The organism is Lysinibacillus sp. NPDC056220 (assembly GCF_049315265.1).
Classification (GTDB): domain Bacteria; phylum Bacillota; class Bacilli; order Bacillales_A; family Planococcaceae; genus Lysinibacillus; species Lysinibacillus pinottii.
In genome coordinates, this window is record NZ_JBMOXD010000007.1 from 1 (window position 1) to 57,671 (window position 57,671).

The following is a 57,671-nucleotide window of genomic DNA, read 5'->3' on the forward strand; positions in this document are numbered from 1 at the left end:
AAGAGAGCCTCTATGCTCGAAGAGTATGTTGGATACAGCAATGATTTACCAGATATTGAAAATGAAAGAGAAAGAAACATGACAAAAGCCATCGAGAATAAACTTCTCGATGACTTTTGTCTACAGTCTAACTTGATGTATGATCACATCAAGTTTCTTCTTTTTATTCTGCTAATGGTTCTTGGTCGGTTGGCTGTGCAGTTACTTCATTCACATCCAGCACCTCTGGCTGTTTCATAACTTTCCCTGTTTTACGTAAGACAAAATAAGCGCAGCCAAAATTACAATATTCATATAAATAATCTTGAAGCGTGCTTATTTTCGTATCAAAAGTTGACTTTTGATTTTTATCATCAAAAAAGCCCTTTAATCGTAATTGATTATAGCCCCAATCACCTACTATATAGTCGTATCTAGCTAATATATCGGAATACCTTTCCTGAAAAACTTCCTCCTGAAAGGCTTCGCGAAAATCTTCTAATAGTTCATATTCTAATCCTTCAACTATGATCAAAGTGACACCACCCTCTTGTTCATCCTTGACGTTTAGAGCTCTGCTTGTAACTGACGTTCTTTTGTTGCAGCATTTACTTGTTCGTCAGCATGATAACTACTACGTACAAGTGGGCCAGCTTCGCAATGTTTAAAGCCTTTTTCCATAGCAATTTTTCGCAGTTTCCCAAACTCTATCGGTGAATAATATTTTTTAACTGGTAAATGCTTTTTCGTAGGCTGTAAATATTGACCAATCGTCATGATATCCACATTATTTGCTCGTAAATCATCCATTACTTCTAAAATTTCTTCATGCGTTTCTCCTAAACCAATCATTAACGATGATTTCGTCGGAATTTCTGGTTGCATTTCTTTAGCTAGACGTAGGAACTCCAAAGAACGCTCGTATTTTGCACGAGCACGGACTCTTGGTGTTAAACGACGTACGGTTTCAATGTTATGGTTTAAAATGTCTGGCTTCGCATCCATTAGCATTTGAAGATTCTCCTTCATACCACCTAAATCAGATGGTAATACTTCAACAGATGTGAAAGGACTTTTGCGACGAATAGCACGTACTGTTTCTGCTAAAACTTCCGCTCCACCATCTTTTAAATCGTCACGCGCTACCATAGTAATGACAACGTGTTTTAGGTTCATAATAGCTACTGAATCTGCAACGCGTTCTGGCTCTGCCAAGTCTAACTCATTTGGTAAACCTGTTTTTACTGCACAGAATCGACAAGCACGTGTACAAACCGAACCAAGAATCATCATTGTAGCCGTACGTCTTTCTCCCCAGCATTCATGAATATTTGGACAGCGAGCCTCTTCACAAACAGTATGAAGATTTTTCTCACGCATAAGCTTTTTAAGACCTTTATATTCATCATTAGTGTTTAGTTTTATTTTTAGCCAGTCTGGTTTTCTTAAATGTTCTTCTTTACTTGTAGGTTTACAAGATGTCATACGGATATCGCCCCTATCAAAAATATGCATTTTTTATATTAACTATCTTCACTGTTGTCAATGTAACATATTAAATGAACTCCAACAACTATCACAGTAAACATTTCTATTTAAAAGGCACAGGTATTTCAATGGAAGGTTGAGGCGCATCACTGCTATTGGTATAGATGTTCGGTACTGGACCTCTAGTTAACCCCATAGCAACAGGAATATCCTGTGCAACGGTTGAAGATTTACTTGCAAAAGGAACAATAATTTGGACATTTACCTCTAAATGAATGCCCACCTCAACATACGCACTATTAATCCCAAATTCCTGAATAGATGAGGTCACGTTACTGTGGACATTTCCTATCACATGGAATCGTATAGGGATTTTTGGTCCTAAATTTCCGAGCAAAGGAATATTCGCTGCTTGCCCGAGTGGTACAAAAAAGACAATACCATCCCCTTCCTGAATTCTGTTAATATCATATTCAACATTATCTAATTCAGGTAAATGTGATAGTTCTCCTTGTTCTGCCTGCTCTAAATACATTTTTACAAGCTCTAATGTCTCCGCTCGAACGCGATTAATAATTTCCGTATTAAACTTGGTTGTCATCATATCAGAACTACCTGGAGGAATATCTTCAATAATATCATTTACATCTAATACATTGGAGGTACGTGAATTAATGGCTTTACTTACTACATATGATGCAATTTTTGTAGTTTGTACTTCTGCATATTGCAAATAGGTGGGCATGAGCCGTTCATTTAAATAATAAATAAATAATATAAGACAAACAACCATACTAACAATTAAAATGGTTAAACGATTAAGACGTATTCCCCTTTTATGATAAGAGCGCAATTTCATCCTTTTTCGAGGGAAAAACAAAAAAATCTCCTCCTGTTCCATAACGTATGAACAGGAGGAGTATTTTATTCTACCTTTGCAGGAACCATGTAATCCGTCTCAACATTTTCAATTAGAATGCTAGGAAAGTCCACTAAATTGATTTCATATGTAGCTGCGAGCAATTGATTTTGCTCCTCAAAAATACGAATCCATGGTAATGCGGCATCCAACGGGTTTTGTCTAGATACTATGCCACGTCGACCATCTGATAATTTTAAGATAACTCCATTTGGATAATGAACGACTGCTCTTTTTAGGGCATTTACAATGCGAGCATCATATAGCGTACCAGAGCCTGCCTCTACAATAGCTAGTCCCTGTGAAGGAAGCATTTTTTCACGATATACTCGATTAGTCGTAACCGCGTCAAAAACATCAGCCACGCCAATAATCTTGGCAAATGGGTGAATTTCAAAATCAACTAGTCCTCGTGGATAGCCACTACCGTCAATACGCTCATGATGTTGAAACGCACAATGGGCCACAAGCAATGAAATAGAATGTAAATTGCGTAATAAATCAAAGCCATAGCGGGCATGCATTTTCATGGCTTCAAATTCTTCATTGGTTAAGCGACCTGGTTTCGTTAGGATATCTTTTGGTACCATTAGTTTACCTACATCATGTAGTAATGCACCTATCCCTACTAACCGTAAATCCTCAGCAGAGTAGCCGAGCTCTTTGGCGATGGCTATCGAGTAAAGTGTCACTTGAAAGGAGTGTTGATATAAATACTCATCAAATAAATAAGCATCTGTTAATATCGTTAAAATTTCATCATTTCCAGTAACAGCAGAAAGTAATTCATCTACAATCGAGACAATTGTCTTTGATTGTTGATCTAATATATAAGAGGCATTTACTGAATTTAAACCATCGATTGATTGAAATGAATCTTTAATTGTTGTAATGACTTTATTTCGCATTGCAGGTGGCACAGTTTCTTCTACTTCAATGCCCTCCGAAATATCATCGTCAATGTATAGGTAATGTGTATTTAACTGTTGAAGTCGCTGAATAATACGGTCATTAATGATAACATCCTTCTTTAAAAGCGGATGCCCCGCCTCATTCCAAATGGTTCTGCCTAATACCATTCCTTCTTTTAATACATCGATTGAAATTAATCGCATGATTTCTTCCCCAATCTATTCTTTAAGCTCACTCTATTACTTAAAGAAACTTTGACCATAATCTATCATAATGTTTCGTAAAAATTCTGGTAAAATATATTGCTTCTTTGCATATTTGAAACTTGGATAAAAATATCCAAAAGTAAACAAATCTAATGTAACAAGTTTATAGATGTGATTGTCATCTGCCAGATTACCATTAATTAACAACTGACGATTGTCGTTCATGGAAAAACCATATGTCAACATTTTTCCAAAGATCACACCTCTAAAGCCTAATCCTTTTAATTCAATATAAGGCCATTCCTCATTTTTGGATTGCATATAGATTTCCTTCATTTCCATAACAGATAATTCAATTGTACATAAATTAATAGGATGTGGAAAAATTCGATGCAAATCTAATGCTGTCACAGTTCCCTTTGGGAGACCGTCTAAAAAAATACCAGCATTAAACAAGGCACAATCAGCACCACTTTTTTCTAAAATAGCATGTGCAAATAAATCAGATAGCTGTGAGTAGTGGAACCATTCCTTATTATAAGATTTCTTTGTCGTAAATACTGGTGTATCCAATATTCTAATTCCTTCATCCTCTAGGGATTGTACAATTTGCTGTTCGTTTTGGATATTTGGCAAGTCCTTATTATGAATTAAAGCATCCTTTTTTTCAACAATTTTCCTCATTTTTTTATCATATTCGATAACAAGATGTCCTGTGTATTGACCAAATTTTCCTCCACCTGTCAATAAAACACCATTGACGAGTTTCCCTTCTGGCAAGACATGATGTGTATGTGATCCAAATATGACATCAATTTCTGGACATTCCTCTGCTAATAGCTCGTCTTCAGTAATCCCTAAATGGGATAGGCATAAAACAATATCAACCTCTTTACGTAGTTGATGAGCTAAACGAAGAAGTGTGCTTCGTGCTTCAACCATTTGCCAATTTAACGCCTGATAATACACTTCAAACATAGCCGTTGCTGCAATTATTCCTAGCTTCGTACCCTTTTCCGTTGTAAGCACAACATAGGGCTTCAGCCAGGCTGGATTTCTCCCCTGATACGCATCAATATTACCTACGACAACATCAAAATTCGCATCATCATATAAATGAAAAAGCTCATCATGGGACAATGTAATGCCCTCGTTATTCCCAATTGTCACTACATCGTATGCTGCCTCATTAAGTAATTGTACGTTCCCCTTACCAATCGTCGCTTCAGTATAAATATTAGAGCGATCTAAATGATCCCCCACATCAAACAAATAACTTGTTTCCCCTATTTTCGCTAGACTGCTGCGCTTCTCTTTCACATAGCTTTGCATTCGTGGCCAATACTTAAAATGACTATGCAAATCATTTGTGTGAAAAATATGGATTTTTTCAAGCATTAAAGCCACCTCATTTCATTCGCTAGTATAGCCGATTAAGCCAATATCCCTTCAACGATGGAACGAATTCCTAATAATAATAAAATAATCCGAAGAACCAGTACAAGCGTATCTGATTTAATTTTTTTATTTAAGGCTGCACCTAGCTTCGCTCCAATATATGCTCCTGGTATTACGGGAATTGTATAAAGCCATGGAACATGCCCTAAATATATATGGCTAGCCGTATTTACAACAGACGTTAAAAAAACTAAAAACATCGAAGTTGCTATTGCTACATGTGGTGGAAATAAGAACAAAATAATCATAGCCGGCACAATCATTGAGCCCCCACCTATACCAAACAGACCTGAGGCAAACCCTACCCCAAATGTAAATAAAATGGCAAACCAAATCGGATAGCCATAGACAAAGGTTTTCCCTTGTGCATCAGTAAACTCCTGTTGCAGGCCATTTTTCACAAACCATTCTACCGGCTTCAATTTGTCGCGGACAAGTAAAATAATGGATAAAATAATAAGCAAAATACCAAAGTATAAATTGAAGGATGGTAAATCTAATCCTTTATTAACCCATGCACCCAAAATGGAGCCTGGAATACTGCCGATAAAAAATATATAGCCAGTTTTATAATCCACCGTTTTCGATTTCATATAGCTTAATGTCGAGGCAAGTCCTGTAAAAATCATCATGACAACAGATAAACCAACAACTTTTTGTGGTGTTATATCTGGGATCATACCAAGGTTTAAACCGATATATAAAGTTGCTGGCACTAATACCACGCCACCACCAAGCCCAACTAATGAGCCAAGGAGACCTGAAAATAATGCAATAATTACTAATAAAATAAACGCCATTATAATTCCCCTTCAAACATGTTTAATTGTTTAGGCGCTAACCCAACATCTTTAATATTCAAAACACCCTGTAATTCCTTTGCGTTCTTCGCTGCATGATTACCTGAATTGTTATTAAATAATATAAAAAGTTCCTGCACCTCTGGCTCAAGCTTGAGAATTTGCTGCCCAAGCTGTTGCAATTCTTCTTTATTGTAGTCATATAAAAAGCGCACTTTGCGCCAGTTTTCTGCATTCCCTGTATTACGCCAGCCATGTATATTTCGCCCATGAATACGCACCAGCGCCTTATCGGCAGTTACTACAGGATAGAAGGGTACCGATCCTACGCCAGCCTGCGGCTCATCACAAATCGTATGAATAAATTGATGCTCTCTTAAAAAGTCCATTGTTTGTTGTACTACATTATCTGCATACCATGTTTGATTGCGAAATTCGATAGCCACTTGGAAATCCTTTAATTGTTGACGAATATACAATAAGTATTGAACATTTTTTGACTGACAATCAAACCATGGTGGAAACTGAGCTAAAATCATTCCTAATTTTCCAAAACGTTTAAATTCTTGGGCACATTCAATAAAAGCGTTAAACATATCATTCTTTGATTCAAAGGGAATATCTCCCCGTAAATGTCCAGTCATGCCTTGATAGGCCTTCACTACAAAACGAAAATTCTCCGGTGTATTCTCACACCATTTACGAACATTATCTTTGGATGGTATGGCATAAAAAGAAGTATCTACTTCCACCGCTAAAAAATGACCTGTATAGTCAAATAATTTATCCTTTGAAGAAGTCACTCCACTATAAAGTGAAGGGTGATCGCCCCATCCAGTTAATCCAACTACAATCATGTGACATCCTCCTTTATCTACAACATAATCATAGCATACAGTCTTCTCCTACAATTAAACATCATGTAAAAAAAATATAGCTTTTCACAAGAAAAAGCATGAGTCCTTATAGGATTGAACTCATGCCAAACAAGCTATTTATCAAGATTTTGTTGGATTGCCTCTAAAAAAGTAATACGACTAAACGCTGGGCCACCTTCCATTAGTGGGTCCACAACATTAACAAACACTTGCTCATTTTTAAAGGCATTTATATTTTGGATAATGGGATTCTGTTTAAAATCTTCTAACGCATTTGGAGCATCCGCATTTTCATCCGTTGAAAACTGGACAAATAAAAAATCTGGATTCATATCCGCTAGTTGCTCAACAGAAATCGCTTCTTGAGATGTTGCCTTAGCAATTTCAGCAGGAACTTCTAAACCAAGCTCACCATATAGAACAGGGTTTAAAAATACTTCTTTTGGATAGACATAAGCTTGTCCCCCACGAATTCGAATGGCTGCTACTTTTTTGTCTTCTAGTTTTTTTGTTAAGCTAGACTTTGCCGTTTCAATATCTGCCTTATATGTAGATAATATTTTTTCTGCCTCTGCTTGCTTGCCTGTTAATTCAGCTAATAAGTTTAAATTAGATTCCCAATTCGTAGAGATATGCGAAACTAAAATGGTTGGAGCAATTTTTTCTAATTTACTTTGTACTTCCTCTGGAAATTTCGTTGAGCCTAAAATCACATCTGGATCTAATTCTAATATTTTTTCAAAGTTTGGCTTAATCTTCTCCCCAATCGACTCTGCCTTATCTGTAACAGCAGCGTATAACTCAGGGAATTTACCACCAACCGCAATCGCTCCTACTGGATGGACATCAAGTACCACCATATCTTCCATGGCTTCCATCGCACCCGTCACAACAATTCTTTCGACCTTTTCTGGCACTTCATAGCTTTCTCCTAGATAATCTATTGTTCTTGTCAAATTTTCATTGGTAGTACTATCTTGTGTTTGTGCCACTTCCTCTTTCATCGACTCTGTGGACCTATCTTCCTCTGTTGTTTTCTTCTCTCCGCATGCAGCGAGGCTCAGCATAAATACCGCTATCATACTAATAAATAGAAACTTGTTTCTCACGTATTCATTCTCCCTTCTTTAATTGATATTGATTCTCATTATCATTTTAGTATGTCTCCTTATAAAAATCCACTATTATTTCAATATATTAAGGAAGTTGTTTTCTTTACAAAACAAAAACCCTTGCCACACACATCGTTGTGACAAGGGTTAATTGATAAATTACCCAATAGAACCTTCCATCTCGAATTTGATAAGACGGTTCATTTCTACTGCGTATTCCATTGGTAATTCTTTTGTAAATGGCTCAATGAAGCCCATTACAATCATTTCTGTCGCTTCTTCTTCAGAGATTCCGCGAGACATTAAATAGAATAATTGTTCTTCAGACACTTTTGAAACTTTAGCTTCATGCTCTAAAGAAACATTATCATTAAGGATTTCGTTGTATGGAATTGTATCAGATGTTGATTGGTTATCCATAATCAGCGTATCACATTCAATATTGGCACGAGCACCACTAGCTTTAGGACCGAAACGAACTTGTCCCATATATGTTACCTTACCACCTTGTTTAGCAATCGATTTAGAAACGATTGTAGAAGATGTGTTTGGTGCCATATGAATCATTTTCGCTCCAGCATGTTGATGTTGACCTTTACCTGCTAATGCGATAGATAGCGTCATACCACGAGCGCCTTCACCTTTTAGGATACATGCTGGGTATTTCATTGTTAATTTAGAACCGATGTTACCATCAATCCATTCCATTGTACCGTTTTCTTCAACAACTGTACGTTTCGTTACAAGATTGTATACGTTGTTTGCCCAGTTTTGAATCGTTGTATAACGGCAGTAGGCATCTTTACGAACAACAATTTCTACAACAGCTGAGTGTAAAGAGTTTGTTGTGTAAACAGGGGCTGTACAACCTTCAACATAGTGTACATGTGCGCCTTCATCCACAATAATTAGCGTACGTTCGAATTGACCCATGTTCTCAGAGTTAATGCGGAAGTAAGCTTGTAGAGGTGTTTCAACTTTAACGCCTGGTGGTACATAGATAAATGATCCACCTGACCATACAGCTGAGTTCAATGCCGCAAATTTATTATCTGTGTATGGGATTACTTTACCCCAATATTGTTTGAAAATATCTTCGTTTTCACGTAATGCTGAGTCTGTATCTTTAAACACAATACCAAGATCTTCAAGGTCTTGCTTCATGTTGTGATAAACTACCTCTGACTCATACTGCGCAGATACACCCGCAAGATATTTTTGTTCTGCTTCTGGAATACCTAATTTATCAAAAGTAGCTTTGATTTCATCAGGAACTTCATCCCATGATTTTTGTGTCGCTTCTGATGGTTTCACATAGTACGTAATTTCATCAAAATCTAAATCGCCAAGATCGCCACCCCATTGCGGCATTGGTTTTGTATAAAATGTTTCAAGTGCCTTTAAGCGGTACTCTAGCATCCACTCTGGCTCTTGTTTCATATTTGAAATTTCACGGACGATTTCTTCAGTCAAACCACGTTTTGAACGGAAAATTGATACGTCCTTGTCATGGAAACCGTATTTGTAATCGCCGATATCAGGCATTTTTTTAGCCATCGTTTCTCCTCCGTTCATTGAGCTATATTTTCGAGGTATTCAACCTTTGCCATGAGTGAAAGTATGTCACTTTCACCCAGCTGACAAGGCAGTATGCTTTATTTCACACCTTTTTCCATTGCTTTCCAAGCTAATGTTGCACATTTAATACGTGCAGGGAATTGAGAGACACCTTGCAGTGCTTCAACATCCTCAAGGTCATATTTATCGCTATACTCTTCACCCATCATCATTTTAGAAAAAATATCAGCAAGCTCTAAAGCTTCATCTACCTTTTTCCCTTTGATAAGTTGAGTCATCATGGATGCAGAGGACATAGAAATTGAACAGCCTTCACCTTCAAATTTGGCATCCTCTACAACACCGTCAGTCACTTTTAATGTTAAGTGTATACGGTCTCCACATGTCGGATTGTTCATATCAATCGTTACAGCTTCACCTTCTAAAGAACCCTTATTACGAGGATTTTTATAGTGATCCATAATGACTGAACGATATAGTTGATCTAAATTATTAAAAGACATCGCCAAAATACTCCTTCGCAGAACGTAACCCTGCAACAAGACGGTCAATATCCTCCTCTGTATTGTACAGATAGAAGCTTGCACGCGCTGTCGCTACTTGCTGAAGACATTTCATTAGTGGTTGCGCACAATGATGACCCGCACGAACAGCAATACCATTCATATCAAGCACCGTTGCCACATCATGTGGATGGACATCATCCAAATTAAATGTCACAAGTCCACAACGTTTCATTGGGTCACGTGGGCCGAAAATTTTCAAACCGTCAATTGTTTCAAGCTGATCCATTGCATAGCCAACAAGCTTATGTTCATGTTCTGCAATATTATCTAGCCCAATCTCAGTTAAGAAATCAATAGCAGCTCCTAATCCTATTGCACCTGCAATAATAGGCGTTCCACCTTCAAATTTCCACGGTAATTCCTTCCACGTTGAATCATATAACCCAACAAAATCGATCATTTCGCCACCAAATTCAATTGGCTCCATCTTTTCAAGGTGTTCCTTTTTACCATATAGTACACCTATTCCAGTAGGTCCGCACATTTTATGCCCAGAGAACCCTAAGAAATCTACATCCAATTCTTGCACATCAATTTTCATATGCGGAGCCGCTTGAGCTCCATCAACTACCATAACAGCACCATTAGCATGTGCAATTTGCGCAATTTCTTTAATTGGATTTATAGTTCCAAGCACGTTTGACGCCATTGACACCGAAACGATTTTCGTTTGAGGTGTAATCGTTGCACGTACTTTTTCTAGACTAATCGTTCCATCAGCTTCTAGCTCAATGTACTTCAATGTCGCCTTTTTTTCTTTGGCTAACTGTTGCCAAGGAATAATATTGGAATGATGCTCCATTTGAGTAATGACAATTTCATCACCCTCAGCAACATTTGCACGTCCATAACTGGCTGCTACTGTATTTAAAGAGGTCGTTGTTCCACGAGTAAAAATAATTTCTTGTGTTGATTGAGCATTAATAAACTTACGAACCTTTTCACGTGCACCTTCATATTTATCTGTAGCACGGTTCCCTAGAGTATGCACTCCACGGTGAACATTGGAATTATCAAATTCATAATAGGCTTTAATTGCCTCAATCACTTGAACAGGTTTTTGAGACGTTGCCGCACTATCAAGATAAACAAGTCTATGACCATTTACATCCTGATTTAAAATTGGGAAATAGCTTTTAATGTCTTTATTCATCATTAGCGAACTTTCCTTTCGATAACCTCCGTCAGTTGCTTTTGAACGCCCTCAATTGGTAATTGCGTAACAACTGGCGCAAGGAATCCATGGATAACAAGGCGCTCTGCTTCTGCTTTCGAGATACCACGGCTCATTAAATAGTAAAGCTGTAATGGATCTACTCGACCAACAGATGCTGCGTGTCCTGCTGTTACATCATCTTCATCAATTAATAAAATTGGATTTGCATCCCCACGAGCTTTTTCTGAAAGCATTAATACACGTGATTCTTGCTGTGCATCTGCTTTCGTCGCACCATGTTCGATATAGCCAATACCATTAAAGATAGATTGAGCTGCATCTTTCATAACACCATGCTTTAAGATATGCCCGTTTGAGTTTTTACCCCAGTGACGAACCTCCGTAGTGAAGTTAAGTTTTTGTTCTCCACGACCAACAACTACTGTTTTTGTATCTGCATGTGAACCGTCACCAATTAGATGAGTAATATTTTCTGAGATTGTATCTGAGTCATTCATTAAACCAAGAGCCCAATCTACTTTTGCGTCACGTGCTAAGCGTGCACGACGGTTTACATAAGTCGTAAAGCCTTTTGCAAGTACATCTACTGCTCCATATGTTACTTGCGCATTATCTTGGACAACTACTTCCGCAATAATATTTGCTTGGCCTTTTGCTTGTTCCACCGTTGAAACATATGTTTCCACGTATGTTACAGCAGAATTTGCTTCTGCCACTACTAATACATGGTTGTATAATGATGCTTCAGCATTATCGTTTAAGAAAACAACTTGAAGTGGTTGTTCAATGACTACATTTTTTGGTACGTAAACAAATACGCCACCATTAACTAGTGCTGTATGAAGCGCTGTTAACTTATGTTCATCCACTTTAACAGCTTCAGTCATAAAGTATTTTTGAACAAGCTCACCATGTTCACGAACTGCAGTAAAAATATCCGTAAAAACAACGCCTTTATCAACAAGCTCTTGTGATATTTTAATGTAAGCTGGTGTATTATTGCGCTGAATATAAAGATTCTCTTGCGCTTCAAGGTCAATTAACCCTTTTGCTTCTTCAGGTAAAGCATCCAACGATGGAAATGCCTCACTATGAACTGTAAATGCTGGGAAGTTCATGAAATCCCATTTTGTAATATTAGTTCTATCTGGTTTTGGCAAATCTAAACCAGTTACTTTGTCTAGTGCTGCCGCGCGAAGCTCTGTAAACCAAGTTGGTTCACCATTTGCTTCTGAGAACGAGCGCACGTCCTGTACTGTTACAGGCAAGTTAAGTTCCACTGTCATGCTAGTTCGTCCTCCCTCTTATGCTTCTTGTTCTTCTGTTTCTTCTTCAATACCTAATTCTTTTTTAATCCAGTCATAGCCTTCTGCTTCTAAACGTTGTGCCAGCTCTGCACCACCTGATTTCACAACACGTCCCTGCATCATTACGTGTACATGGTCTGGTGTAATATAGTTAAGTAGACGTTGATAGTGCGTGATCATTAAGCAGCCAAAGCCTTCACCGCGCATTGCGTTAATTCCTTTAGATACTACTTTAAGTGCATCAATATCAAGTCCAGAGTCAATTTCGTCTAAAATTGCGAACGTCGGTTTAATCATCATTAATTGAAGAATCTCATTACGTTTTTTCTCACCGCCAGAGAAACCTTCATTTAAATAACGCTGAGCCATATCTTCGTTCATTTCTAGGAATTCCATGTTTTTATCTAATTCACGGATAAATTTCATTAATGAAATTTCATCGCCCTCTTCACGGCGAGCATTGATAGCTGAGCGTAAGAAATCAGCATTTGTAACACCCGCAATTTCAGATGGGTATTGCATAGCTAGGAATAAACCAGCTTGAGCACGCTCGTCTACTTCCATCTCAAGTACATCTTCGCCATCTAGCTCAACAGTACCCGAAGTAACCTCATATTTAGGATGACCCATAATAGCAGAAGCTAGTGTTGATTTACCAGTTCCGTTTGGTCCCATGATTGCGTGAATTTCGTTTGTATTAATTGTAAGATTTACGCCTTTTAAAATCTCTTTTCCGTCGATAGCAACGTGAAGATCTTTAATAACTAAAGTTGACATGAAAATACCTCCATAGTGTTCAGTGAATGGGTCAACCATTCCTTAATTATCATCATTCTAATCTTAACTGAAAATCGTTCTCTATGCAAACCATTTCAATTACTTTCCTTCTCCTCAAATAAAATCTTGAAAAATAAAGGCTTTGTAAGCATTTTCAGATTATTACTATCTGGAATAGATATTGAGAATAGACTTTCTTCATTTTCAATGAAATATCTCTAATTGAGAATTGATTTCATCTAGCTACATAGTGTAAACCTCGTGAAAAGGGCTAATTGTAGAGGTTTTGTGACAAATTTGCAGTAACAACCATAACTATACTATAACCTATTTCATTAAAATGGAATCAATTAAAAATAAGATATTTTCATGGCAGTCTCTTTTACACACTAAAAAATTCTATTGTGCAAGATTACTGAATACTTAAACTTTTTTTGTATTTACAGTCACTTTTTATCTTCAATATTATATAATTGAGCTATAATCAATCTTATTTTTAGATTAATAGAGGTGAAATGTTAGTGGAGTTACGTCAATTACGCTATTTTGTGGAGGTTGCTGAACGCGAGCATATTTCAGAAGCTGCTGAGCATCTTCACGTCGCTCAATCAGCCATTAGTCGGCAAATCGCAAATCTTGAAGATGAGTTAGGCACTCCGTTATTTGAACGAGTGGGACGCAATGTGAAATTAACGCCGATTGGAAAGACCTTTCTTGAACATACCATTACGGCATTGAAGGCCATTGATTTTGCTGCCAAACAAGTAGAAGAGTATCTTGATCCTGCTAAGGGCTCTATTAAGATTGGCTTTCCAACAAGTTTAGCAAGCTATGTACTGCCAACCGTTATCTCAGCCTTTAAACGAGAGTATCCCAATTTGCAATTTCAGCTACGACAAGGATCTTATCGATTTTTAATTGATGCTGTCAAAAATCGAGAGTTAAACCTTGCCTTTTTAGGTCCGCTTCCTCCAAAAGATGAATCCATTGAGTCGACTATATTGTTTACGGAAAATATTGCCGCTCTTCTACCAGCTAATCATCCGTTAGCAAAAAGAGAGAGTATTCAGCTTGCTGAATTGAGAAATGATTTATTTGTGTTATTTCCAAATGGTTATATATTACATAAAGTGGCAATGGATGCTTGTCGTGCTGCAGGCTTTATGCCTAATATTATTTCAGAGGGTGAAGATTTGGATGCACTTAAAGGCTTAGTAGCAGCTGGAATAGGCGTTAGTCTGTTACCAGAAAGTTCACTTTACGATTCTGCTGCTCGCTTTACTGTAAAGGTGCCTATTGAATCACCCTCCATTCCAAGGACGGTTGGTATTATTTCTCCTGTAAATCGAGAAATCGCCCCATCAGAAGCCATTTTTTTAAATTTCGTCAAAGATTTCTTTTCACGTCTATCTCAATTTCAATAAAAAAATTGCCTTTACTGGCGATTTGGGACTATAGATAAACTCAAAAATTTTGAGTTTATCTATAGTCTTTTTTTACAATCAAATAAGGTAAAACCTGGATATGACGGCCAAGGCGAGCCGCTTCCCTCTCTACGTTCGCTCGACTTTCCCAAATTGAAGGGTTTTGGGTAACTAATTGGCAAATCGTTACGTTTATTGATTTCATTCTTTGTCAACATCATTTCTGTTTTGTTTCTCCAAAAATCGAACAAGAGAATGACAAAAAGCCATCGAGCGTGAACTTCTCGATGACTTTTGTTGAACGTGTCTATATTACCGATTTTTTAGGGAGACAAACGCTCACCAGTTTCTTGCTCATTAATCCACTGTAATGTTTTGACACCTAATCCACCAGCACGCCACAACACTACATCATGATAGCTTTTCCTTTGGACATATTTGACCCATTTTTCAAGTGTTTCCTGATCAGCATACCAAATCTCATGACTCATATTGCTAGTATCTGTATACGTAAAATAAACAGCACCACTTGCTTTATCTCGTTGTTTCTTTGCGTTTGTTTCAGCTAATACTTTCTCCGCCTCAAGTTCCGTTAATGCAACCGTATTACCTTGAGCTACCCAATCGAAACCACCTGTAGCAAAGGCGATAGCTAATTTTTGGTTGGATTTTTTGATATTTTTTATTAAATCATTAAGAAACGAAAATGTAGCTTTCGCACCTGGACCACTATGATAGCCATGTACATTATAAGCCATTACGGTATAGCTAGGCCCATTCGGTAACTTCACATCAAATGGAAAGCTCGGCTCTAGCACTACATGCAGTGTAACATTCTTTTTCGCAAGTTCTCGGTATAGCTCCTTTAAAAATTGAACATATTTTGAAAGGTCTTCTTTAGCTATCTTTTCATAATCAATTTCAATGCCATCTGGTTGGTATTGTTCAACTACCTGCAATATATTATTGATATGCTTTTTTCTTGCTGAAGAATCCTGTACTAACCTATGCAAAAGTGTACTATCCTTTTGAACAGAAGAGGCATTATCTGTCACATAATCATTTATAAGCGTTAGAATTACATGATGTGATTCATTGAATTGCTGCTGTGTCTGTCGCAACATATCGACTGCATTATCCGTTAATAGCAATTCATCTTTATGATTAAAATAGGCACCGAAAACGCGCATATCTTGTAATCCTTGTTGGGAGTTTTGGACATCTTCTAAGGCTGATTGATTTTGCCATTCAGGTAACCACATCGATAAACGCAACTTCGCTTTATCCTTTAATTCTTCCTTTGCTATAGCAGGTGGTTCTTTACTATTACTACAAGCAGTGATAAACAACAGGGCTATACAGATAAATAATATAAAATTTTTCACTTGTTTCAAATTTCACCCCAAATTAGAAGGTTTCAATAAAGAAATCTACAACATGATTAAACAATGTTGTGCTTTTATGCTTAACCTTCTCGAAATTCGTATATTGGTTTGTAAAAATAGTTTGATCTTTCCTATCTGTAATTAAAATATCTTCAATTATTGTATCGTATATATCATCTGCATACTGTTCATGAGATGTATCTTTATGGCTAAACAATGCTCCAAATCCTATTTGAGAGCCATGGAGGCCAGGGTTTATTTGAATAGTTTCAGATAATACATGATCTACATCTACTTTTATTTTATCCTTATTTACTGTAATGTTAAATACTCTATTTTTAGTTAAGTTTCTTGGGTATTCTTCTTCAACAATCCGCGATCCCTTTTGGGTGTCCTGATACGTATAGACGGTCGCCTTATTAAACGCATACTCCTCTTCATTCCACTTAATCTCATTCAATGGGAAACGAGCCTTTTCCACAATATCTGAAGCAGGTAATTTTTCACTCACTACAAGCTCATTGTCTACCAAGGCAATACGTAAATAGCTATTTGTTTTCTCATCATAATTTACATACAACGCTTGTTCACCAACAACATTCCCTTTAAATGTAAAGTTCACGTTATATTGCTGTGGCATCATCTCCTTTAAGAGAATCCTACCTTCACTAGAAGGAGCCGATGTTAATGTAACTTCATTATTATCAAATTCTGCTGCCCCATTAATGGTTTGCCATTTTTGGGCTAATTGAGGATCTCCTATTTTAAATTCGATATTTTGATTACTTGCCTGTTTGATTTTCATCATGACATGATTGGTTGACCAATAAGGGGAAACTTGTAATCGATTCAAGTTATATAGATCACTATCTTTATCATTATAGGCACTCAATTCTAAATTAAAGTGCATACGAAACTTGTCTTTAATTTCCTTGTCATTCACACTCTGCACCAGAGGGTCCATATTATTATACAATGAATTAGCATGCATAATGGCATAGGCTTTAGGAACTTCCCCAAACTCTTGCTGATAAATTTCCTGCATAAGCTTGTAATCCTTCTTAATTCGAGCTTCCATCTCTTGTCGAGTTTCACTTGGGATCATATATTGATTACGAATAAAATCCATTAAATAGTGGTTATAGTATTCGATTGTTGTTTTATTCGGTATATTATTTTCGTCAATCATCCCTAAGGACTGCCCTTTATCATTAAAAATATTAATGTAGGTTAGTCGATACCCGTTAGAGCCTAATTCCCAATAGCCGCTTTTCTCCATCAACTTCAAATCTTTTGGCTTTAAAAATTTATGGTCGCGGGTATCCATTTTATTGGCATACGTAAACATCGTAGCCTTATAATTTAATTTTTCCATAACGTTTTGTGCGAAAATACTAGAATCGGTACGGCCATCCTCAAATGATAAAAACAAGGCTTTTTCTGGTAGTGGTTTATTCTTTTGATAAAAATCCAATATATCCTTTTGTGTAATCGTTTGATAGCCTTGTTTTTCAAGCAATGTAAGCTGTTCTTCTAAATTTTTCTTTGACACGTATTTAGAGGAGTCATTTCTACTTACACCAAAATAGGACAGTGCAATAAATCCGTCTTTATTGTTTAACGGGACCGCCTCAGCAAATCGCTTGTCTGTCAGAAAGACGGTTTTAATTAACACGACTGCTAAAAAGATAACAACTACTAATTGTATAATCGAGCGTATAATTTTCCTTCGATTTTTTTTAGCTGGCTGTAAAATTACATTTTTTTCTTTCATTCCTTCTCACCCATTTTTCTAATTTTCAACATTGAAAATCGGGATTTTCGTAATTTTTGCTTTTCCATTTTCTTTTCTTTTGCCAAAACGTCTTGTGGTGTTTCCCTTGTTCCCCATGTTGATTTCCAGAATGTTACCCATGCAACTGGCATTTGCCAGAGCAAAATAAATTCATAATAAAGAACGAAGATAAACCCGAATAACCATAATTTACTTTTCCTAAAGAATAGATGAGCCAAACTCATGAGCATGGCCATTAAAAGTAAGCCTAATAAAAAGGTAGTCGGAAAAACACCATACATGATTGGCACATAGATTAAGTTGTAGACGACGACAATTGGTGCCGCAATTGGGACAATTAAGCCTATTATGAAGAAAAGGAACATGAAGGGTTCTTTTTTCCACATAAATAGAAAGGCTCGTAAAGATTCTCTTAGCCAAGAACGTTTCCATCTCATTTGCTGAGATAAAAAAACTTTAGTGTCAGAGGGAACAATCGTCGAACAAATGGCATTATCCTGATAACCTGTTCGATGTGTTTTCAAAATATAGTTTGTCATACTACGATCATCACCAAATGTAGCAGGCTGCCCAAGAAATTTTTGATTGAGCCAGGCTGTTTCATTTTTTAAAATAAGTTCTTTTCGATAACAAGCTAATGGTCCTGATAAGCAAGTCACCGTATCAAACCAAGATTCAGCAGCCTTCATAATACGAAAGGCAATATAATAACGAACTGTCTGTAATTTTGTCAGAGCATTTGTAAATTTATTTTCTACCTCTGTTCGTCCAGCTACACCACCCATTTTAGGGTCTTGGAAAGGCTGGACTAGATTGCGGATTGCATGTGGCTCCAAAAAACTATCGGAATCCACAAAAACCACTAAGTCATGCTTTGCTTGATGAACACCGGCTACCAGCGCTTCACGTTTTCCACCATTTTGAGGAAGCTTAGAAAACTTTAAGCGATCGGTTGTTTTAAAACGCCCACCCTCAAAATGAATAAGATCTATCATTTCCTTAGCTTTTTCCTCCGTCCTATCCGTAGAGCAATCATCCACGACAATGACTTCTAACTTATCTACAGGATAGTACTGATTAATACAGCTTGAAATCGTGCGATGTATCCATTCTTCCTCGTTAAACACAGGGATAATTATGGATACACCGGGCTCATAGTTTGGATTGATGGGTACATTTTTATAAAAAATACCAAATAGGTATCTACTTAATAGAAACGTTGCCGCTATAATACTATAAAGGTATAAAAATTTATTGAATCTAAAATAAATAACACTTTCTGCTCTCATCAGCATGACAATAAGTGAGACAACCAATAAGAATAAACTCGCCATAAAAACAGAAATGCCCCAACGTTTTTTTACCATATATTTATTTAAAGGTTGGAGAAATTCGCAAGCAAAGTAATATAGCGTTTGACCATCCACCTCTTTGGTAAAATGCCGGATCACCTTTGCCTTCAACTTCACTTTTGCCTCATATCCTTCAGGCATTGCCCCACCTGGGATCGTAAAATTCATTTCTAAAATTTCATCAATTAATAATTGCTGAGGCTGTTGAGAATAAACAAGAATTCCCGTTACGGAAATATCTTCAGCATAGTATTTGTCTGAACTCATTTTATGTCTTGCTCTTCTAACCTGAACCTCAAAATGAGTTTCATAGCGTAAGCTAAGCTGTTGAAGACGATAAATTTCATTGACATCTGTCGGATCAATTTCTTCTTTCTGATAAGATGCACCTCGACGATTGACAAGGTTTCGGACATTTTCGGGATCAGGAATATTTGATAGAATCCGACGATCTGAGCGCGGTACTGTTAAAACCTCTTTTTTCGTTTTTATCATTTATTCACATCCCCATTTGCATCTTCTTCAATCCAATTTGACATTTTACTAAAGCTATAACCATCTTGTTGCAACTTTTCAATAATTAATGGAAGTGCTTCAACTGTTTTCGTACCGTCTAAGATGTGCATGACAATAACCTTTCCTGGTGCTGCTCTAGATATGACCCGATCATAAATGTCCTGAGCACTGTAATCTAAATTCCAGTCAAAGGAAGCAATATCATACATGGCAATGGTTTTAATTCCGGCAGCGGTAATCACTTTAGCAGTACGCTCATCCATAATTCCTTGTGCTGGTCTAAAATAAAGTAATGGTGGCTCCTGTAACGCATAAGTAAGAGCATTATGGGCCTTCACTAAATCATCTTGTATTTCCTCTGGCGTCATTTTAGTTACATCTAAATGGTAATAAGAGTGACTTGCCACTTCATGACCTTCCTCTAGTATTAACTTGGCTAATTGTGGATTTTTCTCCACCCCACTACCGATTAAAAAAAATGTACTTTTAATATTATATTTTTTTAATACATCTAAAACAGCTTTCACCTGCTGTTCATGTGCCCAATCATCAAAGGTAATGGCGATTTCTTTTTTAGAGGTCTCTTTTCGATAATACAAATGTGGTTCAACATTTTCATAATTCAAATTAGGTTTGACGGCATCATAACCTGCTATTTCTTCTAAAGACTTTGTTAAATATCGCTCATCTATCACATCACTTAAAGTCGTAATGGTGTAATCATGTTTTTCTGCTAATTGTGCTAGTAAAGGAATGGCATCTATAATAGCAGGATTAATATAAGTGTTGAGATGAATAATAGAACCTCTATCAATATATTTGTCAATATAATCAATCAAATCTTGGGCACTTTGCATTTTTCGATCAAGTGGATTAATGGATAAACCTATCACTGCCTTCATATCCAGTGCAGCAGCTGCTAAGCGCATATTATCTGTAATATCACCTGAACGACTTCGAACAAATTTCGGCTTATATCCTAAATGTTCTTCAAATATTTGATTCGTTAAATAAATCTCCTCATAGGTTTGGTCATAGTTTAAAGCTGTGACATCTGGAAATGACAATGTACCGTTTTGTACATCATGGCCTCTTTTTAGAATGTCTCGAACAAGCTCTGGTTCCTGTGCCACACGTAGCCCCTCTAAGAAAAAGGTGGCTTTCATATTAGATTCATCTAATTTCGCCAATAGTAGCTCCATTGTTTGATTATCCGCAAAGCCATTAAACGTTAGAGCTACTTTTGGCTTAATAATATCGACATGACTGATTGAATCACTCATCGTACCATCAGATTCCTTAATCTCTATAGAAGAATCAATTGGTTGAATCGTTTTTTGTGGAGTGGATTGACATCCTGCTAAGAACATCAGGATTAGAAGCCCACATATTTTTAGCTGTTTCATGTCCCACGAACTCTCCTTATAGTCTGTAATAATTTTTATTCTTAAATAAAAAATGGGTATTACGAGTATCAAAAATTAATGAGGCTTCCTGATCAATTAATGAATAATCAATGTTGGAATGATTGGTTAAAATCAACACAGCATCTGCATCTTTAACACTTTTCTCTGTTAAAGGAACTGTGTTTAAAAGAGTTTGTTCTACCGGGAACGTTTGTATATAAGGGTCGATAATCTGTAATGAGCTCTGACTATCAAGTAATTGCTGAATGACTCGTAGTGCAGGAGATTCGCGTGAGTCGTTTATATCTGGCTTATAAGTGACACCAATAATAACAATTTTTGCGTGGCACAGCTCAATATTTTGAATACGTAAGTACTGTTCCAGCCTCTCCACAACAAAATTAGGCATCGAATCATTTATTTTATCTGCTGCTTCAATTAAAGTTGCTGAGATACCATGCTGTTGACCCGCCCATAATAAATATTTGGGATCGACAGGGATACAATGCCCCCCTACTCCTGGGCCAGGCTTGAATGGCATAAAGCCATAAGGCTTTGTTGAGGCAGCATCTATGACTTCCCAAACATCAATGTTCATTTTATAGCACATTTGACTGAGCTCATTGACAAGGGCGATATTGATTTGGCGAAATGTATTTTCCAGCAATTTCTCCATTTCGGCAACTTTGGGACTTGTTACCGTAAATACACTAGTATGAATGACTGTTTCATAAAAACCCTTTGAAACTTCCAAACAATTAGAAGTAACACCGCCAACAACTTTGGGTGTATTGGAAACTGAAAAATTACTATTACCAGGGTCCACTCGCTCTGGTGAATAAGCTAAGAATAAATCTTGACCCACAGCAAAGCCATGCTTTTGCAAAATAGGCTGAACAATTTCCTCTGTTGTCCCAGGATAGGTCGTACTTTCAAGAATAACTAATGCATTTGCTTTAATATAACGCCCGATGTCATGTGCTGCCTCTTCTATATAGGAAATATCAGGAGTACCATCCACTGTTGTAGGAGTCGGTACACAAATAATGACGACATCTACAGAAGCAAGTTTGGAAAAATCAAAGGTTGCTTCAAAATGTTGATCTTTTAATATTTGCTGTATATTTTCTTTCGGGATATCAGCTATATAGCTCTCACCGTTTTGCAACATGGCGATTTTTTCTTGATTTTTATCAAAGCCTAAAACATGAAAACCTTTCTGGACAATTTCAATGGCAAATGGTAGGCCTACATAGCCGAGACCAATTACCCCAATTGTCGCTTTTTTTAATTGAATTTTATTTAATAAAGCTGAGCTCATCGATTTCGTGTTTATCGTCATAACAATAACTCCTTTGGCTAAACTTACATGTAATTTTTATCGCCATTTTTCCGTTATCTATTCATCCTCAATATTTAGTCATATCGAGTATTTTGCAACGTAATAGGTTATTTCTTTTCCTCATCGCCATTCTGTACAAACCCCTTTCTTCTCCACATACTTTAGTATGATTTTTTTAGTCAAAATAGATTAATAAAATCCAAATTTCACAAAAAAACTTTTCTAACAATTATATAGTACTACTCGTAACTAAACAATTTCTAAATAATTTCTTTACTCACGAAAAAACACCTACTTTTTTTCACATACACAACAAAATAATTCATTAATTATTAAGATATTTAACAAATATATTCAGAGTCACTTATTAAGCGTAAACGAAAAAGATGCTAGGCAACACTGAAGAATGTTAATAAATAGGAATTAACATTTTTCCTTTTCAGGAAGTTGCTAAAAATCCCTCACAGCATTGGCTTTCACCGATACTGGAGGGATTAGACAAACATGTAGAACAGGGGATTATAGGAGCTTTTAAATACTTGATATAGCTATTTTTATTTCCACGGAAATCGACATCCTATCGATAATCACTATTAAAAGCAGGTAAGCAACCTCAAAAGAAAAGAGTACGTAAGTAACTCAATACTTACGTACCCTTTTTTGTAGATTATTGAACAGGTACTACTGCACCTTTCCATTCTTCTAAGATAAAGTCTTGGATTTCTTTAGAAGTTAATACTTCTAATAATGTTTTAATTTCAGGTCTTGATTCATCTCCAGCACGTACTGCGATGATGTTAACGTATGGTGACTCTTTGTCTTCAAGAGAAATAGCATCTTCAATAGGGTTTAAGCCATTATCAATAGCAAAGTTAGAGTTGATAAGTACTGCGTCCCCTTCATTGTTTTCGTACATTTGTACAAGCATTTCTGGTGCTGTATTCGCATCAAATTTAAAGTTTTTAGGATTCTCTTCTATATCCTTAATTTCTGCTGCTGTTTTATCAATACCATCTTTTAATTTAATTAAGCCCTTAGCTTCTAATAATGACAGCATACGACCGTGGTCTGATACCGAGTTAGAAAGTAAGATTGTTGCGCCTTCTGGAAGGTCTTCTAAAGACTTATACTTTTTAGAGTAAATACCAATTGGCTCAATATGAACACCACCAGCATTGACGAAATCATAGCCATTGTCTTTAATTTGCAACTCTAAATACGGAATATGTTGGAAGTAATTTGCATCCAACTCTTTTGATTCTAAATCTTGGTTTGGTAGCACATAGTCTGTATATGTTTCTACTTTAAGGTCAATACCTTTCTCAGCTAAAATCGGTTTTGCTTTATCTAAAATTACTGCATGTGGTGTATTAGAAGCTCCCACTGTTAAAGTAACGTTTTCTTTACTATCTGTTTTATCACCAGATGCTGCATTTGAATCCTCTTTTTTATCAGTACCGCAAGCTGCTAATGCTAGTACAAGTATTGATAAAAATAATCCTGTTAATAACTTTTTCATGTATGACACTCCCTTTATTTTAATGAAAATATGTTAGCGGTAAGAACCGGAATAACCTCAGTTTTATTAACGTTTATCAATTTTTTCTGTAATGAAATCACCTATCCATTGGATGATAAAGACTACTACTAAGATCAAAATAGTTGCCATTAATGTCACATCTTGGCGATTTCTTTGGAAACCGTCTAGGAAGGCTAAGTTCCCGAGACCCCCTGCACCGATTATCCCTGCCATTGCTGTATAACCGACAAGTGCTACAGCCGTAACAGTAATACCCGAAATGAGTGCTGGTAATGATTCAGGGATCAGTACTTTCCAAATAATTGTGGCTGTTTTAGCCCCCATTGAACGAGCTGCTTCAATAACACCCTTATCAATTTCTCGTAGCGCAATTAATACCATACGCGCATAGAACGGAGCCGCACCGATAATTAAAGCAGGTAAAGCAGCATTGGCTCCACGGATTGTACCAAGTAAAAACTTAGTAAATGGAATTAATAAAATAATTAACACGATAAATGGAATAGAACGGAATATATTAACGAGTGACCCTGTTAAAAAACTAACAATTTTATTAGCCCATAACTGATTCGGACTAGTTAAAAACAGAACAATCCCAATGGCTAACCCTAGAATAAATGTAATAACTGTTGAAATGGCCGTCATATATAATGTTTCATATGTAGCCTGCCACATGCTATCCCAGTCTACATTCGGAAAGAGATTAGTTAGCATCTGCAATCACCTCCGTTTGCACTTCCACTGTATTTAAATAGCTTAAGGCTTCAGTCACGTTTGCTTTCGACCCATCAATTTGCACAATGAGAGTACCATATGCACCATTTTTGGTTTGCGAAATATTCCCATGTACAATGCTTACTTCCACATCGAATTGCTTTACTAGATGTGAAATAACTGGCTGTTCTGTTTTTTCACCAACAAAAATCAATTTGACAAGTTGTCCAGTTGGATAATTTGCTTTGATTTGTTCTACTGTATCCTGTGTTTCCTTTGTATTGGTAATTTGCGCTACAAATTTCTTAGTAATGGCAGCCTGAGGAGCCTGGAAAACTTGCAATACTTCTCCACGCTCTACAATTTCGCCTGCCTCCATCACTGCTACACGATGACAAATCTTGCGGATGACATGCATTTCATGAGTAATGAGGACAATCGTTAACCCTAAACGTTCATTAATATCCACCAGTAAATCAAGAATGGCATCTGTTGTCTCAGGGTCTAGAGCAGATGTAGCCTCATCACATAGTAAAACCTCTGGATTATTGGCTAATGCTCGCGCAATCCCTACACGTTGCTTTTGTCCACCAGAGAGCTGTGATGGATATGCTTGATCACGACCTTCTAGGCCAACAAGTGCTATCAATTCCTTCACCCGTGCCTCACGTTGAGCTTTTGATACACCTGCGATTTCTAATGGGAAGGCAATGTTTTCTGCAACTGTTCGTGACCAAAGTAGGTTGAAATGTTGAAAAATCATACTAACCTTTTGTCTAGCTGCTCTAAGCTTTTGACCTTTAATCGATGAAAAAGCCTGATTGTTCACTGTTACTGTTCCTGTTGTTGGTTTCTCTAAGCCATTAAGTAAACGAATCATCGTACTTTTACCAGCGCCACTATAGCCGATAATGCCAAAAATTTCACCCTTATTAATAGTCAGGTTAACATCTTTGACTGCCGTTAATTCGCCATTTGCTGTTTTGTATTTCTTCGTTATATTTTGAAGCTGTATCATAGCGAATACTCCTTTTCTTATATAAAAAAACCCCTCCACTTATAGACAAGTAGAAGGGGTCACGTATTATACGTTGAACCGTTCTCTCATCTTTCAAAGAAAAATCTTTGGGTGATTTGGCACCTTTTCACTATGTGATGGTTGCCGGGCTTCATAGGGCACTTCCCTCCGCCGCTCTTCATAAGAGTTCGATATATTTAATGTTTTAGTAATATATTTGTTACTTTACCACGCTAATAAAGTTCAGTCAATTGATTTTTTTAACAATTCGTACAAAAAAGGTACGGATTGAAAAGCATAAATCTTTTCTGTCACTTTGCCACCGTCACAAACAAGTAAGCACGGAACGCTTTCAATTTGATGCTCAAAAGCAATTTGCTCCAAAAAATTAATATTTGCTTTCCCTAGCTTTAGGTGAGGTAATAGTTGTTCTACAATTGACATCATTTTCGATGCCACTGCACAAGTACCGCACATCGGTGTATATAAATAAAACGCAGCTTTTTCTCCGGACTGTAATGCCGTTTCCCACTGCTCTTTCGACCATTCTTCCATTTAGTTCACGCAACCTTACAAAATATATTCATTATGGATTGAGAAATGCGCACGAAGTAAAATCATGGCTAACACTTTTCTAGGTGTCGTTTCTACTTCCTTATATGTTGGCATTGTCCGTAAATGCTCCGCTTCAGGATAATGTCTGTCCATTAATGCACGTAGCTTATCGCCTGAAGTATCGGCATCAAAAAAGGTAAATAGCTCATAGCCCTCATAGGGATCGATTAGCTCTTCTAATTGATGCACACCAATTGTTCCATTCGTACATAGTATTGTAACATTCTCGTTTAAAATTGGCTCAATTTGTAGCTTATCTGAGCGTCCTTCTACTATCAAGCATTTCCCATCGAACATTACGCCACCTCCATTTAGACATTCCCACTTATACGTTATTATATAATAAAAAACGCCGGTAGTTTCCGACGTTTTTTGATTATGGCTTGTCTTATTCTGCTGTCATCTCTTCGTATTGTTCTGCTGTCATAAGTTTATCAACTTCTGATGCATCAGCAGGCTCTACGACGATCATCCATGCTTTTTCATATGGTGATTCATTAACGAATTCTGGGCTATCTTCTAAATCTGCATTAACTTCAACTACAGTACCTGAGATTGGTGCATATAATTCAGAAACAGTTTTTACTGATTCTACGCTACCGAATGGATCATCCGTTTTGATTTCATCGCCAACTTGTGGAAGCTCAACGAAAACGATATCTCCTAATTCAGATTGTGCGAAGTGCGTAATACCAATACGTACTTTTCCATCTTCTACTTTAACCCATTCATGCTCTTCAGAGTAACGTAAGTCTTTCGGTGTGCTCATGCAAAAAACCCCTCCATAATTATGTAATATATTCACTTTCAGTGTGCCATACTTCTCCTATAAAAACAAGAATAAAAACGGCTATATCCAAGCTTGCTCAAAATCGGATTCTTTAAACCCTAAAGTTACTTTTTTTCCATCTGTTACGAGTGGACGTTTTATTAACATCCCATCCGAAGCAAGTAGCTCAAGCTGTTCTTCCTCAGTCATATCAGCTAGCTTGTCCTTCAAACCAAGGTCACGATATTTCATGCCTGAAGTATTAAAAAACTTCTTCAAAGGAAGACCACTGACTTGCCATAAAGCTGTTATTTCATCCTTTGTTGGCGGCTGCTCTACGATATGTACCTCTTCATAGGAAACGTCATGATCATTTAACCACTTTTGCGCTTTTTTACATGTTGTACATTTGGGATAATGGAAAAATTGAATCGTCATTAAAATGCTCCTTTGCTGTCTTTTTCTGTAGTATACCATCATAATCATCGAGAATGGTGGAACTTCGCTCATTTCCGTAAGTCTATCCATCCATTTTGTATTTTTATCCGTTACTTTGACAAATAATTTATTTGGCACAATAAAAAACTAGCTACCCACTTACGGATAGCTAGCATTTTCCTACGATTAAACGATATATTTTTCTGCTTCAATTAATTTCACAGATGCTTCACGTTTCTTCGTAATGAGGTTGTATGGATTATTACGTGTTAATTTACGTAATGCAGATAATGTCATACGTGCTGCATCACCATCTGCGGAAGCCAGAATTGTATCTTTTGCTTCTTTTTCGATTTCTGCAAATGCTTCTTGGCAGAAAATTTGAGTGTATAGCAATTTTTGATGTGCTTTTTCAACGCCATCACGAGCAATCGCTTTTTCTGTGCGTAATACAGCTGATTCCATTGCAAATAATTGATTAGCGATATTAGCAATATTCACTAATACTTCTTGCTCTTGATCAAGCTTCGCACCAAAGCGTTGTGCGGCTAAGCCTGCAGCTAATACAGCAATCTTCTTGGCATTTTTCACTAAGTATTTTTCCTGAGCTAGTGGTTCAGTGCCGATATCCTCTGGCATTAGCATTAGAAGCTCTTGCTGTAAATTTTGCGCAACCTGTAATAGTGGCAGCTCACCTTTTAGTGCCTTTTTCATAAATGTACCTGGTACAATCATGCGATTAATTTCATTTGTACCTTCAAAAATTCGATTAATACGAGAATCACGGTATATACGCTCTACCTCATATTCAGCCATGAAGCCATAACCGCCGTGTAATTGTACAGCTTCATCTGCAATATAATCTAATGTTTCTGATCCAAATACTTTAGCAATGGAGCATTCAATCGCATATTCAGCGATAGCACCTGCAATCACTTTTCCTTCCTTTTGCTCCTCTGGGCTTAGCTGGCTTAAACGGTCTTCAAATAAACCCACAGTACGATAGTTTAATGACTCTGATGCATACAAATGAGAAGCCATTGTTGATAATTTTTCTTTTGTTAGGTTGAAGTCAGATAGCTTTGTTTTAAATTGCTGACGTTGGTTTGTATATTGTACCGCTAGCTCAAATGCGCGTTTTGATCCACCAATTGTTCCAACCCCTAGTTTATAGCGACCGATATTTAATATATTGAAGGCAATGACATGCCCACGACCAATTTCACCTAATAAATTTTCTACTGGCACTTCTGCATCTTCTAACACAAGTGTACGGGTAGATGAAGACTTAATCCCCATTTTCTTCTCCTCAGGACCGACTGAAACACCATTGAATGTACGTTCCACAATAAAGGCAGAGAACTTATCACCATCAATTTTAGCATAAACAACAAATACATCTGCAAAGCCCGCATTTGTAATCCATTGCTTTTCACCATTTAAAATATAATGTGTGCCTGCATCGTTTAGTTTCGCAGTTGTTTTTGCCCCTAAAGCATCCGAGCCTGAACCTGGCTCTGTTAAAGCATAAGCAGCAATTAATTCACCCGAGGCAAGCTTAGGTAAATATTTTTTCTTCTGATTCTCGTCACCGAATAGCACGATTGGTAATGAGCCAATCCCTACATGTGCACCATGAGTAATGGAGAAACCACCTGCTACAGACATTTTTTCTGCAATTAATGCTGAAGAAACTTTATCTAAGCCTAGTCCTTCGTATTCTTCTGGCACATCTGCTCCAAGCAAGCCTAATTCACCAGCACTTTTAAGGAGACGTACTGAGTGCTCGAATTCATGATGCTCTAAATTTTCAACTACAGGTAAAACTTCATTTGCTACATATTCTTCTGTTGTTTTGGCAATCATTTTATGCTCGTCAGTGAAATCTTCAGGTGTAAACACACGATCTAATTCCACATCTTCAATTAGAAATCCGCCGCCTTTAATGAAATCCGTTGTTTTTTCAGTCATATAAAATCCTCCCAATTTATCTATTTTGATAATTTAATCCCCTATTGAATGCTGCCTCTTCAAAATCTGTAGTATTTGCTCAGAGGCTTGATTTTTATTCAGCCTACTCTCCTACCTTTTAGAGAAGGTTTCTGACGCTTTCATTTTGGTCCAAAAACCTTTTGCTGAGTGAAGACAAATATATATATAGAAAAGCTTGAAATATACTTGCTCGGAGGCAACCGGAAACAGTACACCTCAAGCTGATCTAGTGAAAAATTATAGAATTTCAAATACTCCAGCGGCTCCCATGCCGCCACCAATACACATAGTTACCACGCCATATTTCTTACCTTGACGCTTTAATTCATGAATAAGTTTTAGTGTTAAAATAGCACCCGTTGCACCAAGTGGATGTCCTAATGCGATAGCTCCACCATTTACATTGACCTTATCTTGGTCGATGCCTAAATGACGGACCACCTGTAAGGATTGCGATGCAAATGCTTCATTGATTTCCCATAGATCAATCGCATCTATTGATAAACCTGCGATTTCTAACGCTTTTGGTACCGCCACAATGGGACCAATCCCCATTACTTCAGGTGGTACACCACCCACTGCAAAACCTAGGAATTTTGCCATTGGTGTTAAACCTTGCTTGACTGCCTCTTCACGCTCCATTACCAATACAGCTGCTGCACCATCAGATGTTTGAGAAGCGTTCCCTGCTGTCACACTCCCTTTCACATGGAAAGCTGGACGAAGCTTCGCTAAACCTTCAACCGATGTACCTGAACGGACACCCTCATCCATGCTGAAAGTGAATTTTTTCACCTGTGGCTTATTGTTCTCATCAACATAATGTTGTTCCACTTCTATAGGTACAATCTCATCATTAAATTTACCTTCTTTAATTGCCTTTTCAGCAAGTGCATGTGAGCGAACAGCAAAAGCATCTTGATCTTCGCGACTTACATTGTATTGACGAGCTACTTCCTCAGCTGTATGCCCCATTCCCATATAATATTGTGGAGCTGTTTCAGCTAACGTTGGATTTAAGCGGGGCGTGTTCCCCACCATTGGTACCATACTCATTGATTCAACACCACCAGCGAGGATGGCCTTTGAGTGCCCGAGCATGATTCGCTCAGCTGCATAGGCAATCGCCTGTAGACCCGAAGAACAAAATCTATTAATGGTTAGTGCAGGAGTTGTATCTGGTAGTCCCGCAAGTGCACCGATGCTACGAGCTACATTCATCCCCTGTTCTGCTTCTGGCATAGCACAGCCTAAAATTAAATCATCTATCGGTCCCTCATAGCCTGCTCTTTTTAATGTTTCTTTGACAACGGCAGCACCAAAGTCATCTGGTCTTACTGTTGCTAAAGAACCTTTTTTTGCTTTTCCAATTGGAGTTCGTGCTCCTGCTACAATAACGGCTTCACGCATCGTATAATCCCCCTTTGTTTCATGTGCAAGTTTTGTCTATTTCGTCCATTAGTTACGAAGTGGTTTCCCCTTTAACAGCATATGTTGCATTCTTTGCTGTGAAAGTGGATCAGCAACAAGGCTAAGGAATGCCTCACGCTCTAAGTTTAATAGATACTGTTCATCTACTAATGTGCCATATGGAACCTTACCACCCGCAATCACATAAGCTAGCTTTTTAGCAATTTTCAAATCATGCTTACTGATAAAGCCTGACTCATACATACCTTGCGCACCAATGAGTAATGTACCGTAGCCTGATGCACCCACCACAGGAACTTTTGTTGGGACAGGTGGTTGATAGCCTGCTTCATAAAGTGCTAAAGCCGCTTGTTTCGCGTCATATAATTGATGGTCTGGGTTAACAGAAATTCCATCTGCGAAGTTTAAGAAGTTATTTTCACGTGCTTCCTCACCAGATGTTGAAACTTTCGCCATGGCAATTGTTTCAAATACTTTATTTGCAATATGTTGATAGTCTATTTCTACACCATTTGGTAGACCCTTTAGGAATTTTTGATAAAGCGCTTTATTCCCTCCGCCACCTGGAATTAATCCAACGCCTACTTCTACTAAGCCCATATATGTTTCCATCGTTGCCTGGATATGTGCAGCAGGTAAGCAAACCTCTGCACCACCACCTAATGTCATCGCAAACGGAGCCGCCACAACCGGCTTACGTGAATATTTAATTTTTTGCATCGCATCTTGGAAAGCCTTAATGACAAAGTCTAGTTCAAAGATATTATCATCCTGTGCTTCGACTAAAATCATTCCTAGATTTGCACCAACACAGAAGTTTTTCCCCTGGTTTCCTATCACTAAGCCCTTATAATTAGCTTCTACCTCATCGATGGCAAAGTTTATCATTTGAATAATATCCAAGCCTATAGCATTCGACTGTGAATGGAACTCTAATAATGCAATTCCATCACCTAAGTCTATTAAACTAGCACCTGTATTGGATTTAATCACGCCATGTTTTTTCTTATATCGTTTTAAATCGATTTCCTTTTCATTGACAGGCACTTTAACATACTCCGACCCATTATAGTAAGCCAAGTCACCATCTATATCGGAATAGAAAGTTTCAAACCCATTGGCTATCATCTCTTTTACAAAGGCAGGTACTTCTCGACCTTCTGTTTCCATTTTTGCGACAGCTTCTTTCACGCCAATAGCATCCCAAATTTCAAATGGTCCTTGTTGCCAGCCGAATCCCCATTTCATCGCATTATCAATAGCCACAATATCATCTGCAATTTCACCGTATAGCTGAGCAGAATAAATTAATGTTGGAGCAAATATCCCCCATAGTAATTCACCTGTACGATCCTTTGCATATGTTAAAGCCTTCACTTTATTAGCTAATCCACGAGTTTGTTTCGCCATTTCAATGGAAGGTGTCTTTAATTTTTTCACAGGACTATACGCCAAAGTCATTGGGTCAATTTCATGAATCTCTTTTCCTTGCTTTATGAAGAAGCCCTGGCCTGATTTTGCCCCGAGCCAACCGTTCGTGACCATTTTTTGCAAAAACTCTGGTACAGCAAATACTTGCTGCTCCTCACCTGTTGTTTGATCGTAGACATTTTTAGCTACATGAATAAATGTATCTAAACCAACAACATCTAGCGTTCGGAAAGTTGCCGATTTAGGACGACCAATAAGTGGACCTGTCACGGAATCCACTTCCCCAACTGAGTAACCACCTTTTAACATTTCTTGTAACGTGATGAGTAACCCATAAGTGCCGATGCGGTTAGCAATAAAATTAGGTGTATCCTTTGCTAGCACAACGCCCTTTCCAAGCACATCTTCACCAAATGTTTTCATAAAGCTCACTACTTCAGGTGCAGTTGTATCAGCTGGAATCACCTCTAATAATTTTAAATAGCGAGGCGGGTTGAAAAAGTGTGTGCCAAGAAAATGCTTTTTAAAATCCTCTGAACGTCCTTCTGCCATTGCATTAATACTAATCCCGGATGTGTTTGAACTAATAATTGTTCCAGGTGTACGAATAACATCGATTTTTTCATATAAACTTTGTTTTATAGGTAAGTTTTCTACAACAACTTCAATAATCCAATCTACATCTTTTAGTTTCCCTAAATCATCCTCAAAGTTGCCGACCGTTAGTAGTGATAAATTTTTCTTAGAAGTAAGTGGTGCTGGCTTTTGCTTTAACAACTTTTGCAAAGCTCCATTAACAAGACGATTTCTTACAGCTGGATGCTCTAAGGAAAGACCTTTTGCCTCTTCCTCATGTGTTAGTTCCTTCGGTGCAATATCTAATAGTAATGTTGGTATACCGATATTAGCTAAATGTGCTGCAATTCCAGAGCCCATCACCCCAGAACCTAGAACAGCAGCTTTTTTAATGTTATAAGTCACAAGCAATTCCCCCTTATTCTTCCATTGAATGAATAGCCATTCATTTTTTGGTCAAAAAAATATCAAGTGTACCTTAGTGGATTTTTGTCCCTCTGCTGAATGACTATTTACTCAATTCAACCAAGGAGCCCTAAGGTTTATCTCCGTTTCAAAAGATTGCTAATGAATGAAGATAAAACTACTTTTCTATTTTTAGTGTAGATTATTTTGTCTAATTTAGCAATCTTTTTTCAAGAATTATTTTCGCAATATACATCTTTTTTTGTTGTTTACGAGCTAAAAGGAGACAATAAGTAGCTATCACCACAGTCAAACAGAAAACTTTCAGGTTACGGGAAAAATGTGTAGAATGGTAAGCAAGGAGAGTGAATACTTAATGAAAACAATTACTACTGCAGAACAATTTAATGAATTAATCAATGGCGACCAAAAAGTACTAGTGAAATTTTACGCTGGCTGGTGCCCAGATTGTACACGTATGAACATGTTCATCGACCCAATCATTGAAGAGTATAACCAATTTGATTGGTATGAACTAAACCGTGACGAGCTTCCAGAAATCGCAGACAAATATGATGTAATGGGCATCCCAAGTTTATTAATTTTCCAAAACGGTGAAAAGCTTGCTCACTTACACAGTGCCAATGCAAAAACACCTCAACAAGTAACGGAATTTTTATCTGCTCAACAATAACAATAATGAGAGCTGCATTTCTTCATGAAATGCAGCTCTTTTTGAAAGGAGATACCATTATGCGCCAACAATTGGGACTACTCGGAAAATCACAATATGATGCATCGATTGCGCCAAACTATCGTAATTCTGCTTGTGGTCCTACTACAGTACACGTTATTTTAAATTATTTGAATGGGTCAGCTCCTTCAATTAATGAACTCTATAAACAGCTTGGTAGTACAAAAATTGGTTTATTCAAATGGCGATTGATTCGCAAATTACGCCAATTATATCCATCGTGGGATGTTCGTACTTGTTCATTAAAAGAAGCTTTGCAGGAAATTGATGCAGGGCGTCCAGTTGCTATGCGTTTTGATCGTTATTTTAGTTTTCGTTGGCGAGATCAAACCTCTACTTTCGCCTATCATTGGGTACCGCTAATTGGCTATGATATTAAAAATAATCAGCTATGGTTAATTTTCCATGACAATGGAACATCAAATCGTGATAGCATCATTCGTCAGGTACTCTATCAAAACAATGAAAAAGTATTATCCTTTGTAAAAATGGTTCCTCACTAGAGCAACTATCGAATAGCCCTCTATTTGTTCTCTATTCTTTTCCCACCAATAAAAAAAGCAGAGCATAATACTATACTCTGCGATAACTGATTAAATAAGGGAATACAAAGAACGGGCATGCTTGGCAATAAGCGTGTAGCCACTCTCTTCCATCTCTTTAAATATTTGTGGCTCATAATTTGGTAATACGAGGCTAGAAAGGTCTGCTTCAATAGGGACATCCGTTTGAATCGTTGCAAGCTCATGCGATAATTTCAGCATATCTATTTGGTCTTGAATTTTTGTTCGTTGACCTGGCTTTAATTCACCGAGCGACGCTAGCACACTATCAATCGAGCCATATGTTTGGATTAATGTGAGTGCTTGCTTAGGACCAATACCTTTAACGCCTGGATAACCATCACTCGTATCTCCCATAAAGGCTTTCACCTGTGCAAACTGCGCTGGTTCAATACTATACTCCTCTTTAAAACGCCCATGCGTATAAATATCATATTCTGTGTAGCCCTTTTTCATAAAAGCAATCTCTGTAGATGGTCTTAAAAGTTGAAGTAAATCTTTATCCCCACTAATTACGGTAATATCTGCGTCGTCCTGCCATTTGGCAATCATAGAACCAATTAAATCATCAGCCTCCATGCCCTTCACGCCAAAATTTTGCCAGCCCATTTGGAGAGATAGGTTTTTTGCCATATCAAATTGAGGCAACATTTCCTCAGGTGGCGCTGGGCGATTTGCTTTATAACCATCAAATAGCTCATTGCGGAAGGTATGTGCCCCCATATCCCAGCAAACTGCCATATGTGTTGGCTTCATTAAAGATTGTGCAGTTAGTACATGTCGTACAAAGCCTTGTGCTCCGTTCGTTGGAGTGCCATCCGCCAAGCGAATAAAGTGGCCCATGGCAGCCGAGGCGAAAAATGAACGGAATAACAATGCCATACCGTCAACAATCAGTAGTTTTGGTTTTGTTGTCATCATAAATTTCCTCTCTATAACCGTGCAAAGTTTATATAAATTTTTGATACCTATGAAATATTATAGCAAACTTTTAACAATCGGCATTGTCAATACACGGCAATATGCTTATAACGTCACTTTTCCTTTATTTGAGATGCGATTGCGATGATCAAGCTGAATACCTGTTAGCCATTGTAAAAATGCTGTCACACCAATCTTAACGGTTTCTGGACGTAGCGTTCCTTCCTTAGGGTCTGCATAAACAAAATCAATATGGCGAACCCCTTCATTTTCACCTATAAGTTTGAGGATATCAAATAATTCATAGGCTGTTAGACCGCCTGGTGTGGCAGCTGGAACATCTCGTGCAAACATAATATCAAGTGCATCTAAATCCACTGAAACATAAATTCGATCAACCTCATACATAAGCTGACGTAACATTTCATGTATGGTGAGCTGAATACCGTCACGTCGCATTTGCTTTAATGTAATCATATGAATGCCCTGTTCTCTAGCATAATGAATCATTTCAGGTGAATTAAAAAAACCGTGCAATCCGACATTATATATATGTCTCCCTTCCACAATGCCTGAGGCAATCAATTGATGGATAGGAGAATCTTGAGCCAAGCCAATTTCCTCTTGGTTTCTTGCATCTAAATGTGTATCAATTTGAATGATACCAATACGATCCTGCGGAAAGGCATTCTTTATTCCTTTTAGTGAACAGGCGGTAATGGCATGGTCTCCCCCAATCAAGCAAGTAAAGCTTTTTTGAAAAGCTATACTCAAATTCTCTGCTGCAGCCTCGATGGCAGATTCAGAAAGCATTCTATCTTGTTCATGAATCGCCACATCGCCAATATCAACGACTGATAATGCGCGTAAATTTATTTGCTCGTCTAAGTTATATGATTGGAAGCTTGGCCATACTTTACGAAACGCAGTTGGATATTGCGCTTTTCCAGATGCTTCTTCTGCATATGATAAAAGAGCCCCATACACGACAATATCCACATCATTTGGGTTTGGATTTGTTTGCTGCTTTATCCACTGATGCATGGCCGATCCATTCTCTTGCTTCCATCGGCATTCCGGTTCTATAAACATATACATCTACCACCTTTATATCTTTTCTATTCAAGTTAAATGAACCTACATTTTTTCACATGTCCCTCAAATGTCCTACCCAATTCCTACTCTTTCTATATAGTACCATTCGTACATTCATCTTCGTCATTTTTTTCTTTTTTCCTCTTTTCTTTTTAAATTTGAAACACAAAAAAGCAAACTAAAAATCAGTTTGCTTCAAATTTCATATGAGTTGGCGCAGTGTTCAATGAGGTTTTTAGTTTGTTACTTTTGTTGTTTGGAAATATTTTCACAAAGTTCAGCTACCTCATACATGGAATAGCTTTCAAAATTGTATTGACTGCGTAATTCTTGAAAATAACGTAATAGCTCTTCTAGCATCGCTAAATTTTTAGCTGTATTCTTCCCAAAATTATGGGGATGCCACCATAAATGATAAAAAGCTTGGGCCTTTGCAGCTTCGAGCATACTTTCCTTTATCCGTTTTACCTTTGAGCCCTCGAATACGTGCAATGGACGAAAGTAGGGTCTTAAAAAGGCACTTGAACGAATATTAATCAGTTGCTCGTCCCGCATTTCCTCCAATGTTGCCATATGATGACCAGTAAGATTAATATAGCTATCAAGCCATTTTTTCGCTCCCAAAAATCTGCCTTTTTTCGTAAACTTTTGAGCATCATACAATGGATGATTTTCTGTTCCTCTGTAACAAACATAGCCCGCTTCTACACATGCTTTAAAATAGTCTTTATTCACTTGATTTCTCGGAAAAACCATGGACTTCATGGGCGAAATATAACCCTCGATTATGGTCTTTGTCGCGTCTAAGTCTGCACAAAAGGCAGCTTCTGTTTGACCTTTTTCCAAGCAGTAATAATGGGAAAAGGTATGGCTACCAATTTCCTGATGTGGTGTACGTTTAATCTCCTCTATCAAAGATTTACCAAAATGTAAGAGGTCCTCTTGTTCGTTTTCGCCTACTTTAGCTAGCTGGCTATGTGCTGCATAGCGCATATTGTCATACTTAACAGGGATACCTCGTAAATAATGAGCCATTTCAGCCTTTGATTCTGCAAACAATAGTCCGACTGTCGCCCAAGTTGCATGAATGTCATATTGCTCAAATAACGCAAGTATACTGGGCAAGGCTTTCCGTACACCATATAGGTTTTTATTGTATTGTCCATATCGAAATACATCATGGACGCCCCAATTCAGCTCAAAATCTAATGAAATAACGAGACCCCCACCATTCATGTTGCTACTTCCTCCATTTTTGCACGCCTAGTAATAGTGCACGTATTTTTGATTGGGTAATGTAGCCTGAGTAAACATTGACAACTTGTCCACCAAAGCTTAGTTTGAAGGCACGTACATTTCGATTATCGGTTAATTCACCCATATCATATAAAACAAAACCTTGCTCCTTAAAATGAAGAAGATTATGCCAGATTAAAAAACGATTTGCATAGCGGTAAGGTCTCTTTAAATGTGTCGATATGGCTGACGCCGCACAGGTAGCTTCATAATAAGACATCGCTTTATTCTCATGTACAATATCCAATCGATAGCACAGTGTCTGTCCACAAATACTTTGGATTTCAGATAATAATAATGCTCCCTGTTTGTTGAGAAGCATGATCGTTTCCATTTGTGATTTACCAATACCCTCAAGCTTTTTTCTTTTAGCAAAATGATTATAAAATTGCTGAAAAGCTCGTAAGTTTTCGACGGACGGTTCTTTATATAAAATAACTTGGTAATATTCTTTATGTGCCCGTCGCAATATTTTACGATTCCCTTCAGAAAGTGCTAAATACAATGAAAGTTCATGCCCTTGGAGATCAATATGAATCGCTTCACTTTTAACAAGCTTTCGACTTGGTACAAGTGAATTTGTATAGCCTATTACTTTCATGGATTTTCGAACATTGGCTGGCTTTTCTAAAAAATAAAAATGTTGCATCGCAATATTCCACCGCTTACTTTTAATGGACAGAATGAACATCGCCCCCACTCTCCGTATTTTTTTGTACATGTTGTCGCTCAAAACGAGCAACTTTATAATGTTTCATTCGAATAATAGGTTTATAGCCTAGCTGTCCTAAGCGCTTCCGTTTTCTCCATTGCCAAAAGCTTGCCGTTACCCACAATGTTTGTCGCGGTTTGACTTTTCTGAAATAGGCCGTTATAATTTCGATCTGCTTGAACATATCATAGGCTAAAAAATACGTTTGCTTCGGTAATGCTTCTATTATTTGCAGCGAATCTACACGCCAATTTGTCGCGTGTAATGCAAATGCTGGCTTATTTGTCTCCGCAAAGGAATCCTTATAAACCGTGTACCCTTTATAATAGAGAGCAATGACTTCTTCCTGATCAAGCTGCATCGCTTCCTGAATAGTCATTTCCTCAAATAAGTTGCCCACAGGTTGCTGTGGTGACACATCCTCTGTTGGAGATAATTCAAAGAGCTCCACGTGCTTCAAACGAATAAACCTATCTACGAATTGTTGTCCATATTCTAGCCAATCTCTGAGCTTTCCATACTTTACTAAATAGCGAAAACGGCCAAGTGTATTGCGTTTCCAGTCTACAATTCGTTGATTACTTTTTACATATTCCTTGAACCGTTCCTTTAGCAGCATTAAACCTGTCACTAGCTTTGCACGCTTTGTCCCACTGCTGGCAAGCATCCGCCTAGTAAAATCGATATTCGTACGCCAATCAAATTTGTAAGGCTCATAGCCAATGCTCATATCAAATAGCCGATAATTAGCAGCAAAAGTTCGCTGAATAGATTCCTGATTGACTATACGCCCGGGACCAAATACATTAAATGTCGGTTCATGGGCAAGCGCGTAGGTTACATAGCGTCCACGACAAAAAAGTCCATATGTGAAAGCAATCCACTGATTTTCAAAGACAAGTGCATCAACCTCTACTTGTAATGCCTCTCCATTAAGCATGGTTAAGCGCTCAAAAAAGTCTCTTTTCTTCCCTTTTGTAAAGTCACTCGTATCCAGTTTTTTTGCCCATCGTCGATCAAACAATCGAAACATTTGCCAGAGCTCGTCCTGTGCGGGAACTCTCCTTGTTACTGTACCTAGCTTCCGTAGCTTTCTTTCCCGCCGATCGACCCCATGCAGTTTCCGGCGTTGCTGGAAATGTTGTAGAAAATCTACCTCAGAAAAAGCGAGATAGGGAGTGACCACACGGAAAATATTTGCTCGTAACTGTCTTTCCACGAAATATTGTTCAATGACTTTAGTAGACACTTTACTTTCTAATAAGCCATGCAGTGAAAAAATTACGTGCCGATGCTTTCTAATAAGTTCATCGAACACAAAGGTTGTAGTGTTCATTAACCACTCTTTTTTGACAACAACCCCTGTATAATTGGCAATACCTTCACCCGCAAAGGAATACACCCTAATTCCCCATCGACTAGTCACCGTAAAGGGGAAAAAGGCTAGGATGACTCCTTCATGTTCAATAGCGAAAAGCTCTACTCGTTCTTTTCGCCCAACTATTTGCCACCAATTATAAAACCAAGCAAATTCAATAAAAGGATTATCATTGTCCTCTTCCTCTAAAATGCCATCCCAGATTTCCTTGTACCACATGAGCTCATCATCTGTTCTTATGCGTATTAATTGCAAGTTAATCTCCTTTCTTTACGAGTTCTGAAACAGCTTGTTGATAGACCATTAACGTTTTTTGATACATAGGGGTAAACGTAAAATACTGTAAATAGCGTCGTTCACTCGCATTGCCCATTTTTTGGCTTAAGGTAGCATCCAATAATAAATGACGAAGCCTCTGCTTCAATAATTCTTTATCCTCTCGCTCTACTAAAAAACCATTGCCATGATCCACAACTAACTCTTTAACACCACCCACATTTGTTGCAACAATAGGGAGGCCTATACGCATGGCTTCAATAATAGAGATTGGCAGCCCCTCCCAATCTGACAACAAAACAAATACATGACTTTTCTCCAAATAGGTGTGTACATCTAATTGATCACCTAAAAATATTATGCGATCTGTTAAATTATGCTGTGCAACAAACTCTTCTAGGGCAGGTCGTAGAGAACCATCTCCAACTAATTGAAGTTGCCACGGAACATCCGTCAGTTCTGCTAAAGCCTCCAGCAATAGATCTTGTCTTTTTGGCACTTCAAAACGAGCAACCATCACAATGACTGGCTGCTCCGTATAAGTCTTTTCTGTTGAAGGATTACTGTCTATTGGAGCAATACCATTATGAATAGTAAGCAGTTTATGAGCTGGAGCAACTTTTTTCATGAGTGCTAGCTCCCGATCATAATCAGATACCGTTATAATTTTTGTGGAGAATCGCTGAACCGATTTTTCCATTCGATAGTAAAGCATCTGTTTCCTTTGAGGAACACCTTCTGTAAAGCTCCAACTATGTGCAGTAAAAACTGTTGGGATGTGCAGTAAACTACCCACTATACGACCTATCACACCAGCCTTAGATGAATGTGTGGCTACCACATCAGGGTGTAAACGTTTGATAACGGCTCTTAATTGCCAAAATGTGCGGAAATCCTTTGCTAGATGAATTGCACGTTGCATAGCGGGAATACGGATAACCGTAATTTTTTCCTCTTGTAAGCGCCAAAGGGATGGCTGGTAGGAGCCAGTCACGACAGTTACTTCATGCCCATCTTGCTTGAGTTGGATGGCTAATGCCTCCACATGCTTTTGTGCTCCACCGATTTTATCCATTCGTGTAATAAGCTGAACAATTTTCAGTATGGCCACTCCCCGTAATTTAATAGGCACCCGTTCTTGCTAGGACTACATAAAGGGTTTTCAAAACAATTTGGACATCCATCCAAAAGGAGTAATGATCAACATATTCAATGTCATATGAAATTTTTTGTCCATGGGAAATATTAGAACGGCCGTTAATCTGGGCAAGACCTGTTAAACCTGGTTTTACCTCTAGTCTTCTGGCCTGTAAATTGTTATAGGCATTTGTAATGGTCGGAACCTCCGGACGAGGCCCCACAATACTCATTTCTCCTTTTAATACATTTAACAGCTGTGGAATTTCATCAATACTTAGCTTTCGAAGGATAGCCCCTACTTTGGTAATCCGTGTATCCTGCTCTACTTTAAAAAAGTAGTCATCTGGGATACCATTCGTACATATAGCTGGCATATTGATTGGAACTGCCTGTATACACATTGTGCGTAGCTTCCAAATAACAAAGCGGTGATGATCCAGGCCAGTTCGTATTTGTTTAAAAAAAATGGGGCGACCTGTTGTGAAGAGTAAAATGAGGAATACAGCTAGCATTAGAGGGATTGTCATAAAAAGTAATAATAATGCCCCGGTAATATCAAATATTCTTTTGCCATACTGACCATAGAATGTGAGATTCTTAGTTGTCGAAACGTGCACTTCACCATCCTTTGCATTTTTTTACTACTTAACACTATATATTCATTTTGAACATTTATAGAACTATTTTAAGAAAAGTGAGTCTAGATGAAAAAAAGAGTTATACCAGCGGCACATGCTGAATAACTCGATTTTTCTTATTATATGCGCGCTCCTAAAATTTGGGCATCACATTCGATTTCCACATTACCCTTTAATGCTTTGCTAATCATACATGTTTGTTCCGCTTTTTGTGCGAAGCGAGTAATTTTTGTTTCAAGATGCTCTGTTAAATTTAAGATAACTATTTTAGGCTTATGAATAATTTTTTCATAGGTAAACACACCATTTACTACACTGACATACCCTTCAGACTGCAGAGATAAATCATGTACAGCCACCTCGGATCTTTCAAGAAGAGTCGCTAATGTAATTAAATAACAAGTCGCTGAAGCCCCTAATAACATTTCATCCGGATTTGTACCAATGCCAGGTCCATCCATCTCCTGAGGAATAGAAATTTGCGTTTTCAGATTGCTAGCGTTGATAGTTCCAGTACCATTTCTTCCATCCGACCAAGTTAAGTCCATTGTAAATTTATGCTGAACCATTTTAAATCCTCCTTTACGTACGTATGACAGAAAAATGCTCGTTCTCCCGAGAAGACGAGCATTCAACGCCAATTATGATAAGAGATACGTAACGCCACCATTTTATGATACTGCTGTCTCTAACTCTACCACATTTTAACGGTATGCTCGAAATAAGCGTTAAGTTCTAAAATAGGAATATTTTACTTTACTACATAAAAACTAACTATTATTTTACAAAAAACAATGTGATAAATTTTATGGTAGAATAGAATAAATAATTCATTAGGAGATTTTAAAATGATTTTAACAAAGCAAGAAGCAATACAGGCACTTAAAAAGAACAAGTTTATCGGTTTTACTATTACAACAGGTAATATTATTATGAAAAAGATGAATAAAACCGATTATAATATTTTTGTTTTTGAGGAAGGAAAAGAGAAGCCATTACGTTATGTTGGTTCTATTATGAATGTTATGGCAACGATGAGTGACAAAGCATCCAATAAGGATTTTGTCATTGTAGAACAGCTTCCAACTCAAAATAACGTTGCTGAAACGCAAACATCTGAAAACGAAGCAACGTTAGAAGAGAAAGCTGTAGCAGCAGAAGTAGCAGAAGTAGCAGTCGTTGATGAAACCGAAGAAAGCCGTGCTATAGCAGGCTATGAAGACCTATATAAAATGACAGTAAGTGGTCGCATTATTACTGTACGTGAAAATCGTCCATTAGCTCGTTGTAATGACGAATATGGCTTCCATATTGCACGACTTACAAAGGACGGAAAGGCTTCCAGTCATAATGTCTTTGAACTTTGGAAACAAACATTCCCTGAGGTAGAGCAAACTCAATTCAAAGGTGCCTTAAAAGCAAAATACGGGACAGGTTGTAAGCTAATCGATAAACCTGGTATCCATTTTTAATCTAATTCTCTACTAAACAGTAAACCCTCAGTTGAAAACACTGAGGGTTTACTGTTTAGCATGAAATTCTTTTCGCCATTTGAACAACCTAACTAAGGTAATTTGGCTCACTTTATGAAAACCCGCCTGCTTCAGCTTTCGTCGTCTTCGCCCCTCATACCACGGAGCGATTGTACAGACGGATCGCCCTTCACGCTGCACTTCTACAACAATTTCCTTTAGTAGCTGGGTGTCGTATTCTCTGATGAAAGACATATTGGCAGATAGCTCGTACGTATAGCCGCTCACTTCTTCGTACGCTATATGATCGTGCCTCCTATAAACAATTTGATCTCCATCACCAAAAAAACGATTTCCCTTATAAAAATGCGCGATATAAGCAGGCCGCTCATTCAGTGTCATAATATCCTTCATATGTAGCTCTTCAAAGGGCATATATCCTTGATCGTATTTTTGCTCCGCGATATAGATGTCTATCCTATGAATAGCTACGATTCGTTGAAGGACCCCTTTCATTAATCGTAACCATTCTCTTGTTCGAGCATGCTTTAAAAAATACAACAATTCCCCTAACCTGTCCCGCTTCAATTTCACAAGCTGGTGATTGTTTGTTAATTTTCCTTTTACCCGATCTCGTAATACCATCCATGATCGAATAAAGCCCTCAGTAGTGCCTTTGGTACTCATAATAAATTTTCGTGTAAAATCAATATCGGTATACCATTGAAACTTATAGGGCTCATAGCCACTACCAAAATCATAATAACGAAAGCCTGAATCATGTGCTTTGAGCATGTTTTCCTTTTCTATTAAACTGCCAGGGCCAAACCTATTGAAATCAGGCTCATGGCCCATAGCCTGACAAAAATTACGATCTCTACAGCATAAATCAATAGTAAAGCTAATCCAATGCCCTTCAAATTGCAAACTGTCAACCTCGACTCTAAAGGCTTCATTAGAGACATCAGCCAAGCGTTCATAAAACAATCGAGTCTGTGCTTCGGTAAATCGACTTTTGTCCAGCTTCTTGCGCCATCTTCGCGTAAAAAGCGTAAACATTTTATGAAAATGATTGACGCCAACGTCCTGAAAGTCAAGGTGTCCAAATAATTTTAATTTCTTCTCATAACGCTTAATGCTTTTAAATGTCTTGCGATGCTTTTTTAAAAAGTCATCAACTGTCATTGATTGAAAATCTATAAATGACGTTACAGTTCGAAATATAGAATAAGGCATCTGGTATTCTATCGCATATTTCTCAAGTTGTTGAGAAGTATCTTTACTTTCAATGAGCCCCTGAAACACGAGCAAATAACGCTTATATTTTTGCGTGAACACCTTCAATATATAATGAATGGCCCGCTCCATCCATTGCTTCTCTGCTATCACTTCCATATAAGTCGCATACCCTTGTCCTAAAAAACCAAAGTAATGAATTTTACCAAAACCGACAGTATGAACTAACGGAAAAAATGCCACAGCGGTCCCTTGATGCTCGACTATAAATATTTCTACATTGTCATGTATACCAAGCGTTGCCCACCATGTCGTAACCCATTCGTATTCAATAAAAGGATTATTATTTTTTTCTTGTTCGAGTATACCTGACCAAGTACTTCGATAGGGCTCTAACATGTCCATTGAAGTGATTATTTTATAGTCTAGCACCGCACTGAATCGCTCCCTTTTCGTTATCCTCACCACATATTTAGTAGCCACTATATTCCTAGCAAGAAAGTATTAGAACAGTCCACCAACGTGAAACCCTCCCTATTCAAATGAATAGGAAGGGTTTCGCACACACTATACCTTTATAAGTGGTTCCTCTATTTTAGTGACGGCATTAGCCATATGTGTAGTTGCTATATAGCTAAGTGTCATACCAGGTCCAATCGTTGCACCTGGTCCTGGATAGGTTTCCCCCATAATAGACGCTGAGCAATTACCTGATGCATACAATCCTTCTATTGGTTGGCCATCCTTTTTCACAACACGAGCAAATTCATCCACTACTACTCCACCCTTTGTACCAATATCTCCAGGATAGAGACGCAAAGCATAAAATGGAGCTTTCTTTAACTCTGCTAAATTAGGGTTAGGTAATGTCGGGTCCCCGTAGTAATTATCATAAGCACTATCGCCTCGATTAAAGTCATCATCATGACCATTGTGTGCAAAGATGTTAAAACGATTGACCGTCTCGACTAAGTTTTCTTTCGGCACATCCATTTGCCTCGCAAGATCCTCAATCGTTTCGGCACTTTTCACGATTCCATGGTCATACCAGCTTTTCGGAAACGCTTGTCCAGGAAACAGTCCTGTAAAAATATAACGGCTTTTAGCAGCTGTATCAATAAGTATCCAGGAAGGTACAGCCTGCTTCGTCTCCTCTTGATGTTTGTACATTGTATCTACAAACTCATGATAAGGTGCTGCTTCATTGACATAGCGTTGTCCTGCACTATCTACAACCACCATATTAGGTACACCCCTATCAGCCACAAGGAAGAATGGCTGTCCTTGTGGATCAATAACAGAAGGTGCTCCCCATACCTTATCCATTAAATCGAGAGTAGCTCCAATTGTCACACTAGGTTCAATGATATCCCCTGTTTGCCCCACAGGTGAAGATGTCCAAGCAGCATTAGTAGGAGCTGGTAAATACTTTTCCCTCAATGCCTGATGATGTGAAAAGCCACCCGACGACAAGACAACACCTCTTTTTGCCTCTATCCGCTGCTCTTGTCCATCACGTTCAATTATCACGCCAACTACTCTTTCATTATCCATTATGAAATTTTTAAAAGCCGTTGATAACCAAAGCTCTCCATTTGCTTCGGCAAGTGATAATCGTAGACGAGCCACTAATGCTTCACCTAGCGCTACTGGCTCGCTCTTTGTCACCTTAGATTTCACTAAACGTATTCCTAATCTCAATGCTGTTGTTTTCCCTTTGAACGTTCGCGTAATCATATTGACCTTATGAAACTCGTAACTATTCATCGTAAAGCCTTTGGTCGATAGAGTTGCTCGACGCATATGATCAGCTAGTGAGCCCATTTTTGTTAAATCGAAAATAAGTGGTTCAATGGAGCGTCCCTGCGACAAACCACCCAATTTTTCAGGATAATAATCGGAATAGCCTTTGGCATATTGGAAGCGCATATGGTTCGTTTTATTGTATAAAAAACGCAACATTTCTGGCCCTTTCGTGATATAAGCTTCCTTTAACGCTTCGGGTACACGATCACCTATTGTGGCATCTAAATATTGGCGTGCAAGTTCATGTGTATCTGGGACACCTTCACCTTTAATAACATGATTATTGGGAATCCATAAGGCACCACCAGAAATTGCAGAAGCACCACCATAACGATCTGTTTTTTCAATGACTAATGATTTCAATCCTTGTAATTTTGCTGATAAACCTGCTGTCAATCCCGCTGCTCCAGACCCTACTACAACTACATCAAAACTTGCATCCCACTTCATTCAACCATTCCTCCCCTATGAGCTAAATCGATGAATATAATCTCCCTCTTAAAGAAGTATAGAATTAAACTAATTTTCAGTCAATTTAATAGGTTCGCCATTTTCCTACATAAAGCTGACATCCCATTTCAAGAAAGTTTGCTACAAGCATATTCAACTTTACTTAGCATATATTTGAAAAAACGACTTTAAGTTTATGATGAGGCGGGGGATTTTACAGGTGAGTGCAATGATACTTGGTGGATTTCTATTTTTCAGTGTGAGCTTTGGTGGCGCAATTGCCTGGATTTTCTCTAAGCTATTTCAACATACAACACAAGGGCTGTCATTATTATGTGGTGGTTTTCTAGTAGGCCTACTCGTTCTAGATATCATTCCTTCTTCCTTTCAAATCTATCAATCATTTGGAATTATACTCGGTATTTTTATTGGCTATTTCATTTTTCAACTGTTAGATACTTTATTCCATGCTTCTCATGCGCAAAATCCCTCTGTCTCCCTACTAACCCTTGCCATGATTATTCATACCATACCCATTAGTCTTACTGTTGGCAATTTACTTGGTAATGCAGCACTAAGTATTTCTCTCACAGCCTCCATTATTCTTCACCATGTTCCTGAAGGTTTTGCCCTATCAACCGCACTCATTTCTCAGGGCGAGAGGCTATGGAGACTTTTTATTTATTTCTTTATCTTCTCTGTCTTTTTCAGTATTTTCATCTGGTTTGGGCAATATTGGGCATTACCCGAAAAGGCACAGGGTATCTTAATGGGCATATCTATAGGGTTGATTGCCACAGCCAGCATCTCTGAATTCATTTTGCATCAACTAAGGTATGTCTCGTTCAGATCATTTTTTATGTATCTCATTTTAGGCTATCTCCTAAGCTATATCTTCCATACACTGGTCGAATAGACTATGAAATTAAAGTAAAACCGTTTATTCCTTTATTCCTACTTGCTTTGCCATGAGCTGCGAGAAAAAATGACAAAGGCCATCGAGAGTGAGCTTTTCGACGACCTTTGCCATGAATTCAAGTAATCCACAATCATAAGGTGGATTGCTTTTTATTGTTATTCCTCGTCACTTAATTCCATTAGTGTGAGTGTAAGAATTTTTGAAACCTCTGCACGAGTAAGATTTCCTTTCGGATTAAACTTACCATTCGTACCATTTAAAATCCCTAATTGCTGCAATAAACCAATAGACTCTACTGTTTCCTTGCGCATTTGATTTTTATCTGTAAATGTATTGGTCTTGCTTACTTTAGAAAGATCCACTTCCATAGCTTCTAAATATCTCGCTGTCACGTATGCCATTTCCTCACGTGTAACAGGTTTTTTGGGCTCGAACTTACTACCATCGAAAATATCAATTAAGCCATACTCTTCTAAAATGGCTACTTCCTTCGCACCCCAAAAGCCATTAAGGTCCGTATAAGTAGCTGGTCCTTCATAATCTTCATTTACATCTAAACCTGATGCTCTGAAAATAATAGCTGCCAGTTCTCCACGAGTAACTTGTCCATTTGGATTAAATGTTGTGGCAGATGAGCCATTTATAATATCTGCTTGATAGAGCAATTGAATATAGCTCTCTGCCCAATGTCCAATTGCATCCTTGAAGTACCCACCTGGTTTTAACTCCACATCTGCACGAGCAAATACTACTAACATACTATTTAAATCTGCCGCACTTATAGCTTCCCATTTATTTGCCGTAAAGATTTCACTCTTAAAGCCATTTCCAGTTTGCGTAATTCGAATTTGAATAGCTTTACCGAATAATTTCTTAATTTCTTCATAGTTTTCCGTAAAATCTTTTTCGCCTTCCGGATAAAGATTTGTACCATCTTTATAGGATTGAAGAATCGCCTCTAGTGAAATTTTCACGGTTATATTTGTATTCGTTGTAACGATTGTAACCTCATTATTTTCATAGCCTACCTTAGATAGTAGTAATATTTTATAGATATCTTGATAGGACATGGCTTGTAATTGATCAGCAGCTGCTACTGTTTGCTTTTGATGAATCAAATTTGCAACATCTACCGCTTCCTGTGCATACGCTTGTCCACCCAATCCTCCTGTAAAACATACAATGCTTAGTGCTCCGGCTAACATTATTTTCTTCATTACTATTTCCTCCTTTGATCTATAAATTCAGTGTACTAAATCAATAGTTTGTATTTCTATAAAAATATGTAAATTCTACAATAATTATATAAAAGACCTATTTTCGTCCTATTATAATAGGACTATCTCTATTTTCACTCACAGCAAAGACCATTGAAGAAATAAGATAAGTTTTTATGTTATGTATGCATAGGCTAGTCATTTACAAAACATCATTCCCTTTATATATGCTACTAATGTAATAAATATGAAAAATTAGGTATAAAGTAACTAGTCCTACATTGAATCACCATTGACATACAATAGTGAAGATTAACCTTCAGGAGGGTGCTAAATGGTTATTACCCCTGGTATTTCAGATTTACCTTATAGAATTCAAGTAGATGGAACAAAGCTGTTCACCTTGACTGCAGAGGAAATAACATGGGAGCTAGTAAATGGGATATTCATTCAGGTATGGGGCTACAATGGTTCTACACCCGGTCCGACCATCCGCGTTTTTCCAGGGGATCGTGTTTGTATTCGTGTAATTAATCGGTTGCCCGAAAAAACAAGTGTACATTGGCATGGCTTAATGGTGCCAAATGCTATGGATGGTGTACCACCTATTGAACCATCCCCTTTTATTGAACCGGGGCATTATTTTGATTATCACTTTACGATAAAAAATCCACCAGGGACGTATATGTATCACTCTCATGTAAATGTAGCTGTGCAAGATAATGCTGGCCTATTAGGAGGGTTTATTGTTGAAGATCCAAGCAAACAGAACCTTTCACAGCACAAAGATTATTTATGTTTATTACAGGAATGGGCAGTTGATCAATTACCCTGGGGGGCTCTTACGAAGGGCACGTATCCTTTAAATTTTAAGAAGCCAGAATTTAATTTTTTTACGATGAACGGCAAGTGCTATCCCTTCACCAAATCCTTATCTGTAAATTTTGGTGATACAGTAAAAATTCGTTTTGGCAATATCCAAATGCATCACCATCCCATCCATTTGCATGGCCATCAATTTCATGTTGTTGGCGCAGATGGTTTTCCAATTGCTCGTCATACCCAAATCGCAAAAAACACTATTCTTGTGGCATCTGGTGAAACGTGGGATATAGAATTTCTGGCCAATAACCCAGGCATTTGGCCTCTCCATTGTCATATGCCTCACCACGTTACCAATAACGGCGCTCCTGATGTTGGCGGGATGTTTACCACAGTGGATTATTGTTAAGACATGGACAGCTTAGTTGCTGTTCTTTTTTATTTCTACAGTTATGTTTAGTCGATATTGGGTACATACTTGTAAAGGAGCAAGACCATAAACTTTATATCATTATAATAATAGAGGCTATCATTTGATTTTATATTGCCTAAAGAAGTAGTATGGAATAGTATCGAAGGATTTTTTACATATCCACACTATTATATTAATGTAACAATTTTAAAGGAGGAATTTCGATGAATTATCAAAATATTACGGTCGCAGGTAGCGGTGTCTTAGGAAGTCAAATTGCTTATCAATCTGCTTTTAAAGGTTTTCAAGTAACCATTTACGATATTAACGACGAGGCGTTGAAAAATGCACAGGATCGTATTACAAAATTGAAACCACTTTATCAACAAGACTTAGGAGCTACACAAGAAGAAGTAGATGCTGCCTATGCTCGACTAACATTTAAAAGCGACTTAGCACAAGCTGTTGCTGATGCTGATCTTGTAATTGAAGCAATCCCTGAAGTTGTCCAAATTAAAACAGAATTTTATACGAACCTTGGCAAAGTAGCACCTGCCAAAACAATTTTTGCGACTAACTCATCTACTTTATTACCTAGCCAATTTGCAGAAGCAACAGGCCGTCCTGAGAAATTTTTAGCTCTACATTTTGCCAATACTATTTGGAAAAACAACACAGCTGAAATTATGAAACACCCAGGCACAGATATGAAAGTATTCGATGAGGTTGTTGCATTTGCACGTGCAATCGGCATGGTTCCACTACCATTATATAAGGAGCAACCTGGCTATATTTTAAACTCATTGCTCGTACCATTTTTAGATGCCGCCGAATCTTTATTAGTAAAAGAAGTGGCAGACCCGGAAACAATTGATAAAACATGGATGATTGGTACAGGCGCGCCTCTTGGTCCATTCGCCATCTTAGACATCGTTGGTATCAACACTGCCTATAACATTGTTGAAGCAAAAGCAACGGCTACTGGTGATGAAAACATGAAAAAGCTTGCCAACCTACTGAAAACAGAGTACATCGAAAAAGGTAAGCTCGGTCGTGCAACAGGTGAGGGCTTCTATACCTATCCAAACCCAAGCTTTGCTAAACCAGATTTCTTAAAAGGTTAATGAAAAGAGAGCAATTGTCCACAAACAAGGATAATTGCTCTTTTTTTGGCTTAGGTGAAGAAATCCCAAAAGCTAGGGGTATTGATAAATTCCTTTGTCGCAAGTTTTTCAATAATTTTTAATTTAATCTCCTGCTCCAAATCTTCTCTTTCCTGATAGCTTGTCTGATGGAGACATTGTTTAATTTTAGGTGAAAAATTCTCGATGAATTGAAGTGACTCCTCGTGATAGCTATTTTCCCTTTCCATCTCTTACCCCTCCTCTTTACGAAGCTTTTGTTGTAGTTTTTTTAATGCCTTTCGATGAAGATTCGATATATTTTGGGGTGTTGTTTGTAATGTTTCAGCAACAGCTTTTATCGAATAATCATGAGCATAAATCATTTCTAAAATTTGAAGCTGCTTATCCGTTAAGCTTTTCAAAGATTGAAATAATTCTTCATTTTCAACAGCGTCTAATAACCCTTCTTGAATGATTTCGTCCTTTCTCACCCTCCCAGTCTCAAATAGACCATCGTCTACAATTAATAAGAAACGGTCGTGTAATCTTCTCCTTTTTTTATCAAAATCCAAGCTATAGAAATAAATTAAATTACTGACATATTTTATTTTTTGAACATTTATATAGTGTAATTGAAATGTTTCATCAACCAATTTCATATTACAATCAGTTGGATATAAAATTGCTTTTTCAACCAAATAAAGGTTTTTAGCATTAGCCAAAAAGCTTTTGATAATTGGATTTTTTATCTGTTCCATATTCCTGCCAAAAAAATTCTCGATTTTATAGTTCTCGTTTTTCATCATCATCACTCCTATCTATCCGCCTTCTTGCTAAATAAAGTGACTATCATCTATCTATTATAAACCAAAATAAGAACAAATGTTCTTAAAAATCAAATTAATATTGTTTTTATTTAACTTAAAACCACTTTTACATATGTAAGACACAACATTGGTGAAGGAGGAAGATGTCATGCTAACACCCGAAAATATTCAAATGTGGATGAACTTAATTGGTAATTCAGGATTTCCAATGGCCATCACCATCTATCTCTTTATGCGATTTGAAAAGAAAATGGAAAATTTAGAAGCTGTCATCATAAGAAGTTTAAATAAACATGAGGAATAGTAAAAAAAATACGGCAGCATCCTGTTAATGAATGCTGCCGTGTGATTTCGCTCTGTCTATGCATACAATATATGTAAAAATAAATATTTCTGAGATGGGAGGGGATTATGATTACTCACAATACAATGGTATCAGCCGATATAGCCATAACCATTTTTTTCATGCTAGGCATCACTTATAATTACTTTTATGATTCATTCCCCATTCAAATTGAATACTTGGGCAATCTTGTATTTTGGCTGATACTCCCATTATCAATCATTATTGTTGCGCTAAGCTTATGGTTACTGAAAAAGAAAGTAAGTATGGTTAGCACTTTATTAGCTCTTTTTATTGCGGTTATTACTTTATTCATTGTATTGTTTTTTTGAATTTTGCATAAATGCCTTTGAAGTTTGGATTTACTTCAAAGGCTTTACATATAAAACCATATAATCTTCATCAAAGCATTGCTGGTCTATTTTTAAAGCTCTCTTCTCTGTCCCGAACATTAGAAAGCCTAATGATGTGTACAGTCCTTTTGCCGATTCATTAGAAGATACTACGGTTAAGTTAATCTGCTCTACATCGGCTAATTGCTTTCCTTGCTTGATTATTTCCTGCATCAAACGTTTACCTAAGCCATGCCCTCGCTTTTTGGGAGACACATAAACAGCAAAAATACTTGCCTTATGCTTTAGCTTCATTTTGCTTTCCTGCACTAATGTGGCAACCCCACACAACTCATTCTGATCAAATGCTCCGAAGGTAAAAGAACCTTGCGCTTCCAGTCTACTTGCAAACAACTCAAGCGCCATATCTTTTTCCTCTTCAAAGCTTGAACCAAATGCCTCAGGATTTGTTTGTAATCCCTCTAATCTTAATGTTCGATAGGATGTAGCATCTTGTGCTGTTAATAACCTAATTTCCATATGTCTTCCCCTCCCATTTCTATTGATCGCTAACAACGTTTTTAAAACGTTAAAAACTTTTTTCTAAAGTAACATCCGTAAAAATTGTTCAAAATGAACGCCTGCCTCGCGCGGTACTTGCTCCTTGGAAGTCGCTTCAATAGCAGCTGCTAAAAACGTCTCTGCTAGCTTCATGGATTCCACTAAATCCTGCCCACGCATCATGCCGCCCATAATAACAGACGCAAATAGATCACCCGTGCCTGAGTAGCTTTCACCATTATAGTCACGAATACTATGGAAAGACCGCTCCGCATCGACAAACATATTGCCCACATAACGCTTGCCCGCAGCTGTTGGTGGATTCAAGCCAGTTATAATGATTTTTGCACCAGTGGCCTGTTGGAGCTGCTGACCCGCTTCTTCTAGGACCTGAATATAATCTATTTCATGCTGATAGCTTTGCATCCTCTCAAACGACAAACCTGTGAGCAAGCAACATTCCGTCACATTTGGCGTAATAATGTCGGCACACTTTACTAGCTCCTTCATTCGCTCCAGTAAGTCGCCCGTAAACATTTTATATACCTCACCGTGATCCCCCATTACAGGATCAACTAGCAAGGTTGTATCTGTTGAGTGAAACACGCCTAAAAAACGAAAAATATTATCGATTTGCTCTTTCCCTGTAACAAAGCCCGTATGAATGCCATCAAAGCTCGCCCCAAGTTTGCTCCACTCATCCATAAAGTAGTCCATCCTTGAGGTTAAATCCTCACAATAAAAGCTCGAGTATCCTGTTTGCGCCGTTAAAATCGCAGTTGGCAATGGCACCGCCTGCATACCCATCACAGATAATACAGGCATTGCAGCCGTTAACGAGCACTTCCCAAAGGATGACATATCCTGAATTACAGCCACTTTTTTCATCATACATTCCACCTAACTCATCCTGTTTATACTCACCTCATCGTATCACAATTCGTAAAATGCGAAAATATCCATCAACTGACCTCTAACTTTTTTATAAAATTGACACTTTTACAACAGTCAGTCCTTTGCTAAAGTAAAAATCATCAAAATATTCATCATAGTGAGGAAGATAAAGATGCAAAATATACAAAGATCATCCTATACAAGACCACGTACGAAAACATTTGATTTAGTCATTACAGCCATTTTAGCGGCACTTGTTTTCGTTGCAACCATGTTTATTAATCTAAAATTACCTTTTGGTCAAGGTGGGCTGATTCACTTAGGGACATCCATGCTGTTTATCTCAGCCATTTTATTTGGTCCAAAAAAGGGAGCACTTGCAGGAGCCATCGGAATGGGCTTGTTCGATATCGTAGGGGGCTGGTTAATTTGGGCACCCACTACTATTATTTCACGCGCATTACAAGGCTTTATCGTTGGTAAAATTGCTTGGTCAAAAGGATATAAAGGCGACCATATTGGTTTAAACATTTTAGGGGCTGTTGTATCCATGCCCGTAATGATTGCCGTCTATTATATCGGGCAAGCGATTATGTTCAATAGCTGGATTGCACCGTTAGCATCCATTCCTGGTGATGTTATTCAAAACATGGTTGGCCTAATTATCGCTATTCCAGTATGTGTCGTTCTGAAAAAAACCCCCTATTTCAAAAGGAATTTTTAATATAAACACGCCATCCTGCTCATTTATTTTGCAGCTCGAATGGCGTTTTTTTCTTTCCTCGTATATAGAAAACGGCTAATTTTCAGGATAACGTGAAATTAGCCTCGATCATTTTCATACTATATGGTGGAGGTGGTAAAAATGCCAAGAGTAAAATACCGTGATGCAGACGTTGCATTAATGGCAAGGATGATGCGAGCAGAGGCTGAAGGTGAAGGACAGCAAGGTATGTTATACGTAGGCAATGTGATTGTCAATCGCGCTGTTGCATCTTGCTTAGACTTTAACGATGTTAGAACTATCGAGCAAGTGATTTATCAAGTGCAAGGAGGAAATTATTCATTTGAAGCCGTTCAAAAAGGCAATATGTTTTACCAACGTGCCAGAGAAACGGAAAAAAGATTAGCCAAACAGAACTTAGACTTCTGGCGTCAGCACCCAGCCAAATACGCCCTTTGGTACTTCAATCCGTATGCCCCATGTCCCCCAACATGGTACGGCCAACCGTTTACAGGGCAATTTAAAAATCATTGCTTCTATGAACCAGCACCAGATACTTGTGAAAGTGTTTATATGGGGTAAGTCGTTGAAAGAGGAATACCTTATTTTACAGGTATTCCTTTCATCTATTTGACATTTTTTTGCCTGCTCTCATACGCTGTTCCTTCAATAATAGTACTCCCATCAAGCCAATGGCGGAGAATAAAACTGGGGTGAAAAACCCATAGTAGTACCCATCCCCTAAATAACCTGAAGTGGATTGAAAATAATCCAACACATAGCCAAAAATAATCGGTAGTAATGCAGCGCTTAAAAAGCCTCCCGTATTCGCAAAGCCAGAAACGATACCAGATTCACTGATAGGAAAAGTTTGGCGAACCGCCGCGAACGTTAAGGCACTTGCTCCATATCCAAAGCCGATGATGAAGAATAGTATAATAAGTAAATAAAGGGACGGATGCCCCTTCCGTAAGAGAAAGGATAACCAACTCAATAAAACAGCCAATTGAACACCTATATAAGGCTTCTTAATCGTTTCTAGCCGGCCAGCTAGCCAGCTTGTTAGAGGAGCCCCGATAAGTGCTCCAAAAAGACCAATCATAATTAGCTGACTGGCCTCTGAACGTGTCATCTCATACATATGGATTCCGTAGGGAACAGCCCACGAACTGATAAAGCCAACATATCCCCCAACAACCCCAAAATGGCAAAAAAATAAAGCCCAAGCTTGTCGATTTAAAAATATTTTCCGTAATAAAACAGACGTTTTCTCACGTTGTAGCACTTCAGCTTCCACTATCGATTTTACTGAAAAGATACGTTTCGCATTTTTAACAAGTACAAAATAAAGAAGAACACCACATAAACATAATAAGAGTCCCGTTGAAAAAAATGAAATTCTCCAACCCAATAAAAGAATCAAAGTAGCAAAAGGAACCGTCGCCAATAAGAACCCTAGACTACCTGTCATACCTGCAAAGCCAATTAAACGAACAAATTCCTTCTTCTGAAACCATTGTGCCAAAATAAGCACCATATTCACCCAAATGGTCGCGTCTCCTATACCAGTAAGTATTCTAGAAAAAAATAGGATGAATTCATGTGTACCTAGACTATACAGAATCGTGCCTAGCCCTGTAAGGATAGCACCCATTATAAGAAACAAGTTCGGTCCAAACCGATCAGCTAAAACCCCCATCGGAATTTGTAAACTCGTATACACAAAAATTGGATACTCGTCAATAGCCCAATGGTCGATGCCATCACCCCAAAATCGCTCATCAATTGGTCTGTAATTAACCCGGGAGCAGTTCGTTGACTGGCCATTAACAAATACGTAAACAATACCGCAACAAACACAACCCATCTATATCTGTGATGTTGTTTGTCCAATAATCACTACTCCTATTAGTTTTTACCTTATGTATATGAATTGGTGGTTGGGGGGAGACCTTTTTTTGCCAGTGTCACATTTAATATTTCAAACCTATTTCAAAAATTTCAAATAACCAATTGCACCCAGCTGCAAGCTAAATGTTGGAAATATATGGACCATATTTAATTTCTAGAAAATTGAACTTAAAAACACATAAAGACCTAGGTCCTAATGGATGAGGAAAAATCATATAAACTGGATGGTCTAAAAAATGTTAAACCCTTTAATATATAACACGTAGGTTGCTTAACATCCTTACAGACCTTTTTAGTAGGGAAACATCGCTTTCCAGCTAAACATGTCCTATCGCCTATTTTTCAGAATCATAGTTTGAAGCCGGAGATGATATATTTATGGACTATGCAAAATTAATAGACCACACATTACTTTCACCTAATACGACCGAAAAAGAAATCATTCAATTATGCCAAGAAGCCATACAATACGGGTTCGCATCTGTATGCGTGAATCCTACATGGGTGAGCTTATCTGCTGATCTATTACGTGAGTCGGATGT

55 protein-coding genes, 1 pseudogene and 1 riboswitch (1 of these 57 running past the window's edge) are annotated in these 57,671 nt (G+C 37.8%); of the genes and pseudogenes, 12 read left to right on the forward strand and 44 right to left on the reverse strand.

Annotated elements, in window-relative coordinates; all coding sequences use genetic code 11:
• Nucleotides 1-163 precede the first annotated feature (163 nt).
• The 13 genes from ACOZBY_RS18085 to sufC form a co-directional block, all read right to left on the reverse strand.
• Complete coding sequence (locus ACOZBY_RS18085; protein ID WP_031417695.1) at nucleotides 164-514, reverse strand: YutD family protein; 351 nt, start codon at nucleotides 512-514, stop codon at nucleotides 164-166.
• Between the two features lie 32 nt (nucleotides 515-546).
• Complete coding sequence (lipA, locus tag ACOZBY_RS18090; RefSeq protein WP_031417697.1) at nucleotides 547-1,464, reverse strand: lipoyl synthase; 918 nt, start codon at nucleotides 1,462-1,464, stop codon at nucleotides 547-549.
• A gap of 106 nt (nucleotides 1,465-1,570) precedes the next feature.
• The gene (yunB, locus tag ACOZBY_RS18095; protein ID WP_012292339.1) at nucleotides 1,571-2,368 is read right to left on the reverse strand and encodes a sporulation protein YunB; all 798 of its coding nucleotides are present in this window, start codon (nucleotides 2,366-2,368) and stop codon (nucleotides 1,571-1,573) included.
• 23 nt (nucleotides 2,369-2,391) lie between these two features.
• The gene (locus ACOZBY_RS18100; protein ID WP_012292338.1) at nucleotides 2,392-3,501 is read right to left on the reverse strand and encodes an HD-GYP domain-containing protein; all 1,110 of its coding nucleotides are present in this window, start codon (nucleotides 3,499-3,501) and stop codon (nucleotides 2,392-2,394) included.
• A gap of 36 nt (nucleotides 3,502-3,537) precedes the next feature.
• Nucleotides 3,538-4,902: a bifunctional metallophosphatase/5'-nucleotidase gene (locus tag ACOZBY_RS18105; RefSeq protein ID WP_031417701.1), complete on the reverse strand. Its 1,365-nt coding sequence runs from the start codon at nucleotides 4,900-4,902 to the stop codon at nucleotides 3,538-3,540.
• A 35-nt stretch (nucleotides 4,903-4,937) separates the two neighbouring features.
• A complete protein-coding gene (locus tag ACOZBY_RS18110) occupies nucleotides 4,938-5,762 on the reverse strand; it encodes a sulfite exporter TauE/SafE family protein (protein WP_012292336.1) in 825 nt (274 codons plus the stop codon).
• Complete coding sequence (locus ACOZBY_RS18115) at nucleotides 5,762-6,619, reverse strand: DUF72 domain-containing protein (RefSeq protein WP_012292335.1); 858 nt, start codon at nucleotides 6,617-6,619, stop codon at nucleotides 5,762-5,764. Before ACOZBY_RS18115 ends, ACOZBY_RS18110 begins: the two co-directional genes overlap by 1 nt.
• A 134-nt stretch (nucleotides 6,620-6,753) precedes the next feature.
• The gene (locus ACOZBY_RS18120; RefSeq protein WP_198695086.1) at nucleotides 6,754-7,722 is read right to left on the reverse strand and encodes an ABC transporter substrate-binding protein; all 969 of its coding nucleotides are present in this window, start codon (nucleotides 7,720-7,722) and stop codon (nucleotides 6,754-6,756) included.
• A gap of 189 nt (nucleotides 7,723-7,911) precedes the next feature.
• On the reverse strand, nucleotides 7,912-9,309 hold the full coding sequence (gene sufB / locus ACOZBY_RS18125; protein WP_031417705.1) for a Fe-S cluster assembly protein SufB: 1,398 nt from the start codon (nucleotides 9,307-9,309) through the stop codon (nucleotides 7,912-7,914).
• 98 nt (nucleotides 9,310-9,407) lie between these two features.
• Nucleotides 9,408-9,833, reverse strand: coding sequence for a Fe-S cluster assembly sulfur transfer protein SufU (gene sufU, locus ACOZBY_RS18130; protein ID WP_012292332.1), 426 nt, complete (start codon nucleotides 9,831-9,833; stop codon nucleotides 9,408-9,410).
• On the reverse strand, nucleotides 9,823-11,052 hold the full coding sequence (locus tag ACOZBY_RS18135; protein ID WP_012292331.1) for a cysteine desulfurase: 1,230 nt from the start codon (nucleotides 11,050-11,052) through the stop codon (nucleotides 9,823-9,825). The genes sufU and ACOZBY_RS18135 overlap by 11 nt, the downstream gene beginning before the upstream one ends.
• The gene (sufD, locus tag ACOZBY_RS18140; RefSeq protein WP_012292330.1) at nucleotides 11,052-12,359 is read right to left on the reverse strand and encodes a Fe-S cluster assembly protein SufD; all 1,308 of its coding nucleotides are present in this window, start codon (nucleotides 12,357-12,359) and stop codon (nucleotides 11,052-11,054) included. The genes ACOZBY_RS18135 and sufD overlap by 1 nt, the downstream gene beginning before the upstream one ends.
• Before the next feature lie 18 nt (nucleotides 12,360-12,377).
• The gene (gene sufC / locus ACOZBY_RS18145) at nucleotides 12,378-13,157 is read right to left on the reverse strand and encodes a Fe-S cluster assembly ATPase SufC (RefSeq protein WP_016994918.1); all 780 of its coding nucleotides are present in this window, start codon (nucleotides 13,155-13,157) and stop codon (nucleotides 12,378-12,380) included.
• A gap of 521 nt (nucleotides 13,158-13,678) precedes the next feature.
• On the opposite strand from sufC, the gene ACOZBY_RS18150 reads away from it, so the two are divergent.
• Entirely contained in the window at nucleotides 13,679-14,581 is a 903-nt protein-coding gene (locus tag ACOZBY_RS18150) for a LysR family transcriptional regulator (RefSeq protein ID WP_031417711.1), read from the forward strand.
• Between the two features lie 323 nt (nucleotides 14,582-14,904).
• Here the strand turns inward: ACOZBY_RS18150 and ACOZBY_RS18155 are convergent, their stop codons facing one another.
• The 15 genes from ACOZBY_RS18155 to ACOZBY_RS18225 form a co-directional block, all read right to left on the reverse strand.
• Nucleotides 14,905-15,966 (reverse strand): glycosyl hydrolase family 18 protein, encoded by a 1,062-nt coding sequence (locus tag ACOZBY_RS18155; protein ID WP_099806109.1) that lies wholly within the window; start codon nucleotides 15,964-15,966, stop codon nucleotides 14,905-14,907.
• Nucleotides 15,967-15,988: 22 nt separating this feature from the next.
• On the reverse strand, nucleotides 15,989-17,740 hold the full coding sequence (locus ACOZBY_RS18160; RefSeq protein ID WP_200990625.1) for a polysaccharide deacetylase family protein: 1,752 nt from the start codon (nucleotides 17,738-17,740) through the stop codon (nucleotides 15,989-15,991).
• A complete protein-coding gene (locus tag ACOZBY_RS18165) occupies nucleotides 17,737-19,608 on the reverse strand; it encodes a glycosyltransferase family 2 protein (RefSeq protein WP_036164317.1) in 1,872 nt (623 codons plus the stop codon). The genes ACOZBY_RS18160 and ACOZBY_RS18165 overlap by 4 nt, the downstream gene beginning before the upstream one ends.
• On the reverse strand, nucleotides 19,605-21,035 hold the full coding sequence (locus tag ACOZBY_RS18170) for a polysaccharide deacetylase family protein (RefSeq protein WP_227256894.1): 1,431 nt from the start codon (nucleotides 21,033-21,035) through the stop codon (nucleotides 19,605-19,607). Before ACOZBY_RS18170 ends, ACOZBY_RS18165 begins: the two co-directional genes overlap by 4 nt.
• 16 nt (nucleotides 21,036-21,051) lie before the next feature.
• The gene (locus ACOZBY_RS18175; protein WP_227256893.1) at nucleotides 21,052-22,377 is read right to left on the reverse strand and encodes a nucleotide sugar dehydrogenase; all 1,326 of its coding nucleotides are present in this window, start codon (nucleotides 22,375-22,377) and stop codon (nucleotides 21,052-21,054) included.
• Between the two features lie 667 nt (nucleotides 22,378-23,044).
• On the reverse strand, nucleotides 23,045-23,896 hold the full coding sequence (locus ACOZBY_RS18180; RefSeq protein ID WP_012292322.1) for a MetQ/NlpA family ABC transporter substrate-binding protein: 852 nt from the start codon (nucleotides 23,894-23,896) through the stop codon (nucleotides 23,045-23,047).
• A 66-nt stretch (nucleotides 23,897-23,962) separates the two neighbouring features.
• Nucleotides 23,963-24,631, reverse strand: a complete 669-nt coding sequence (locus tag ACOZBY_RS18185) for a methionine ABC transporter permease (protein WP_031417714.1) — start codon at nucleotides 24,629-24,631, stop codon at nucleotides 23,963-23,965.
• Nucleotides 24,621-25,649, reverse strand: coding sequence for a methionine ABC transporter ATP-binding protein (locus tag ACOZBY_RS18190; protein ID WP_031417715.1), 1,029 nt, complete (start codon nucleotides 25,647-25,649; stop codon nucleotides 24,621-24,623). The genes ACOZBY_RS18185 and ACOZBY_RS18190 overlap by 11 nt, the downstream gene beginning before the upstream one ends.
• Before the next feature lie 83 nt (nucleotides 25,650-25,732).
• A riboswitch (SAM riboswitch) is annotated at nucleotides 25,733-25,836 on the reverse strand.
• Nucleotides 25,837-25,892: 56 nt separating this feature from the next.
• Nucleotides 25,893-26,204: a thioredoxin family protein gene (locus tag ACOZBY_RS18195; RefSeq protein ID WP_012292318.1), complete on the reverse strand. Its 312-nt coding sequence runs from the start codon at nucleotides 26,202-26,204 to the stop codon at nucleotides 25,893-25,895.
• A gap of 15 nt (nucleotides 26,205-26,219) precedes the next feature.
• Complete coding sequence (locus tag ACOZBY_RS18200) at nucleotides 26,220-26,561, reverse strand: hypothetical protein (protein WP_031417716.1); 342 nt, start codon at nucleotides 26,559-26,561, stop codon at nucleotides 26,220-26,222.
• A gap of 91 nt (nucleotides 26,562-26,652) precedes the next feature.
• Nucleotides 26,653-27,033 (reverse strand): glycine cleavage system protein GcvH, encoded by a 381-nt coding sequence (gene gcvH / locus ACOZBY_RS18205; protein ID WP_025116632.1) that lies wholly within the window; start codon nucleotides 27,031-27,033, stop codon nucleotides 26,653-26,655.
• 81 nt (nucleotides 27,034-27,114) lie between these two features.
• Nucleotides 27,115-27,471 (reverse strand): arsenate reductase family protein, encoded by a 357-nt coding sequence (locus ACOZBY_RS18210; RefSeq protein WP_031417717.1) that lies wholly within the window; start codon nucleotides 27,469-27,471, stop codon nucleotides 27,115-27,117.
• Between the two features lie 186 nt (nucleotides 27,472-27,657).
• The gene (locus ACOZBY_RS18215) at nucleotides 27,658-29,442 is read right to left on the reverse strand and encodes an acyl-CoA dehydrogenase family protein (protein WP_012292313.1); all 1,785 of its coding nucleotides are present in this window, start codon (nucleotides 29,440-29,442) and stop codon (nucleotides 27,658-27,660) included.
• 258 nt (nucleotides 29,443-29,700) lie between these two features.
• On the reverse strand, nucleotides 29,701-30,873 hold the full coding sequence (locus tag ACOZBY_RS18220) for an acetyl-CoA C-acetyltransferase (RefSeq protein ID WP_031417718.1): 1,173 nt from the start codon (nucleotides 30,871-30,873) through the stop codon (nucleotides 29,701-29,703).
• Between the two features lie 48 nt (nucleotides 30,874-30,921).
• Nucleotides 30,922-33,306, reverse strand: a complete 2,385-nt coding sequence (locus ACOZBY_RS18225) for a 3-hydroxyacyl-CoA dehydrogenase/enoyl-CoA hydratase family protein (protein ID WP_281486916.1) — start codon at nucleotides 33,304-33,306, stop codon at nucleotides 30,922-30,924.
• A gap of 376 nt (nucleotides 33,307-33,682) precedes the next feature.
• On the opposite strand from ACOZBY_RS18225, the gene ACOZBY_RS18230 reads away from it, so the two are divergent.
• Both ACOZBY_RS18230 and ACOZBY_RS18235 read left to right on the forward strand, forming a co-directional pair.
• A complete protein-coding gene (locus ACOZBY_RS18230; RefSeq protein ID WP_031417721.1) occupies nucleotides 33,683-34,000 on the forward strand; it encodes a thioredoxin family protein in 318 nt (105 codons plus the stop codon).
• Nucleotides 34,001-34,059: 59 nt separating this feature from the next.
• A complete protein-coding gene (locus tag ACOZBY_RS18235; RefSeq protein ID WP_036160547.1) occupies nucleotides 34,060-34,563 on the forward strand; it encodes a C39 family peptidase in 504 nt (167 codons plus the stop codon).
• 90 nt (nucleotides 34,564-34,653) lie between these two features.
• Here the strand turns inward: ACOZBY_RS18235 and ACOZBY_RS18240 are convergent, their stop codons facing one another.
• From ACOZBY_RS18240 to ACOZBY_RS18275, 8 genes are all read right to left on the reverse strand, one after another.
• Entirely contained in the window at nucleotides 34,654-35,541 is an 888-nt protein-coding gene (locus tag ACOZBY_RS18240; protein ID WP_171821103.1) for a 5'-3' exonuclease, read from the reverse strand.
• A 108-nt stretch (nucleotides 35,542-35,649) separates the two neighbouring features.
• Nucleotides 35,650-36,642 carry an agmatinase family protein gene (locus tag ACOZBY_RS18245; RefSeq protein WP_031417726.1) on the reverse strand — a complete coding sequence of 331 codons (993 nt, stop codon included), beginning with the start codon at nucleotides 36,640-36,642 and terminating at the stop codon, nucleotides 35,650-35,652.
• Between the two features lie 240 nt (nucleotides 36,643-36,882).
• On the reverse strand, nucleotides 36,883-37,875 hold the full coding sequence (locus ACOZBY_RS18250) for a polysaccharide deacetylase family protein (protein ID WP_012292306.1): 993 nt from the start codon (nucleotides 37,873-37,875) through the stop codon (nucleotides 36,883-36,885).
• Nucleotides 37,876-37,879: 4 nt separating this feature from the next.
• Nucleotides 37,880-38,584 (reverse strand): hypothetical protein, encoded by a 705-nt coding sequence (locus tag ACOZBY_RS18255; protein ID WP_036217878.1) that lies wholly within the window; start codon nucleotides 38,582-38,584, stop codon nucleotides 37,880-37,882.
• Nucleotides 38,585-38,606: 22 nt separating this feature from the next.
• Nucleotides 38,607-40,280: a GNAT family N-acetyltransferase gene (locus ACOZBY_RS18260; protein ID WP_198695056.1), complete on the reverse strand. Its 1,674-nt coding sequence runs from the start codon at nucleotides 40,278-40,280 to the stop codon at nucleotides 38,607-38,609.
• A gap of 1 nt (nucleotide 40,281) precedes the next feature.
• Complete coding sequence (locus ACOZBY_RS18265; RefSeq protein WP_031417731.1) at nucleotides 40,282-41,412, reverse strand: glycosyltransferase family 4 protein; 1,131 nt, start codon at nucleotides 41,410-41,412, stop codon at nucleotides 40,282-40,284.
• A gap of 10 nt (nucleotides 41,413-41,422) precedes the next feature.
• On the reverse strand, nucleotides 41,423-42,058 hold the full coding sequence (locus ACOZBY_RS18270) for a sugar transferase (RefSeq protein WP_012292302.1): 636 nt from the start codon (nucleotides 42,056-42,058) through the stop codon (nucleotides 41,423-41,425).
• Nucleotides 42,059-42,198: 140 nt separating this feature from the next.
• The gene (locus tag ACOZBY_RS18275; RefSeq protein ID WP_281486915.1) at nucleotides 42,199-42,648 is read right to left on the reverse strand and encodes an SACOL1771 family peroxiredoxin; all 450 of its coding nucleotides are present in this window, start codon (nucleotides 42,646-42,648) and stop codon (nucleotides 42,199-42,201) included.
• A gap of 279 nt (nucleotides 42,649-42,927) precedes the next feature.
• On the opposite strand from ACOZBY_RS18275, the gene ACOZBY_RS18280 reads away from it, so the two are divergent.
• Nucleotides 42,928-43,551 carry a hypothetical protein gene (locus ACOZBY_RS18280; RefSeq protein WP_012292300.1) on the forward strand — a complete coding sequence of 208 codons (624 nt, stop codon included), beginning with the start codon at nucleotides 42,928-42,930 and terminating at the stop codon, nucleotides 43,549-43,551.
• Nucleotides 43,552-43,599: 48 nt separating this feature from the next.
• Here the strand turns inward: ACOZBY_RS18280 and ACOZBY_RS18285 are convergent, their stop codons facing one another.
• The gene (locus ACOZBY_RS18285; protein ID WP_281486914.1) at nucleotides 43,600-45,219 is read right to left on the reverse strand and encodes a GNAT family N-acetyltransferase; all 1,620 of its coding nucleotides are present in this window, start codon (nucleotides 45,217-45,219) and stop codon (nucleotides 43,600-43,602) included.
• Between the two features lie 135 nt (nucleotides 45,220-45,354).
• A complete protein-coding gene (locus tag ACOZBY_RS18290) occupies nucleotides 45,355-47,043 on the reverse strand; it encodes an FAD-dependent oxidoreductase (protein ID WP_036217870.1) in 1,689 nt (562 codons plus the stop codon).
• Nucleotides 47,044-47,272: 229 nt separating this feature from the next.
• Here ACOZBY_RS18290 and ACOZBY_RS18295 point away from each other — a divergent pair, with 229 nt between their 5' ends.
• Nucleotides 47,273-47,959, forward strand: a complete 687-nt coding sequence (locus tag ACOZBY_RS18295) for a ZIP family metal transporter (protein WP_227256897.1) — start codon at nucleotides 47,273-47,275, stop codon at nucleotides 47,957-47,959.
• A gap of 158 nt (nucleotides 47,960-48,117) precedes the next feature.
• Here the strand turns inward: ACOZBY_RS18295 and ACOZBY_RS18300 are convergent, their stop codons facing one another.
• A complete protein-coding gene (locus ACOZBY_RS18300; protein WP_281486913.1) occupies nucleotides 48,118-49,179 on the reverse strand; it encodes an S-layer homology domain-containing protein in 1,062 nt (353 codons plus the stop codon).
• 334 nt (nucleotides 49,180-49,513) lie between these two features.
• On the opposite strand from ACOZBY_RS18300, the gene ACOZBY_RS18305 reads away from it, so the two are divergent.
• Nucleotides 49,514-50,410 (forward strand): copper oxidase, encoded by an 897-nt coding sequence (locus ACOZBY_RS18305; protein WP_012292295.1) that lies wholly within the window; start codon nucleotides 49,514-49,516, stop codon nucleotides 50,408-50,410.
• Nucleotides 50,411-50,637: 227 nt separating this feature from the next.
• Nucleotides 50,638-51,537, forward strand: coding sequence for a 3-hydroxyacyl-CoA dehydrogenase (locus tag ACOZBY_RS18310; RefSeq protein ID WP_012292294.1), 900 nt, complete (start codon nucleotides 50,638-50,640; stop codon nucleotides 51,535-51,537).
• 50 nt (nucleotides 51,538-51,587) lie between these two features.
• Here ACOZBY_RS18310 and ACOZBY_RS18315 read toward each other — a convergent pair whose 3' ends face one another.
• Nucleotides 51,588-51,785, reverse strand: a complete 198-nt coding sequence (locus ACOZBY_RS18315; protein WP_012292293.1) for a hypothetical protein — start codon at nucleotides 51,783-51,785, stop codon at nucleotides 51,588-51,590.
• Between the two features lie 3 nt (nucleotides 51,786-51,788).
• Complete coding sequence (locus ACOZBY_RS18320; protein WP_281486912.1) at nucleotides 51,789-52,346, reverse strand: sigma-70 family RNA polymerase sigma factor; 558 nt, start codon at nucleotides 52,344-52,346, stop codon at nucleotides 51,789-51,791.
• 166 nt (nucleotides 52,347-52,512) lie between these two features.
• Here ACOZBY_RS18320 and ACOZBY_RS18325 point away from each other — a divergent pair, with 166 nt between their 5' ends.
• A complete protein-coding gene (locus ACOZBY_RS18325; protein ID WP_080695160.1) occupies nucleotides 52,513-52,668 on the forward strand; it encodes a YvrJ family protein in 156 nt (51 codons plus the stop codon).
• Nucleotides 52,669-52,775: 107 nt separating this feature from the next.
• The gene (locus tag ACOZBY_RS18330; protein ID WP_012292290.1) at nucleotides 52,776-53,039 is read left to right on the forward strand and encodes a hypothetical protein; all 264 of its coding nucleotides are present in this window, start codon (nucleotides 52,776-52,778) and stop codon (nucleotides 53,037-53,039) included.
• A gap of 30 nt (nucleotides 53,040-53,069) precedes the next feature.
• On the opposite strand, the gene ACOZBY_RS18335 is transcribed toward ACOZBY_RS18330, so the two are convergent.
• Both ACOZBY_RS18335 and ACOZBY_RS18340 read right to left on the reverse strand, forming a co-directional pair.
• Nucleotides 53,070-53,579 carry a GNAT family N-acetyltransferase gene (locus ACOZBY_RS18335; protein WP_281486911.1) on the reverse strand — a complete coding sequence of 170 codons (510 nt, stop codon included), beginning with the start codon at nucleotides 53,577-53,579 and terminating at the stop codon, nucleotides 53,070-53,072.
• 63 nt (nucleotides 53,580-53,642) lie between these two features.
• On the reverse strand, nucleotides 53,643-54,491 hold the full coding sequence (locus tag ACOZBY_RS18340) for a pyridoxamine kinase (protein ID WP_281486910.1): 849 nt from the start codon (nucleotides 54,489-54,491) through the stop codon (nucleotides 53,643-53,645).
• 175 nt (nucleotides 54,492-54,666) lie between these two features.
• Between ACOZBY_RS18340 and ACOZBY_RS18345 the strand changes: the two genes are divergently transcribed.
• Both ACOZBY_RS18345 and ACOZBY_RS18350 read left to right on the forward strand, forming a co-directional pair.
• Nucleotides 54,667-55,218, forward strand: coding sequence for an ECF transporter S component (locus ACOZBY_RS18345; RefSeq protein WP_012292287.1), 552 nt, complete (start codon nucleotides 54,667-54,669; stop codon nucleotides 55,216-55,218).
• 141 nt (nucleotides 55,219-55,359) lie between these two features.
• Nucleotides 55,360-55,800 carry a cell wall hydrolase gene (locus ACOZBY_RS18350; protein WP_025116607.1) on the forward strand — a complete coding sequence of 147 codons (441 nt, stop codon included), beginning with the start codon at nucleotides 55,360-55,362 and terminating at the stop codon, nucleotides 55,798-55,800.
• 40 nt (nucleotides 55,801-55,840) lie between these two features.
• Here ACOZBY_RS18350 and ACOZBY_RS18355 read toward each other — a convergent pair.
• Nucleotides 55,841-57,111: pseudogene (locus tag ACOZBY_RS18355) on the reverse strand (MFS transporter).
• A 396-nt stretch (nucleotides 57,112-57,507) separates the two neighbouring features.
• On the opposite strand from ACOZBY_RS18355, the gene deoC reads away from it, so the two are divergent.
• A protein-coding gene (deoC, locus tag ACOZBY_RS18360; RefSeq protein ID WP_031417744.1) for a deoxyribose-phosphate aldolase crosses the window boundary here: on the forward strand, nucleotides 57,508-57,671 show its 5' end (the start). 481 nt of this gene lie beyond the right edge of the window; only the first 164 of its 645 coding nucleotides appear in the window; it begins with the start codon at nucleotides 57,508-57,510; its stop codon lies beyond the right edge, outside the window.

Excerpts from the sequence above, each read along its gene's own strand:
- lipA (WP_031417697.1), bottom strand. The coding sequence starts at position 1,464 with ATGACATCTTGTAAACCTACAAGTAAAGAAGAACATTTAAGAAAACCA.
- yunB (WP_012292339.1), bottom strand. The coding sequence starts at position 2,368 with ATGGAACAGGAGGAGATTTTTTTGTTTTTCCCTCGAAAAAGGATGAAA.
- ACOZBY_RS18100 (WP_012292338.1), bottom strand. The coding sequence starts at position 3,501 with ATGCGATTAATTTCAATCGATGTATTAAAAGAAGGAATGGTATTAGGC.
- ACOZBY_RS18105 (WP_031417701.1), bottom strand. The coding sequence starts at position 4,902 with ATGCTTGAAAAAATCCATATTTTTCACACAAATGATTTGCATAGTCAT.
- ACOZBY_RS18110 (WP_012292336.1), bottom strand. The coding sequence starts at position 5,762 with ATGGCGTTTATTTTATTAGTAATTATTGCATTATTTTCAGGTCTCCTT.
- ACOZBY_RS18115 (WP_012292335.1), bottom strand. The coding sequence starts at position 6,619 with ATGATTGTAGTTGGATTAACTGGATGGGGCGATCACCCTTCACTTTAT.
- ACOZBY_RS18120 (WP_198695086.1), bottom strand. The coding sequence starts at position 7,722 with ATGATAGCGGTATTTATGCTGAGCCTCGCTGCATGCGGAGAGAAGAAA.
- sufB (WP_031417705.1), bottom strand. The coding sequence starts at position 9,309 with ATGGCTAAAAAAATGCCTGATATCGGCGATTACAAATACGGTTTCCAT.
- sufU (WP_012292332.1), bottom strand. The coding sequence starts at position 9,833 with ATGTCTTTTAATAATTTAGATCAACTATATCGTTCAGTCATTATGGAT.
- ACOZBY_RS18135 (WP_012292331.1), bottom strand. The coding sequence starts at position 11,052 with ATGATGAATAAAGACATTAAAAGCTATTTCCCAATTTTAAATCAGGAT.
- sufD (WP_012292330.1), bottom strand. The coding sequence starts at position 12,359 with ATGACAGTGGAACTTAACTTGCCTGTAACAGTACAGGACGTGCGCTCG.
- sufC (WP_016994918.1), bottom strand. The coding sequence starts at position 13,157 with ATGTCAACTTTAGTTATTAAAGATCTTCACGTTGCTATCGACGGAAAA.
- ACOZBY_RS18160 (WP_200990625.1), bottom strand. The coding sequence starts at position 17,740 with ATGAAAGAAAAAAATGTAATTTTACAGCCAGCTAAAAAAAATCGAAGG.
- ACOZBY_RS18165 (WP_036164317.1), bottom strand. The coding sequence starts at position 19,608 with ATGATAAAAACGAAAAAAGAGGTTTTAACAGTACCGCGCTCAGATCGT.
- ACOZBY_RS18170 (WP_227256894.1), bottom strand. The coding sequence starts at position 21,035 with ATGAAACAGCTAAAAATATGTGGGCTTCTAATCCTGATGTTCTTAGCA.
- ACOZBY_RS18175 (WP_227256893.1), bottom strand. The coding sequence starts at position 22,377 with ATGACGATAAACACGAAATCGATGAGCTCAGCTTTATTAAATAAAATT.
- ACOZBY_RS18180 (WP_012292322.1), bottom strand. The coding sequence starts at position 23,896 with ATGAAAAAGTTATTAACAGGATTATTTTTATCAATACTTGTACTAGCA.
- ACOZBY_RS18185 (WP_031417714.1), bottom strand. The coding sequence starts at position 24,631 with ATGCTAACTAATCTCTTTCCGAATGTAGACTGGGATAGCATGTGGCAG.
- ACOZBY_RS18190 (WP_031417715.1), bottom strand. The coding sequence starts at position 25,649 with ATGATACAGCTTCAAAATATAACGAAGAAATACAAAACAGCAAATGGC.
- ACOZBY_RS18195 (WP_012292318.1), bottom strand. The coding sequence starts at position 26,204 with ATGGAAGAATGGTCGAAAGAGCAGTGGGAAACGGCATTACAGTCCGGA.
- ACOZBY_RS18200 (WP_031417716.1), bottom strand. The coding sequence starts at position 26,561 with ATGTTCGATGGGAAATGCTTGATAGTAGAAGGACGCTCAGATAAGCTA.
- gcvH (WP_025116632.1), bottom strand. The coding sequence starts at position 27,033 with ATGAGCACACCGAAAGACTTACGTTACTCTGAAGAGCATGAATGGGTT.
- ACOZBY_RS18210 (WP_031417717.1), bottom strand. The coding sequence starts at position 27,471 with ATGACGATTCAATTTTTCCATTATCCCAAATGTACAACATGTAAAAAA.
- ACOZBY_RS18215 (WP_012292313.1), bottom strand. The coding sequence starts at position 29,442 with ATGACTGAAAAAACAACGGATTTCATTAAAGGCGGCGGATTTCTAATT.
- ACOZBY_RS18220 (WP_031417718.1), bottom strand. The coding sequence starts at position 30,873 with ATGCGTGAAGCCGTTATTGTAGCAGGAGCACGAACTCCAATTGGAAAA.
- ACOZBY_RS18230 (WP_031417721.1), top strand. The coding sequence starts at position 33,683 with ATGAAAACAATTACTACTGCAGAACAATTTAATGAATTAATCAATGGC.
- ACOZBY_RS18235 (WP_036160547.1), top strand. The coding sequence starts at position 34,060 with ATGCGCCAACAATTGGGACTACTCGGAAAATCACAATATGATGCATCG.
- ACOZBY_RS18240 (WP_171821103.1), bottom strand. The coding sequence starts at position 35,541 with ATGACAACAAAACCAAAACTACTGATTGTTGACGGTATGGCATTGTTA.
- ACOZBY_RS18245 (WP_031417726.1), bottom strand. The coding sequence starts at position 36,642 with ATGTATATGTTTATAGAACCGGAATGCCGATGGAAGCAAGAGAATGGA.
- ACOZBY_RS18250 (WP_012292306.1), bottom strand. The coding sequence starts at position 37,875 with ATGAATGGTGGGGGTCTCGTTATTTCATTAGATTTTGAGCTGAATTGG.
- ACOZBY_RS18255 (WP_036217878.1), bottom strand. The coding sequence starts at position 38,584 with ATGCAACATTTTTATTTTTTAGAAAAGCCAGCCAATGTTCGAAAATCC.
- ACOZBY_RS18275 (WP_281486915.1), bottom strand. The coding sequence starts at position 42,648 with ATGGTTCAGCATAAATTTACAATGGACTTAACTTGGTCGGATGGAAGA.
- ACOZBY_RS18280 (WP_012292300.1), top strand. The coding sequence starts at position 42,928 with ATGATTTTAACAAAGCAAGAAGCAATACAGGCACTTAAAAAGAACAAG.
- ACOZBY_RS18290 (WP_036217870.1), bottom strand. The coding sequence starts at position 47,043 with ATGAAGTGGGATGCAAGTTTTGATGTAGTTGTAGTAGGGTCTGGAGCA.
- ACOZBY_RS18295 (WP_227256897.1), top strand. The coding sequence starts at position 47,273 with ATGATACTTGGTGGATTTCTATTTTTCAGTGTGAGCTTTGGTGGCGCA.
- ACOZBY_RS18300 (WP_281486913.1), bottom strand. The coding sequence starts at position 49,179 with ATGAAGAAAATAATGTTAGCCGGAGCACTAAGCATTGTATGTTTTACA.
- ACOZBY_RS18305 (WP_012292295.1), top strand. The coding sequence starts at position 49,514 with ATGGTTATTACCCCTGGTATTTCAGATTTACCTTATAGAATTCAAGTA.
- ACOZBY_RS18310 (WP_012292294.1), top strand. The coding sequence starts at position 50,638 with ATGAATTATCAAAATATTACGGTCGCAGGTAGCGGTGTCTTAGGAAGT.
- ACOZBY_RS18315 (WP_012292293.1), bottom strand. The coding sequence starts at position 51,785 with ATGGAAAGGGAAAATAGCTATCACGAGGAGTCACTTCAATTCATCGAG.
- ACOZBY_RS18320 (WP_281486912.1), bottom strand. The coding sequence starts at position 52,346 with ATGATGATGAAAAACGAGAACTATAAAATCGAGAATTTTTTTGGCAGG.
- ACOZBY_RS18325 (WP_080695160.1), top strand. The coding sequence starts at position 52,513 with ATGCTAACACCCGAAAATATTCAAATGTGGATGAACTTAATTGGTAAT.
- ACOZBY_RS18330 (WP_012292290.1), top strand. The coding sequence starts at position 52,776 with ATGATTACTCACAATACAATGGTATCAGCCGATATAGCCATAACCATT.
- ACOZBY_RS18335 (WP_281486911.1), bottom strand. The coding sequence starts at position 53,579 with ATGGAAATTAGGTTATTAACAGCACAAGATGCTACATCCTATCGAACA.
- ACOZBY_RS18340 (WP_281486910.1), bottom strand. The coding sequence starts at position 54,491 with ATGATGAAAAAAGTGGCTGTAATTCAGGATATGTCATCCTTTGGGAAG.
- ACOZBY_RS18345 (WP_012292287.1), top strand. The coding sequence starts at position 54,667 with ATGCAAAATATACAAAGATCATCCTATACAAGACCACGTACGAAAACA.
- ACOZBY_RS18350 (WP_025116607.1), top strand. The coding sequence starts at position 55,360 with ATGCCAAGAGTAAAATACCGTGATGCAGACGTTGCATTAATGGCAAGG.